Raw genomic sequence first — 57,671 nt, forward strand, 5'->3', positions numbered from 1 at the left:
TCAGGCCTACAACTATTGCCGACCTGTAGGCCGGATAAGGCACTTGTGCCGCATCCGGCAATCAATGCCTGATGCGACGCTGTTGCGTCTTATCAGGCCTACAACTGTTGCCGACCTGTAGGCCGGATAAGGCACTTGTGCCGCATCCGGCAATCAATGCCTGATGCGACGCTGTCGCGTCTTATCAGGCCTACAACTATTGCCGACCTGTAGGCCGGATAAGGCACTTGTGCCGCATCCGGCAATCAATGCCTGATGCGATGTCGCGTCTTATCAGGCCTACAACTGTTGCCGACCTGTAGGCCGGATAAGGCACTTGTGCCGCATCCGGCAGTGTTTACCCGCGGCGACTCAAAATTTCTTTCTCATAAGCCCGCACGCTCTCCAGCCATTCGCTACCTGCTGGGGTATCGTGACGTTGGCAATACATTTCCCATACCGCCTGCCACGGCAACGATTTCTGCTCTTCCAGCAGTGCCAGACGCGCAGTGTAATCGCCCGCCGCTTCCAGCTTGCGCAGCTCAGCGGTAGGTTCCAGCAACGCACGCAGCAGGGCTTTTTTCATATTGCGTGTACCAATGACCCACGCAGCAATACGGTTGATAGAGGCATCAAAGAAGTCGAGGCCGATATGCACCCGGTCGAACAGATCGTGACGAACAATCTCACTGGCAATCGCCTGGGTTTCATCATCCAGCAGCACTACGTGATCGCTGTCCCAGCGAACCGGACGGCTGACGTGCAGCAGCAACTGCGGCACATACAGCATGGCGGCGGAAATCTTGTCGGAAATCACTTCAGTCGGGTGGAAATGCCCGGCGTCCAGGCACAGCGCAGTCTGGCGGCTGGTGGCATACCCCATGTAAAACTCATTGGAGCCAACCGTGTAGCTCTCTGCGCCAATGCCAAACAATTTGCTCTCAACGGCGTCGATATGGTGCGCCGGATCCAGCTTCTCGCTGATCACCTCATCCAGAGCTGCCAGCAGACGCTGGCGCGGAGCGAGACGGTCAACGGTGATATCTTTCATGCCATCCGGGATCCAGATGTTCATCACCGACGGTGTGCCGAGTTGCTCACCAAAATAGGCCGAAACGCGGCGGCTGGCCTTGCAGTGATCAATCCAGAACTGGCGAATGCTGTCGTCGGCATGGGAAAGCGTAAAGCCATCGGCGCTTAGCGGATGCGAGAAACAGGAGGGGTTAAAATCCAGACCGAGCTGATTGGCTTTCGCCCATTCAACCCAGTTTTTGAAGTGCTCAGGTTTGATCTGGTCGCGCGAGACTGGCGTGTCTGATTCCAGATAGATGGCATGTAAATTAAGCCGTTTTGGCCCCGGAATCAGCCGCATAGCCTGTTCCAGATCGGCACGTAGCTCACTGGCATTACGCGCTTTGCCCGGATAATTGCCAGTAGCCTGAATCCCTCCGGTCAGCGAACCTTCCGGGTTTTCAAAACCGGAAACATCATCACCCTGCCAGCAGTGCATTGAAACGGGTAAACGATCAAGTTGGCGCAGCGCCTCCTCGACATCAATCCCCACCGCCGCGAAACGCTGTTTCGCCAGCTCCCAGGCCTGTTCCAGTTGAGTGGTCATGCGCAAAGCTCCTTTGTCTGTCGTGTAGAGTGAATCTGCGCCACATAGTGGGCAATTTCACTGTCAGGATTAGGGGTAAAGGTGGTCAGATTCGCGGTGGTGCTGACGACCTGACGGAAATCATCCACATTGTTGAGTTCATCCAGCGTCATTAACTGGATGCCGATATTGCCGAGCGTCGAGGCTTCAACAGGCCCGGCGATCACCCGAATACCGCAGGCATCGGCACATAGCTGGTTGAGCAGCGTGTTCTGGCAGCCGCCGCCGACAATATGCAGTTGCGAGAAATCTTCACCGCGTAGCTGCGCCAGCTCATGCAACACATCGGCATACAGCAACGCCAGACTGTCGAAAATACAGCGCGCCAGTTCAGCATCACTTTCCGGGATTGGTTGCGCCGTTTCCCGACACGCAGCCTGAATTTCGCTGCACATCTCGTCAGGATTAATAAAACGATCGTCATTGGGATTGATGATGAAGCGGCAGGCCGGAAGTACCTGTGTCGCGGCGATAAGCGCCGGGAGATCGTTGATTTGCCGCTCCTGAAGCACTCGCTGAAGCAGCCATAAGCCCATAATATTTTTCAGCACCCGATAGCGACCTTCCGCCCCGCCTTCATTGGTGATGTTGGCTGCCAGCGCCGTGTCATTGGTAAATGGCGTTTTGCTTTCAAAACCCATCAATGACCAGGTGCCAGAGGAGAGATAAGCGGCGCGGGAACCGTTTAACGGTGAGGCGATAACCGCGCTGGCGGTATCATGGCTGGCAACGGCGACCACCGGAATCTCATTACCCTGCGGGCAAATCCAGTGACCTATGACATTACCCGGATGCGTCGGGCGACCAAACCAGGCTTTGTTGGCCCCGCTCCACGCCAGTAGCGACCCGTCCCAGTCGTCGCTATTGATATTGACCAGTTGCGTGGTTGTGGCATTGGTGTACTCCCAGTTCATCTTGCCGGTCAGGCGATAACTGAAGTAATCCGGCATCAGCAGAGCGTGAGCAATGTGTGGAATGAGTTCAGGTTGTTGCTCCGTCAGCGCCCGCAACTGATAAAGCGTATTGAAGGGCAGAAACTGGATGCCGCTACGTTGATAAATATCGCGTTTGCCGAGTTGTTGTTGTGCCTGCGCCATCAGGCCATTGGTGCGGCTATCGCGATAAGCAACGGGCAGGCCCACACGCTGACCCTGTTGGTCGAGCAGCACAAAGTCCACGCCCCAGGTATCAATCCCAATGCTATCGATACGAATCCCTTCCTCGCACACCTTGTTTAATCCAAGGCGAATGGCACTTTCAAGGCTATCCACATCCCAGGTGACATAGCCGTTCTGACTATGCAGCCCATTGTTAAAACGATGGATTTCGCGCAGCGTCAGGCTGCGGCATTCACGCTCGTAACGCGCCAGCATCACGCGCCCACTGGATGCGCCGAGATCGACGGCGACACAATTGCGAAAGGTCATAATGTGATCCTGCTGAATTTCATTACGACCAGTCTAAAAAGCGCCTGAATTCGCGACCTTCTCGTTACTGACAGGAAAATGGGCCATTGGCAACCAGGGAAAGATGAACGTGATGATGTTCACAATTTGCTGAATTGTGGTGATGTGATGCTCACCGCATTTCCTGAAAATTCACGCTGTATCTTGAAAAATCGACGTTTTTTACGTGGTTTTCCGTCGAAAATTTAAGGTAAGAACCTGACCTCGTGATTACTATTTCGCCGTGTTGACGACATCAGGAGGCCAGTATGACCGTATTACATAGTGTGGATTTTTTTCCGTCTGGTAACGCGTCCGTGGCGATAGAACCCCGGCTCCCGCAGGCGGATTTTCCTGAACATCATCATGATTTTCATGAAATTGTGATTGTCGAACATGGCACGGGTATTCATGTGTTTAATGGGCAGCCCTATACCATCACCGGTGGCACGGTCTGTTTTGTGCGCGACCATGATCGGCATCTGTATGAACATACCGATAATCTGTGTCTGACCAATGTGCTATATCGCTCGCCGGATCGATTTCAGTTTCTCGCCGGGCTGAATCAGTTGCTGCCACAAGAGCTGGATGGGCAGTATCCGTCTCACTGGCGCGTTAACCACAGCGTATTGCAGCAGGTGCGACAGCTGGTTGCACAGATGGAACAGCAGGAAGGGGAAAATGATTTACCCTCGACCGCCAGTCGCGAGATCTTGTTTATGCAATTACTGCTCTTGCTGCGTAAAAGCAGTTTGCAGGAGAACCTGGAAAACAGCGCATCACGTCTCAACTTGCTTCTGGCCTGGCTGGAGGACCATTTTGCCGATGAGGTGAATTGGGATGCCGTGGCGGATCAATTTTCTCTTTCGCTGCGTACGCTACATCGGCAGCTTAAGCAGCAAACGGGACTGACGCCTCAGCGTTACCTGAACCGCCTGCGACTGATGAAGGCTCGACATCTGCTACGTCACAGCGAGGCCAGCGTTACTGACATCGCCTATCATTGCGGATTCAGCGACAGTAACCACTTTTCAACGCTTTTTCGCCGAGAGTTTAACTGGTCACCGCGTGATATTCGTCAGGGACGGGATGGCTTTCTGCAATAACGCGAATCTTCTCAACGTATTTGTACGCCATATTGCGAATAATCAACTTCGTTCTCTGGCCGAGGTAGCCACGGTGGCGCATCAGTTAAAACTTCTCAAAGATGATTTTTTTGCCAGCGACCAGCAGGCAGTCGCTGTGGCTGACCGTTATCCGCAAGATGTCTTTGCTGAACATACACATGATTTTTGTGAGCTGGTGATTGTCTGGCGCGGTAATGGTCTGCATGTACTCAACGATCGCCCTTATCGCATTACCCGTGGCGATCTCTTTTACATTCATGCTGACGATAAACACTCCTACGCTTCCGTTAACGATCTGGTTTTGCAGAATATTATTTATTGCCCGGAGCGGCTGAAGCTGAATCTTGACTGGCAGGGGGCGATTCCGGGATTTAGCGCCAGCGCAGGGCAACCACACTGGCGCTTAGGTAGCATGGGGATGGCACAGGCGCGGCAGGTTATCGGTCAGCTTGAGCATGAAAGTAGTCAGCATGTGCCGTTTGCTAACGAAATGGCAGAGTTGCTGTTCGGGCAGTTAGTGATGTTGCTGAATCGCCATCGTTACACCAGTGATTCGTTGCCGCCAACATCCAGCGAAACGTTGCTGGATAAGCTGATTACCCGGTTGGCGGCTAGCCTGAAAAGTCCCTTTGCGCTGGATAAATTTTGTGATGAGGCATCGTGCAGTGAGCGCGTTTTGCGTCAGCAATTTCGCCAGCAGACTGGAATGACCATCAATCAATATCTGCGGCAGGTCAGAGTGTGTCATGCGCAATATCTTCTCCAGCATAGCCGCCTGTTAATCAGTGATATTTCGACCGAATGTGGCTTTGAAGATAGTAACTATTTTTCGGTGGTGTTTACCCGGGAAACCGGGATGACGCCCAGCCAGTGGCGCCATCTCAATTCGCAGAAAGATTAATTCGCCATGCCGATGCCGACGATGTTAGCGGCGACAATAATCACCACACAACCGAGGCTCAACACCGTTACCGGACGGCGTCCTGCATTGTTCCACTCTTTCAGCACCAGCCCGACGATACCGCCGCACAATACATAGAAACTCATATGCAGCATCCAACTGATGTAGTCATACTGCGCCGGAATGCGGGCGTGGCCCCAGGCATAGAAAAAGAATTGCAGATACCACATCAACCCGCCCAGTGCCGAGAGTAACACATTGTGAATGATCAGCGATTTTGCCAGCGAGAAGTCGGATTTTAGCGACAAATCCTTCACTTTTGCCAGACGAATAAAACAGAAACCGAGGTTAATGATCGCGCCGCCGCCCATGATGACAACATAGCTTGGCAGAGCGACATACAGTGGATCGACGCCTAGTGCGGCAGCGGCTTCATGCATCGGTTTTGCGGCGTTCATCGCAAAGGACATCCCGGCAGAGAAAATGCCGCACATCACCGCCAGCACCAGTCCTTTTTTCAGATTGAACTCTTCGGCTTTAATGCCCATCTTGCGCTCTTTCAACTGCCCGGCTCGAGTTACAATCCCTACGCCAATCAGCGCCACCAGAACGCCGAGCAACGTCATGCGTCCGCCTTCGGTGCTAATCAACACATCGAAATTGCCGTTGATAATTGGCGTCATCAGCGTACCGACAATCAACGTAATGCCAATGGCGATGCCAATTCCCATCGACATGCCGAGATAACGCATGGTCAGGCCGTAGTTGATATTACCGATCCCCCACATAGCGCCGAACAGAAAAACAGGCAGCAGCGTAGAGAGACTAAACGAGCTGTAATACGCCCAGAAATTCGGTAGTAACAGGGCGCTGATGGCCCACGGCAGAATAATCCACGAAACAATCCCACCGACTGACCACATGGTTTCCCATGACCATTTTTTTACTTTTTTGAACGGAGCGTAAAAACAGGCTGCACTGGCCGCGCCGATCAAATGCCAAAATATCCCCATCGTAATCGCGTTACTCATCTTCTTATCCTCATCATTTTTCGTCGCGTCACATCTCCGACGAGATGAGTGTAAAAATCGTGCTGTCGATTAACCTTTCGCCTGTTGCCGCCGTTGTCGATTTACTGGCAATCACGGCATTAAGTGGGTGATTTGCTTCACATCTCGGGCATTTTCCTGCAAAACCATACCCTTACGAAAAGTACGGCATTGATAATCATTTTCAATATCATTTAATTAACTATAATGAACCAACTGCTTACGCGGCATTAACAATCGGCCGCCCGACAATACTGGAGATGAATATGAGCTATACCCTGCCATCCCTGCCGTATGCTTACGATGCCCTGGAACCGCACTTCGATAAGCAGACCATGGAAATCCACCACACCAAACACCATCAGACCTACGTCAACAACGCCAACGCGGCGTTGGAAAGCCTGCCAGAATTTGCCAACCTGCCGGTTGAAGAGCTGATCACCAAACTGGACCAGCTGCCAGCAGACAAGAAAACCGTACTGCGCAACAACGCTGGCGGTCACGCTAACCACAGCCTGTTCTGGAAAGGTCTGAAAAAAGGCACCACCCTGCAGGGTGACCTGAAAGCGGCTATCGAACGTGACTTCGGCTCCGTTGATAACTTCAAAGCAGAATTTGAAAAAGCGGCAGCTTCCCGCTTTGGTTCCGGCTGGGCATGGCTGGTGCTGAAAGGCGATAAACTGGCGGTGGTTTCTACTGCTAACCAGGACTCCCCGCTGATGGGTGAAGCTATTTCTGGCGCTTCCGGCTTCCCGATTCTGGGCCTGGATGTGTGGGAACATGCTTACTACCTGAAATTCCAGAACCGCCGTCCGGACTACATCAAAGAGTTCTGGAACGTGGTGAACTGGGACGAAGCAGCGGCACGTTTCGCGGCGAAAAAATAATCATTTGCCGTCTGCTGCAATGAGGCGTTTACGCCGCATATCAGCTTAAAAAATGAACCATCGCCAATGGCGGTGGTTTTTTTGTGATCAATTTCAAAATAAAAACAATGATCCTATAAAAATAAAACAGTGTTTCAATTGATGTGGTTTTGATCACTTTTATTGATTAAATGAATGTCTATCTTCGTTTCCATCAACACTGATGCTCCATTGAGGAATTACGCATCAGCCCTTAAAAATATGCCGACAGGTGATGGAAATGCAGATAAAACGCTCGATTGAGAAAATCCCGGGGGGGATGATGCTCGTCCCGCTATTCCTTGGCGCACTGTGCCACACCTTCTCGCCGGGGGCGGGGAAATATTTTGGATCATTCACCAACGGGATGATTACCGGTACGGTGCCCATTCTGGCGGTGTGGTTTTTTTGCATGGGGGCGTCAATAAAATTAAGCGCGACGGGAACGGTACTGCGTAAATCCGGTACGCTGGTGGTAACTAAAATTGCCGTCGCGTGGGTGGTTGCGGCAATTGCCTCGCGCATTATTCCGGAACATGGTGTTGAAGTTGGATTCTTTGCCGGACTTTCAACGCTGGCGCTGGTGGCGGCGATGGATATGACCAACGGCGGACTTTACGCTTCCATCATGCAGCAGTACGGCACAAAAGAAGAAGCTGGGGCATTTGTGTTGATGTCGTTGGAGTCCGGGCCGCTCATGACGATGATTATTCTGGGCACTGCCGGGATTGCCTCGTTTGAACCGCATGTTTTCGTCGGCGCAGTATTACCGTTCCTGGTGGGCTTTGCCCTTGGGAACCTTGACCCTGAATTACGAGAATTTTTCAGCAAAGCGGTGCAGACGCTGATTCCATTCTTTGCCTTCGCACTAGGCAATACCATTGATTTGACTGTAATTGCCCAGACAGGTTTGCTGGGGATCCTGTTGGGTGTGGCAGTAATTATCGTGACCGGTATTCCGTTGATTATCGCCGATAAATTGATTGGCGGTGGCGATGGCACTGCCGGAATTGCCGCTTCCAGTTCCGCAGGGGCCGCGGTAGCGACACCTGTGCTGATTGCAGAAATGGTGCCTGCGTTTAAACCGATGGCTCCGGCAGCAACTTCGCTGGTAGCGACGGCAGTCATTGTGACTTCGATTCTGGTGCCAATTCTTACCTCTATCTGGTCACGTAAAGTCAAAGCCAGAGCGGCGAAAATCGAAATTTTAGGTACGGTGAAATAAACCTGCTTCCTTAATCCCCACCGCCGGATGAACTAACGTTCGTCCGGTTTGCTATTGAGTTCCTGCCTGGATACTTACCGCGAAAACAGCACGCCTGACATAAAATAAATATGGTCTAATGGGGAAATTTCTCGTGGAGAGGGAACAGATGCGATATCCGGTTGATGTATACACAGGCAAGATTCAGGCTTATCCCGAAGGCAAACCCAGCGCAATTGCCAAAATCCAGGTTGATGGTGAGTTGATGCTGACGGAGCTGGGGCTGGAAGGTGACGAGCAGGCGGAGAAAAAGGTTCACGGCGGGCCAGACAGAGCGCTGTGTCATTATCCTCGTGAGCACTATCTCTACTGGGCGCGGGAATTTCCGGAACAGGCGGAGTTGTTTGTTGCGCCTGCGTTTGGTGAAAATCTCTCAACCGACGGTCTGACGGAAAGTAATGTTTATATGGGCGATATTTTCCGCTGGGGAGAGGCATTAATTCAGGTCAGCCAGCCGCGCTCGCCTTGCTATAAACTCAATTACCATTTTGATATCAGCGATATAGCGCAGTTGATGCAAAACACGGGTAAAGTGGGCTGGCTATATAGCGTGATAGCGCCGGGGAAAGTGTCTGCGGACGCACCGCTGGAGCTGGTTTCCCGTGTCAGCGATGTGACCGTGCAGGAGGCTGCCGCCATCGCATGGCATATGCCGTTTGATGACGATCAGTATCACTGTTTACTCTCCGCCGCCGGGTTATCGAAAAGCTGGACGCGAACGATGCAAAAGCGCCGACTGAGCGGCAAGATCGAAGATTTTTCCCGCCGGTTGTGGGGAAAATAACCCCCGGAGTGTAGGCCTGATAAGACGCTATCAGCGTCGCATCAGGCATCCTGCTCAAATGCCGGATGCGGCGTAAACGCCTTATCCTGCCTACAAATGCGGAGTTTAACTCCGCTTATACAGCGGCAACCAAATCACCAGCCGTAAACCGCCCAGCGGGCTGTCTTCTGCCTTCACCCAGCCACGATGCTGCTGAATGGCGGTTTCAACAATCGCCAGCCCCAAACCTGTACCGCCAGATTCACGATCGCGTGCTTCATCGGTCCGATAGAACGGACGGAAAATCTGTTCGCGATCTTCCGGGCTAACGCCAGGACCATCGTCGTCCACCGTAATGGTGATACCGTCTTTATCTACCGCAAAGCCCACTTCAATCTTCGTATGGGAATAACGCAGAGCATTACGAACAATGTTTTCCAGCGCACTTTCCAGGGCGTTCGGATTGCCGTACAGCGGCCACGGCCCAGGCGGGAAGTTAACTGTCAACGACTTGCCCATTTGCTCGGCTTCGAACGCCGCGTTATCCAGCACTTCGCCCCACAACTGGTTGGCTTTGATGGTCTCGCTTACCAGCGCGTTTTTTTGCTGATTACGTGACATCACCAACAGGTCGTTAATCATGCTGTCCAGACGTTGCGCTTCGGTTTCAATACGCTCCAGTTCTTTGCTTTCACCGCTACGACGGCGCAGTAACGCCGTACCCAGTTGCAGACGCGTCAGTGGCGTGCGCAGCTCGTGAGAGATATCAGAAAGCAGACGCTGCTGGGAGGTCATCATACGCTCCAGCGCGGTGACCATCTGGTTAAAACTGGCACCTGCGGCAAGGAATTCCTGTGGCCCCGCTTCCAGTTCCGGGTGCTGGCGTAAGTTTCCCTGGGCAACTTCATCGGCAGCGTTTTTCAGCTTACGCGCCGGTTTTGCCAGACTCCAGGCCAACCACAACAGCAGCGGCGTACTGACCAACATGGTGACAATCAGCAGTAATAGCGGGCGGTCAAACAGTAAGTTAATGAAATCGGATTGAGAACTGCTGGCCGGACGAATCAGATAAAGTTGGTAATTATCTTCGCCATCACGCACGGAGAACGGACCGACCAGTTCCACGCGGCCATACTTTTTCTTCTGCGGATGATCGGCGTTATCGGCCTGACCAATAAAGTTACGAATGATCTGCATTTCGCTGCGTTCAGCGCCGATCACGCGGCCTTCGGTGGTCACTAATAACAAACGCTGTCCTGGCGGTGCCCACTTATCAATCGCCCGGAACAGACGCCGCCACCACATTAAATCGTTGGGCGGATCGTTCGCCAGCTCCGCTTCAACATGCTGCTCAATCATCAGACCCTGACGCTGTTCGCTATCCAGAAGCTCGGTCATCTGGCGTGAATCGAGCTTGGGTAACATCAAAACCAACATCAACACCAGCGCCAGCGTCAGCCAGAAGATGGCGAAGATGCGCGCGGTTAAGCTGCCTATCATGAAGCAGAAACCATCAGGTAGCCGCGACCACGCAAAGTTTTAAACCACGGGTGACCATCTTTACGATCCGGCAGTTTACGACGCAGGTTGGAAATGTGCATATCGATAGCGCGGTCGAAAGGCGTCAGGCGTTTGCCCAGCACTTCCTGGCTTAAATGTTCACGGGAAACCACCTGACCCAGATGCTGTGCCAGCAAATAGAGCAGGGTAAACTCAGTACCGGTTAACTCCAGCGTTTGCCCGTCGAAGCTGGCTTCCTGACGGCCTGGATTCAGCACTAAGGCATCAACTTCCAGTGTCGGTGAACCGTTGTCGTTGTTTTGCTGTTGCTCGCTCCAGTGCGAACGGCGCAGGATCGCGCGAATACGTGCCACCAGCTCACGATCATTAAACGGTTTCGGGAGATAGTCATCTGCGCCCAGCTCAAGGCCGAGAACGCGATCAAGTTCACTGCCGCGCGCCGTCAACATAATGACAGGCGTCTGGTGTGTCTGGCGAAGTGCTTTTAATGTGTCGATACCATTTTTCTTCGGCATCATTACGTCAAGCAAAAGTAAATCAATGCTGTCGTCCAGAAGATCAAGCGCCTGTTCCCCATCGTGGGCAACAATCACGTTGAAGCCTTCCATCTCGAGCAGCTCCTTTAATAGGGAAGTCAGCTCTCGGTCATCATCAACTAACAGGATTTTATTCATTGTTTAAATACCTCCGAGGCAGAAATTACGTCATCAGACGTCGCTAATCCATGACTTTACGTTGTTTTACACCCCCTGACGCATGTTTGCAGCCTGAATCGTAAACTCTCTATCGTTGAATCGCGACAGAAAGATTTTGGGAGCAAATGATGCGCATAGTTACCGCTGCCGTCATGGCCTCAACGCTGGCAGTCAGTTCATTAAGCCACGCTGCTGAAGTCGGTTCAGGCGATAACTGGCATCCGGGTGAAGAACTTACGCAGCGCAGTACGCAGAGCCATATGTTCGACGGCATAAGTTTAACCGAACATCAGCGTCAGCAGATGCGAGATCTTATGCAACAGGCCCGGCACGAACAGCCTCCTGTTAATGTTAGCGAACTGGAGACAATGCATCGCCTTGTCACCGCAGAAAATTTTGATGAAAACGCTGTGCGCGCACAGGCAGAAAAAATGGCGAATGAGCAAATTGCTCGTCAGGTTGAGATGGCAAAAGTCCGCAACCAAATGTATCGCCTGTTAACGCCGGAGCAGCAAGCGGTTTTAAACGAGAAACATCAACAACGAATGGAGCAGTTGCGTGACGTGACGCAATGGCAAAAAAGTTCATCGTTGAAGCTATTGAGTAGTAGCAACTCACGTTCCCAGTAGTAAACCCTGTTTTCCTTGCCATAGACACCATCCCTGTCTTCCCCCACATGATGTGGGGGTTTTTTTTATCCTCAATTTGCCTGCTGCTTAATGCATTGCAGATGATTTGCTTCCGTTATACTAGCGTCAGTTGATAGCGGGAGTATTTATGAATCAATCTTATGGACGGCTGGTCAGTCGGGCGGCGATTGCTGCGACGGCGATGGCTTCGCTGCTATTGCTGATTAAAATTTTTGCATGGTGGTATACCGGGTCGGTGAGTATTCTCGCCGCGCTGGTGGATTCGCTGGTGGATATCGGCGCGTCGTTGACGAATTTACTGGTGGTGCGATATTCCCTGCAACCTGCCGACGATAATCACTCGTTTGGTCACGGTAAAGCTGAGTCCCTCGCGGCGCTGGCGCAAAGTATGTTTATCTCCGGTTCGGCACTATTCCTGTTTTTGACGGGTATTCAACATCTGATATCTCCAACACCGATGACAGATCCAGGCGTCGGGGTTATCGTGACAATTGTGGCGCTAATTTGTACGATTATCCTTGTCTCGTTTCAGCGTTGGGTGGTGCGCCGGACGCAAAGCCAGGCGGTGCGGGCTGATATGCTACATTACCAGTCTGATGTTATGATGAACGGCGCAATTCTGCTCGCGCTGGGGTTGTCCTGGTACGGCTGGCATCGCGCCGATGCTCTGTTTGCATTGGGAATCGGCATCTATATTTTATATAGCGCGTTACGCATGGGATATGAGGCGGTACAGTCATTACTGGATCGCGCATTACCTGATGAGGAACGGCAAGAAATTATTGATATCGTGACTTCCTGGCCGGGTGTTAGCGGCGCTCACGATCTTCGCACGCGGCAGTCAGGGCCGACCCGCTTTATTCAGATTCATTTGGAAATGGAAGACTCTCTGCCTTTGGTTCAGGCACATATGGTGGCGGATCAGGTAGAGCAGGCTATTTTACGGCGTTTTCCGGGATCGGATGTGATTATCCATCAGGACCCCTGTTCCGTCGTACCCAGGGAGGGTAAACGGTCTATGCTTTCATAATCAGTATAAAAGAGAGCCAGACCCGCATTTTGTGTATAAAATACCGCCATTTGGCCTGACCTGAATCAATTCAGCAGGAAGTGATTGTTATACTATTTGCACATTCGTTGGATCACTTCGATGTGCAAGAAGACTTCCGGCAACAGATTTCATTTTGCATTCCAAAGTTCAGAGGTAGTCATGATTAAGAAAATCGGTGTGTTGACAAGCGGCGGTGATGCGCCAGGCATGAACGCCGCAATTCGCGGGGTTGTTCGTTCTGCGCTGACAGAAGGTCTGGAAGTAATGGGCATTTATGACGGCTATCTGGGTCTGTATGAAGACCGTATGGTACAGCTAGACCGTTACAGCGTTTCTGACATGATCAACCGTGGCGGTACGTTCCTCGGTTCTGCGCGTTTCCCGGAATTCCGCGACGAGAACATCCGCGCCGTGGCTATCGAAAACCTGAAAAAACGTGGGATCGATGCGCTGGTGGTTATCGGCGGTGACGGTTCCTACATGGGTGCAATGCGTCTGACCGAAATGGGCTTCCCGTGCATCGGCCTGCCGGGTACTATCGACAACGACATCAAAGGCACTGACTACACTATCGGTTTCTTCACTGCGCTGAGCACCGTTGTAGAAGCGATCGACCGTCTGCGTGACACCTCTTCTTCTCACCAGCGTATTTCCGTGGTGGAAGTGATGGGCCGTTATTGTGGCGATCTGACGCTGGCTGCGGCTATTGCCGGTGGCTGTGAATTCGTTGTGGTTCCGGAAGTTGAATTCAGCCGTGAAGACCTGGTAAACGAAATCAAAGCGGGTATCGCGAAAGGTAAAAAACACGCGATCGTGGCGATTACCGAACATATGTGTGATGTTGACGAACTGGCGCATTTCATCGAGAAAGAAACCGGTCGTGAAACCCGCGCAACTGTGCTGGGCCACATCCAGCGCGGTGGTTCTCCGGTGCCTTACGACCGTATTCTGGCTTCCCGTATGGGCGCTTACGCTATCGATCTGCTGCTGGCAGGTTACGGCGGTCGTTGCGTAGGTATCCAGAACGAACAGCTGGTTCACCACGACATCATCGACGCTATCGAAAACATGAAGCGTCCGTTCAAAGGCGACTGGCTGGATTGCGCGAAAAAACTGTATTAATGATTTCGGAAAAAGGCAGATTCCTTTAGCCTGAAACCGATGACAGAAGCAAAAATGCCTGATTCGCTTCGCTTATCAGGCCTACGTGAATTCTGCAATTTATTGAATTTACAAACTTTTGTAGGCCGGATAAGGCGTTCGCGCCGCATCCGGCATTGATAAAGCGCACTTTGTCAGCAATATGAGGCGGATTTCTTCCGCCTTTTTAACCCCCAACATATACCCGCAAGTTATAGCCAATCTTTTTTTATTCTTTAATGTTTGGTTAACCTTCTGGCACGCTTTGCTCATCACAACACAACATAAGAGAGTCGGGCGATGAACAAGTGGGGCGTAGGGTTAACATTTTTGCTGGCGACAACCAGCGTTATGGCAAAGGATATTCAGCTTCTTAACGTTTCATATGATCCAACGCGCGAATTGTACGAACAGTACAACAAGGCATTCAGCGCCCACTGGAAACAGCAAACTGGTGATAACGTGGTGATTCGTCAGTCACACGGTGGTTCAGGTAAACAAGCGACGTCGGTAATCAACGGTATTGAAGCTGATGTTGTCACGCTGGCTCTGGCCTATGACGTGGACGCAATTGCGGAACGCGGGCGGATTGATAAAGAGTGGATCAAACGTCTGCCGGATAACTCCGCACCGTACACTTCCACCATTGTTTTCCTGGTGCGTAAGGGCAATCCGAAGCAGATCCATGACTGGAACGATCTGATTAAACCGGGTGTTTCAGTGATCACGCCTAATCCGAAAAGCTCTGGTGGCGCGCGCTGGAATTACCTGGCTGCCTGGGGCTACGCGCTGCATCACAACAACAACGATCAGGCAAAAGCACAGGATTTTGTTCGGGCACTGTATAAAAACGTCGAAGTTCTGGATTCTGGCGCGCGTGGCTCCACTAACACTTTTGTCGAGCGCGGAATTGGCGATGTACTGATTGCCTGGGAAAACGAAGCTCTGCTGGCAGCGAATGAACTGGGGAAAGATAAATTCGAAATCGTCACGCCGAGTGAGTCTATCCTCGCAGAGCCAACCGTGTCGGTGGTCGATAAAGTGGTCGAGAAAAAAGGTACTAAAGAGGTGGCGGAAGCCTACCTGAAATATCTCTACTCGCCAGAAGGTCAGGAAATTGCCGCGAAAAACTACTACCGTCCGCGCGACGCTGAGGTGGCGAAAAAGTACGAAAATGCGTTTCCAAAGCTGAAGTTATTCACCATTGATGAAGAGTTCGGCGGCTGGACGAAAGCGCAAAAAGAGCATTTTGCTAACGGCGGTACGTTCGATCAGATCAGCAAACGCTGATTTCTCCAGGATAATTATCAAACCCGGTGGTTTCTCGCGACCGGGTTTTTTATTTGTCACGATTTTGCGTTACCCTTGCATCTCTTTGAGGTACAGGGAAAAAAAGATGAAAAAAGCGGGTCTTCTTTTTTTGGTGATGATAGTTATCGCCGTTGTGGCTGCCGGTATTGGTTACTGGAAATTAACCGGTGAAGAGTCGGTTACATTACGTAAGATTGTCCTTGAGGAATGTTTGCCCAATCAGCAGCAAAATCAAAATCCTTCGCCATGTGCGGAAGTCAAACCCAATGCCGGATACGTGGTTTTAAAAGATCTTAATGGCCCACTGCAATATCTGTTGATGCCAACGTATCGTATTAACGGTACTGAAAGTCCTTTGTTGACCGATCCTTCAACGCCGAACTTCTTTTGGTTGGCCTGGCAGGCGCGTGATTTTATGAGCAAAAAATACGGCCAGCCGGTTCCCGATCGCGCGGTTTCTTTGGCGATCAACTCCCGCACCGGGCGTACGCAAAACCATTTTCATATTCATATCTCTTGTATTCGTCCTGATGTGCGCGAACAACTGGATAACAATCTGGCGAACATCAGCAGCCGCTGGTTGCCACTGCCAGGTGGTTTGCGCGGGCATGAATACCTGGCGCGTCGGGTAACGGAAAGCGAACTGGTACAACGCAGCCCATTTATGATGCTGGCAGAAGAAGTACCTGAGGCGCGGGAACATATGGGAAGCTACGGGCTGGCGATGGTACGGCAGAGTGATAACTCATTTGTATTGCTGGCGACACAACGAAATCTACTGACGCTTAACCGTGCTTCAGCCGAGGAAATTCAGGATCATCAGTGTGAGATTTTGCGTTAAGGCGAAGAGTTAAGGAAAGTAAGTGCCGGATATGAAATCCGGCACCTGTCAGACTTAAGCCTGTTTAGCCGCTTCTGCAGCTTTAACGATTACTGCGAAGGCGTCAGCTTTCAGAGAAGCACCACCAACCAGCGCGCCGTCGATATCCGGCTGAGCAAACAGTTCTGCAGCGTTAGACGCGTTTACAGAGCCGCCGTACTGAATGATCACTTGTTCAGCGATGTTAGCGTCAACTTTAGCGATGTGGTTACGGATGAATTTGTGAACAGCCTGTGCCTGAGCCGGAGTTGCAGATTTGCCAGTACCGATTGCCCATACAGGTTCGTAAGCGATAACCGCACCTTCGAATGCCGCAGCACCCTGAGTTTTCAGTACCGCGTCGATCTGACGTGCGCAAACTTCTTCAGTTTTGCCCGCTTCGTTTTCAGCTTCGGTTTCACCGATGCACAGAACCGGAGTCAGACCCTGCTCTTTCAGCACCGCGAATTTTTTCGCGATCAGTTCGTCAGACTCTTTGTGGTAAGTACGACGTTCAGAGTGGCCGATGATGATGTACTGTGCGCCGATGTCTTTCAGCATAGCAGCAGAGGTTTCACCGGTGAATGCGCCGGACAGGTTCAGGTCCACGTTTTGCGCACCCAGCATGATGTGGCTGCCTTCAGCTTCACGCTTCGCCATATCGATGTACATTTCCGGTGGTGCGATTGCAACCGCACAGCCAGCAACACCTGCCAGCTCTTTACGCAGGTTAGAAACCAGCTCGTGAACCATGTGGCGGCTGCCGTTCAGTTTCCAGTTACCCATCACTAAAGGATGTCGCATTTTAATTCTCCACGCTTATAAGCGAATAAAGGAAGATGGCCGCCCCGCAGGGCAGCAGGTCTGTGAAACAGTATAGAGATTCATCGGCACAAAGGCTTTGCTTTTTGTCATTTATTCAAACCTTCAAGCGATTCAGATAGCGCCAGCTTAATCGGTTCAACAGCGAAGGTCAGCCCCTTTTCGCCGTTGTCCGCGACAACATAACGCAGTGCACCTTCTGTCTCGGTGTAATAACGTTTGTTTTTCCCCGCCGTTAGTAGCGACTGCAGTTTTTTCTGGCTTTGTGTTTTGGTCATTAATGGGGTGAGTGTGCGGATCACCGCTGCCATATATTCCTGAGCTTTCGCTTTCGCGGCTTTTTGCTCTGGCCCCTGGATGGGTAGCCAGGTCATTTGAATGCTTTTGATTTTTAAGGTACCGCGCTCCAGCGCTGTAGAAGCATACAAGTTCTCGTTAATTTTACTTGCAGCACGAGTGAGATTGGCTTTGTCGGGACTGCTGTCGATGGCACGAAATTCGTTCAGTGGCAGGCTGGGATTCTGGCTGTTAAAGTCTTCTCGAAACTGGCTGATGGAGAGATCGAAAGTAGGGGCTCCAGCCAGCAGATAAGGCGCGGTCGTTGCCGTATCTGGTGTTTGTGCATGCGCCGTTGTTGTAACGGTTAATGCAGAACATAAGAGAAAAAACAGCGTACACCCTGGCTTCATTGACAGTACCTTTTGTTATGACTGGCTCCGATTAAAACGATATCTGTCGCCCTTGTCAAAAGGGTAGAATCCTGGAAAAGACAACCATCAAGGAACTTACATGACCATACAGCAATGGTTATTCTCATTTAAAGGGCGTATTGGACGCCGTGATTTCTGGATTTGGATAGGCCTGTGGTTCGCAGGCATGCTGGTGCTTTTCTCACTGGCGGGTAAAAATTTACTCGATATTCAGACCGCGGCGTTTTGCCTTGTGTGCTTGCTCTGGCCAACAGCGGCAGTAACCGTTAAGCGCTTGCATGATCGCGGGCGTTCCGGCGCATGGGCATTTCTGATGATTGTGGCGTGGATGCTACTGGCGGGTAACTGGGCGATTTTACCGGGTGTCTGGCAATGGGCGGTAGGGCGTTTTGTCCCGACGTTGATTCTGGTGATGATGCTTATCGATCTTGGTGCGTTTGTTGGCACACAAGGCGAAAATAAATATGGTAAAGATACTCAGGATGTGAAGTATAAAGCCGACAATAAATCAAGTAATTAACCTTTAATATATCTCTTACTGCTATTTTTTTCCGGGATTGTTATTTCCACGATGCAAATGACAATGCCCGGAAAATCCTTCTGAACTCTTCACCTTAAGCAATATCAAAAAAAATGGTAATCCATAAGATCATTACTTGTTTGTTCTTCCCTTAACGGCGCATTATTCTTAAGTCGTAATCGACAGAGAGGCGAATATACAGAGGTGCCCTATGAAAGATGTCGTAGATAAATGCAGTACTAAAGGATGTGCGATTGATATCGGTACGGTGATTGATAACGACAACTGTACCAGTAAGTTTTCGCGCTTTTTTGCCACCCGCGAAGAAGCAGAGTCCTTTATGACCAAACTGAAAGAGCTTGCCGCCGCTGCATCCTCTGCAGATGAAGGGGCCAGCGTGGCCTATAAGATTAAGGATCTGGAGGGGCAAGTTGAGCTTGATGCGGCCTTCACCTTCTCATGCCAGGCCGAGATGATTATTTTTGAGTTATCACTGCGTTCGTTAGCTTGATGGAGTTGCTTTAGAAGGAGTTAAACATGGCTTATAAACACATTGGCGTGGCAATTTCCGGGAATGAAGAAGATGCCTTACTGGTGAATAAAGCCCTGGAGCTCGCCAGACATAATGACGCTCACCTGACGTTAATTCATATTGATGATGGCTTAAGCGAGTTGTATCCGGGTATCTACTTCCCTGCAACAGAAGATATTCTTCAATTGTTGAAGAATAAGTCGGATAACAAGCTGTATAAACTGACGAAAAATATTCAATGGCCGAAGACAAAACTGCGTATTGAACGCGGAGAAATGCCGGAAACACTGCTGGAAATTATGCAAAAAGAGCAGTGCGACCTCCTTGTCTGTGGTCATCACCACTCATTTATCAACCGTTTGATGCCGGCATATCGCGGGATGATCAATAAGTTGAGTGCGGATTTGCTCATCGTGCCGTTTATCGATAAGTAACCGCTTACCAGTAATGCTCCGCTGTCATATGGCCCGGTCGGCGACGTAAATGTTTCGTCATCTGCCGGGTCTCTTTCAGCAACTGTTGGGTATCGCGCACCATCTGTGGATTGCCGCACAGCATCACATGGCTGGTTTCTTTATTCATCGGCAGGCCAATCGCGCTTTCCAGTTCACCACTTTCAATTAATGCCGGTATCCGTCCGGTGAGCGACCCCGCTGCCGTTTCCCGACTGACCACCGTCTGAATGCGCAGTTTTCCTTCGTAGCGTTTTTCCAGTTCTTGCATCAGTGGCAAATAGCTTAAGTCGGCGGCATAACGTGCGGCGTGCACCAGGACCAGATTTTTGAAGCGATCTAAATCTTTGCCTAGTTGTAGAATCGATAAATAAGGGCCAATCGCTGTACCGGTTGCCAGCATCCATAGCGTTTCGCAATCTGGCACTTCATCCAGAACAAAGAAGCCAGCTGCTTCGCTAACCACCTGCACTTCATCTCCTGGTTTCAGTGCCGCCAATCGTGGGCTTAATTTGCCATCGGGGACGGTGACCAGGTAAAACTCCAGATCGGGATTATCGGGCGAGTTAACATAGGAGTAGGCGCGCTGGACGCGTTCGCCGTCGATTTCAAGGCCAAGCTTGGTAAATTGCCCGGCGGTAAACGGATGCACAGGGGCGTGAACGGTGAGACTAAACAGGGCGTCGGTCCAGTTCTGCACTTTAGTGACTTTGCCTGTTACCCAATCAGCCATGTTTTTCTCCTGTTTTGATTGACTTGCCTTATCTTCGTTCTCCGAACAAAAAAATTCCAGTCCCGAAGGACTGGAAGGCTCAATCGATCAAATCAATCAGAGGATGTGCACCTGCATTTCCGGGTCTTTGCGATCCAGATAGTGGATAGACTGAATGCGGCGAATGGTGCGTGATTTGCCGCGGATCAGCAGCGTTTCGGTAGTCGCGATATTGCCTTTGCGGCTAATGCCTTCCAGCAGATCGCCTTTGGTAATACCGGTGGCAGAGAAGATGACGTTATCGCTGCGCGCCATATCGCCCAGACGCAATACTTTACCGGCTTCGATGCCCATCGCTTTGCAGCGTGCCAGCTCCTGCTCGCCAATGCGACGATTCTCTTCATTGTCGCCTTTGACGTCATGACGCGCCAGCAGACGACCGTTCATGTCGCCATCTAATGCGCGGATCACCGCCGCAGAAACCACGCCTTCCGGCGCGCCACCAATTCCGTACAGCACGTCAACTTCGCTGTCTGGCATACAGGTGAGAATTGAGGCCGCAACGTCGCCATCCGGAATAGCAAATACGCGTACGCCGAGTTGCTGCATTTCAGCGATAACGGCATCGTGGCGTGGTTTAGCCAGAATCGTTACCGTCAGTTCGCTCAACGGTTTGCCGAGCGCCGCCGCTACATTGCGCAGGTTATCCGCCAGCGGCAGGTTCAGATCAATGGTGCCTTTGGCTCCCGGCCCGACAATCAGCTTCTCCATATACATATCCGGCGCATTGAGGAAGCAGCCTTTATCGCCTACTGCCAGCACCGCCAGCGCGTTAGCCTGACCCATCGCCGTCATGCGCGTGCCTTCAATCGGATCAACAGCAATATCTACCGCGTCGCCGCGACCAGTACCGACTTTTTCACCAATGTAGAGCATCGGTGCTTCGTCGATTTCACCTTCACCAATGACGATGGTGCCGTCAATGTTGACCTGGTTGAGCATAATACGCATGGCGTTTACCGCCGCGCCGTCCGCGGTGTTTTTATCGCCGCGTCCTAACCATTTGTAGCCAGCCAGCGCCGCAGATTCGGTGACGCGGGAAAATTCGATGGCAAGTTCTCGTCTCATAGCAAACTCTAAGCAGTAAGGAATGGCGCGAAGTGTAGCACAGGGGAAGGGTGGGATTATTGATGTGTGCGGGGTTGCCCCCGCACGGTTTCAGAGTCTGCGTGATGCCGGATGCGGCGTGAACGCCTTATCCCGCCTACACAAAATGGCATTGGCTCGTAGGCCTGATAAGACGCGTAAGCGTCGCATCAGGCGATCAGCATCAGGCAATCGATTCAGGTGCCTGACATTACTCGTCGTGTTCTTCCCACGCCATCGCGCGTTTGACCGCTTTTTTCCAGCCTGCGTAACGGTAATTACGCTCAGTGGTTTCGATGCCTGGACGGAACTCGCGCTCAATCACCGCTTTCTCTTGCAGCTCGTCGAGGTTCTGCCAGAAGCCAACCGCCAGGCCTGCGAGATAGGCCGCACCCAATGCGGTGACTTCGCGAACTTCCGGGCGCTCAACGCGGGTGCCGAGAATATCGGACTGGAATTGCATCAGGAAATTGTTTGCTACTGCGCCACCATCCACGCGCAGGGCGTGCAGACGGATACCAGAGTCGGCCTGCATCGCTTCCAGCACGTCACGCGTCTGATAAGCAATAGACTCCAGCGTCGCGCGTATAATGTGGTTAGCGTTCACCCCACGAGTCAGACCGAAAATCGCCCCGCGCGCATACGGGTCCCAGTACGGCGCACCCAGCCCGGTAAATGCCGGAACCACATACACACCATTGGTGTTTTGCACTTTGGTGGCGAAATATTCGGAATCGTAGGCGTCGTTAATCAACTTCATCTCATCGCGCAGCCACTGAATGGATGCGCCTGCCATAAACACCGCACCTTCCAACGCATAGTTCACTTCGCCAGTCGGGCCGCAGGCGATGGTGGTCAGCAGGCCGTTTTCTGATTTCACCGCTTTCTCGCCAGTGTTCATCAGCATAAAGCAGCCAGTGCCATAGGTGTTCTTCGCCATCCCTTCTTTCACGCACAACTGACCAAACAGCGCGGCCTGCTGGTCACCGGCGATCCCGGAGATTGGAATACGCGTGCCGCCTTTGCCGCCAATGTTAGTCTGACCGTACACTTCGGAAGAACGACGCACTTCTGGCAGCATCTCGCGCGGAATATCCAGCACTTCCAGCATTTTGTCGTCCCAGTCCAGGGTATGGATGTTGAACAACATGGTACGAGAGGCGTTGGTATAATCGGTCACATGGACACGGCCCTGAGTCATTTTCCAGATAAGCCACGTATCAACCGTACCAAACAGCAATTCACCACGACGCGCACGCTCGCGAGAGCCTTCCACATGGTCGAGGATCCACTTCACTTTGGTGCCAGAAAAGTACGGGTCAATCACCAGACCGGTATTGCTGCGGATATAATCTTCTAAACCGTCACGTTTTAAATGCTCGCAGATTTCTGCGGTACGACGGCACTGCCAGACAATGGCGTTATAGATAGGCTTGCCGGTTTCTTTTTCCCAGACAATAGTGGTTTCACGCTGGTTCGTAATACCGATAGCTGCAATTTGATCGGAACTGATATCGGCTTTCGCCAGCACTTCTACCAGCGTGGAGCTTTGGGTGGCCCAGATTTCCATTGGGTCGTGTTCTACCCAGCCTGGTTTTGGGTAGATTTGCTCAAATTCGCGCTGCGACACGCTAATGATATTGGCATCGTGATCCATTACGACCGCGCGGGAGCTGGTGGTGCCCTGGTCGAGCGCAACGATATATTTTTTTTCAGTCATGTTTAATTGTCCCGTAGTCATATTACAGCGAAGCTTTTTGTTCTGAAGGAGTTGTGGTCTCCTTTTCTTCCACAACACAGATATCGCAAGGCAAATGGCGACCAATCAGTTTGCGGTAGGCAAATGCACCTACAATCGCGCCAACGATAGGGCCAAAAAGCGGCACCAGGAAGTAAGGAATGTCTCTGCCGCCGGTAAAGGCGACATTGCCCCAGCCCGCCAGCCAGGCAAAGACTTTCGGACCGAAGTCACGCGCTGGGTTCATGGCAAAACCCGTCAATGGGCCCATAGATGCGCCAATGACCGCAATCAGTAGACCAATCAGCAAGGGAGCCAAAGGGCCGCGTGGTACACCGTTGCCATCGTCCGTTAACGCCAGGATCAGCCCCATCAGAATAGCGGTAATCACCATCTCAACTGCGAAAGCCTGCACAAAATTGATATGAGGATTAGGGTAAGTAGAGAAAGTGCCTGCCAGATCAACACTTTCAACGCTGCCGCGAACAATGTGATGAGTCTGCTCGAAGTCGAAAAATAAATTGTAGTAAAGCCCGTAAACTAAAGCCGCAGCACAGAAAGCGCCGGCAACTTGTGAAACGATAAAAGGAATAACTTTGCGCTTGTCGAAACAGGCAAACAGCCACAATGCAATGGTAACAGCGGGGTTAAGATGCGCGCCGGAAACCCCTGCGGTCAGGTAGATGGCCATTGCCACCCCCAGTCCCCAAATGACACTGATTTCCCACTGACCAAAAGACGCACCAGCGACTTTTAGTGCTGCAACGCAACCCACACCGAAAAAAATCAACAACCCGGTACCGAGGAATTCAGCAATGCACTGGCCTTTCAAGGTTGATTTTTGACTCATAATCGGATCCTGAAGAGTTAATGTTTGTTGTATGCGTGAAAGTCACGGACCTCCACGATGCTTGTAGGCATGCTGTAAACTTATCGTTAACGAGCAAAAACGAGAAATATCGAACTTAAAATGTGTGTGCTTCGTCATAAAATGAGCGTTATCGCGCCATTTATTCCATCTGATTGTACATGATGCATGTTTGTTAGATCATTCGCGCAACAAATTTATTAACATTTTCGATTGGTGTGGATTATGTCTCCAGGAGAAGGATGAAAAGTGTGGCAAACCGTAATCTGCAAGGCGTGCCGCTGGACAGCGATGGCGCGGCTTCATACAATCGGAGCTAACTAAAGTGCGCTCGTATTTATTAAGGCGTCACCGGTAATCGGGACGAGGATTTTTTATCCATCAACGCCTTGCAATTCAGGAGAGGTATGACAATGTCATTAGAAGTGTTTGAGAAACTGGAAGCAAAAGTACAGCAGGCGATTGATACCATCACTCTGTTGCAGATGGAAATCGAAGAGCTGAAAGAAAAAAACAACTCACTGTCGCAGGAAGTTCAAAATGCTCAGCATCAGCGCGAAGAGCTGGAGCGTGAGAACAACCATCTGAAAGAACAGCAGAACGGCTGGCAGGAACGTCTGCAGGCCCTGCTGGGTCGCATGGAAGAGGTTTAATCTCTTCCACGCAGAGGCGCCGCAAGGCGCCTTATTTTTTACTTCACTGTATTTTTAGCAGACAACATAATCTCCATCGCCTGTTGGCGATATTTATCTGCCGTATCTGGCTCCATTAATGCAATGATCCCCACAGCCCTGGGGGTGTCTTCAAGATAAACACTGATGGTTCTTTTCTGCTGACCATCAAAATTTATCAACACATCCTGATACTTACAGGTGAAATGTTTGGCATTACAATCATGAAACTGGAAGGTTTCTTCATTGTATTGATCCTTGAGATTGTCTCGCTGCATCTTCTTTAACTCTTCCAGCGAGTCATCGGCGCTACGTCCTGCGGGCAGGCGGAAAGCAGAAATAAAGACGCTATTATCTTCACTTCTTATATCAATGGTTTTATCAGTACTAATAGAAACCGTATTCCAGTGTCGGTTTGGGACAGTCACGGAAATAGCTGCCTTCTCAAACGTATAGTGCCACGGGGTGAACAGACGAAACGTATTGCCGACGTTGGATAAAAGCAGGACTCCCAATACCCAACAGTACCCGCGAGTAAAACTGGCGAAGTTACGCGTTTTTTTAGTGAATGTGCACAGAATACCTGACACAAGCACGGGAAGTAATAACGGCCCAAGAAGTACTGAACCGATATACTCGCCAACCATCCCAGGATCTCCAGTAAGCAAGTTACTGTGCTGAAGATGACTAAGAAAAATAGTTATTATCCATAGTATTAATAAGATAACGTATCTCATATCAATCCATTATTATTAACATGCACATCAGATCATTGACGAGCAGAAAGCATCATTTTCATTACTTCTTCTTGATATTCGTCCAAATAATCTGGGTCGATAGCTGCGACCAGTTGTATCAAATTAGTGTTATCCAGTAGAGTCATGAAAATAACATGTCTTACTTTGCCATCACTCATTGTTTGCACTCCTTCTTGATAAGCGCAGGCAAATCCCTGAACATCACAAACATGCATTTCTGCAGTTCCGTTTTGAGTCGCGGTAAGTTCCTCGATTGAATGCACACCGAGTTCATTTTGTGAGAAGGCAACAATAGCTAAAATAGCATGGGCATCCCGGGTCACCAGGGTTGGTCCTTGTTTTACTATATTGGCAACCCACTGTTTGCTCGGAACCGTGACGGTGATACCTGGCTCCGGGAAAGTATAATCCCATATGCTGTGTCGTTCCCACACCGTATAGCTGCTATAGATAAGAAATAATCCCATTAACCAACAAGTGCCGCGAATAAAGCTGCGGCTGCTTCTTTTTTTTATCGTTATACAGATGATTGTGGCGATAATAAATGATAAGGCAAGTGGGTTAAAAAATACGTTAGCAAAATATAAAATCATTTCACCCGCGTTGCCAGATAAAAGAAATTTGTAGCGGAAATGGTTAACGGCTATAAGTAATAAATATATAAATAAAAGAATAATATTCTGCATGAATACGTCCATGTATAAAAAAGGGGAATTTAATTCCCCTTTTAACGCATGGCAGATACTTATTCAATATCCAGCGGATCTTCTGAAAGAATAATCCCGGTATTGTCGGCATAAAGATGGTCGCCGGAGAAGAAGGTAACACCGCCAAAATTGACGCGGACATCGCTTTCGCCAATGCCTTCGCCAGCGGCACCAACCGGAATTGCCGCCATCGCCTGGATGCCGATATCCAACTCTTCCAGGTCATCTACCTGACGCACCGCGCCGTAAATGACCAGACCTTCCCATTCATTTTGTACTGCCAGACGCGCCAGTTCAGCATCGACCAGTGCGCGACGAACAGAACCACCGCCATCGACGACAAGAACACGACCACGGCCATTCTGTTCGAGCAGATCGTACAGCAACCCGTTGTCCTCGAAACATTTTACCGTGATTATTTGTCCGCCAAACGACGCCCGTCCGCCAAAGTTGGAGAACAGCGGTTCCACGACGTTAACATCTTCTTGATAGATGTCACAAAGCTCGGAAGTATCGTATTTCATAGGCTTAACATTCAGTTGCTGCGAGAATTTTCAGTATATCGCGCTATGTGGTCTGTTGGCAAAATCATCAATTGTTAATTGATATTTGTCAGTTATGCTGCCCACTGGCTTAGGAATATCCCTACAACAAACAGCAGGTTAGTCAGTAACGCTCCCTTGACAGTGCGTTCCAGCATCGGTCGCATCGCCACCGGGTCCATTTCCCGCATCACATAACGGGCTTGCTTCACCAGCAACGGTGCCGCCAGCAGGAACAGCCAGCCCCACAGGCTATGCAGCGAAAAGAGATTAAACAGCGCCAGACATACCAGAGAGCCCATCAGCAGGCAGGCATGATAACGACGCGCGTTCACTTCACCTAAGCGCACCACCAGCGTGTTTTTGCCGTTTTCGCGGTCGCTATTGATATCACGCAGGTTATTAATGTTCAGTACTGCCGTTGCCAGCAGGCCGCATGCGGTCGCCGGAAGGATCAGTGCCGGAATCAATGTATGAGCCTGTAAATACCAGCTCCCCATGACGCTTAACCAGCCAAAGAAAACCAGTACGGAAATATCACCCAGACCGATATAACCATAAGGACGATTGCCCACGGTGTAGGTGATAGCGGCAATGATCGACAACCCGCCAAGAATCAGGAAACCGACAAAATCAGCCAGCGTATGGCATGCCACTGCAACCAGTGCCAGCCCAGAGAGACAGATGAGCACGACGGTAATAATGAGCGCCCGTTTCATCTCTTGCTGGGTAATGACCCCTTTTTGCATGCCGCGTAGCGGCCCAATGCGGTCAGGTTTATCGCTGCCTTTTACTGCATCGCCGTAATCATTGGCGAGGTTAGAAAGGATCTGTAATAGCCCGGCGGTAATCAGTGCCAGCAGGGCGACCAGCGGATCAAAATGACCTTGCCACCATGCCAGCGCCGTCCCGACGATAATTGCAGCAAAGGCGAGGGGGAGGGTTTTAGGTCGTAAACTTTCCAGCCACGCCTGAGTTCGGCTAATTTGTTGTTCAGTCATAATACGCGCCAATAAAAATGGGGCCTTTCAGCCCCATCAAACAATGATGAAAATGATTGAACGCGATTATAGGATAAAACGGCTCAGATCTTCATCTGCCACCAACGCATCCAGATGTTTGCTCACATAATCTGCGTCAATAGTGATATTTTGACCGCTTAAATCGCTGGCGTCGTAGGAAATCTCTTCCATTAAACGCTCCAGAACAGTGTGTAAACGACGAGCACCGATGTTTTCGGTAGATTCGTTCACCTGCCATGCCGCTTCCGCGATGCGTTTAATACCGGAGTCGGTAAACTCGATATTTACGCCTTCAGTCGCCATCAGTGCTTTGTACTGCACGGTGATAGAGGCATTCGGCTCGGTCAGAATACGCTCGAAGTCGCTGGTGGTCAGTGCCTGCAGTTCAACGCGGATTGGCAGACGACCTTGCAGTTCCGGGATCAGGTCAGACGGTTTCGCAATCTGGAACGCGCCAGAAGCGATAAACAGAATGTGGTCAGTTTTGACCATCCCGTGTTTGGTGGAAACCGTGCAACCTTCTACCAGCGGCAGCAGGTCACGCTGAACGCCTTCACGAGAAACATCCGGACCGGAAGACTCGCCGCGCTTACAGATTTTGTCGATTTCGTCGATAAACACGATCCCGTGCTGCTCAACAGCGTCGATAGCGTCTTGCTTCAGCTCTTCCGGGTTCACCAGTTTCGCCGCTTCTTCTTCAATCAGCAGCTTCATGGCGTCTTTGATTTTCAGCTTACGCGCTTTTTGCTTCTGACCGCCCAGGTTCTGGAACATAGACTGCAGCTGGCTGGTCATCTCTTCCATGCCTGGAGGAGCCATAATTTCAACGCCCATCGGTGCTGCGGCAAGATCGATCTCGATTTCTTTGTCATCAAGCTGGCCTTCACGCAGTTTTTTGCGGAATGCCTGACGAGCAGCGGACGGTTCCTGCTGCTGTTCGGTCTGTCCCCAGTTGTTTTTAGCAGGTGGGATTAGCACGTCGAGAATACGTTCTTCTGCCAGTTCTTCAGCGCGATAACGGTTTTTCTCGATAGCCTGGACGCGTACCATTTTCACGGCGGCATCGGTCAGATCGCGAATAATAGAATCCACTTCCTTACCGACGTAGCCCACTTCGGTGAATTTGGTCGCTTCAACTTTGATGAACGGCGCATTCGCCAGCTTAGCCAGACGACGGGCGATTTCAGTTTTACCGACACCGGTCGGGCCGATCATCAGGATATTTTTCGGGGTCACTTCATGGCGCAGCTCTTCGTTGAGCTGCATGCGACGCCAGCGGTTACGCAGAGCAATCGCCACAGAACGCTTGGCGTTGTCCTGGCCGATGATGTGCTTATCCAGTTCGCTGACGATTTCGCGTGGGGTCATTTCAGACATGGGAGATCCTTACGCTTTGTAGCTTAATTCTTCGATGGTGTGGAAATGGTTGGTATAGATGCAAATATCGCCTGCAATATCCAACGCCTTTTCAGCAATTTCACGAGCACTCAGTTCAGTATTTTCTAACAGTGCACGCGCCGCAGCCTGGGCGTAAGGGCCGCCGGAGCCGATAGCAATAAGATCGTTTTCTGGTTGCACCACGTCACCGTTACCGGTGATGATAAGCGAAGCGGTTTCATCCGCGACTGCCAGCAGTGCTTCAAGTTTGCGCAGCATGCGATCGGTACGCCAGTCTTTTGCCAGCTCAACGGCGGCTTTGACCAGATGGCCCTGATGCATTTCCAGTTTGCGTTCAAACAGTTCGAACAGCGTAAAAGCATCCGCAGTACCGCCCGCAAAGCCCGCGATGACTTTGTCGTTGTACAGACGGCGGACCTTTTTCACGTTGCCTTTCATTACGGTATTGCCCAACGTGGCCTGACCATCACCAGCGATGACCACATGGCCGTTACGGCGTACGCTTACTATAGTTGTCACGAGCTGACCCCTTGGTTACGAATACAGAGTACAAACCCCGTACAAAAGTACGGGGCATAATGCAATTATAGATGGGGGGGATTTTGAGGGTTTCAACCCCCGGCGGCGAGCCGAATGCAGTTTGTATGACCCGCCATCTTCAACCGATTGAGGGTGCTGTCTGCGTTCTCTTTGCCTTTCACCGGGCCAATGACCACACGATTCCAGCCATTGTTGGTGGTAATTTTTGAGTCAAAGCCTTCGAACGCCAGCTGAGCACGTACCGTCTCTGCCTGTTCCGCGCCTCTGAACGAACCGCACTGCACCATCCAGCGGCGTTCGTCTTTTTTCTCCGCCGTCGGTTTTGGCGCGTCAGCGGCACGAGTAACCGGCGCAGCTTGCTGCGGCTTCGACTGCGCGGTCGTGTGCGCAGGGGTTTGCAGCAGATCCTGGTACGGCTGCTGAGTAGAAGCCGGTTTAGACTGGCGCGGTTGCGCCTGTACCGGCGCGGCTTGCGACGTACGCGTCTGCTGCTGCCAGCTTTGTTCAGTCGTACGCGACTGCTGAGCCAGGCGTTGCTGTTCCGCTAATTGCTGCGCCTGACGTTGGCGCTGTAGCGTTTGCTGACGCTGTTCCGGCGTCTGTTCATTCCACGGAACCTCAACCAGCTGCGTTGGCTGCTGGCGCATATCAGCCTGCATTTGTTCAAGAAGCTGACGTTGTTCTGGTGTCAGTTGCTCCGGCGTTTTCACTTCACCACCAGCAGAAGGTTCTGTGGGCGCACGCACACCCGGCTGGCGACTTTCCAGCTCTTTGATGTAGCGCCAGCGTTCTTCTGGTTTTGGTGGTAGTCCGTTTCCGGTCACTTTCTGGCTTTGCAGCGTCTCGGACTCTTCTTTCTTGTGATGCGTAATGAAGTACAGACCACCGATAAAGGTCACAAGAACGGCGGCAGCAATAGCGACCATAGCGGGAGAAACCGCAGGCAGATTTCGTTGCTTTTTCCGTGAGGTGCTCTTTTTTCGCCGCGAAGGTGCCGGTTGGCTGCGGCGTACATAATCTCGTTGTGCCACTATCGTTTCGCTGTATTTATTCGTTCGTCAGCCCGCCATGTTACTTAAGCGGCGGGCCTTTGACCAGTCACGGCAGTCTTAAAGGTTTACTTTAAGGTAACGCGCGTGTTGATCCCCGGATGATAAGTTCGCAGTCCATTAAACGAGAGCCACTGCCAACGTGTTGCCCCTGCATTTGATCAAGCAATAACAGCATAGCTTCCCGACCGATTTCGTAACGCGGCTGCGCGATGGTTGTCAGCGGCGGATCACAAAATTGCGTCAGGTCGATGTTATCAAAACCGATTATGGAAAGGTCTTCCGGTACTTTCAGCCCCTGGCGTTTTGCCTGCGAAAGTGCGCCGAGTGCCATCACATCGCTATGGCAGAAGACAGCAGTAGGCGGTTGTGGAAGATCAAGCAGCTGCTGCATCGCTTTGCTTCCGGCTTCGAAGGTGAAGTCGCCACGGGCGATGTATTGCGGATCAACCATAATGCCGCAGCGACGCAGCGCCTGAACGTAACCTTGCAGGCGGTAGTGACACAGCGGCATCTCTTCGGGACCGGCTATACAGCCAATCCGTTTATGCCCTTGCTCATATAAATAATTTACTGCATCAAATGCGGCGGTCAGATTGTCGATATGAACGGTAGGCAGCTCCAGTTCCGGTGCAAATTCGTTCGCCATCACCATCGGCGGCAGATTACGCTGTTCCTCAATGCTGGCATCAAACGGCAGCCTTGAACCCAGCAGCAACATGCCATCAATTTGCTTGGTGATGATCAAATCGATAAAGGTTTTTTCCTGCTGATTTTGATGCGCACAGTCGCCAATCAGCACCAGATATCCGTGATTTGCCGCCGTAACTTCTATACCGCGAATAATTTCGCTAAAGAAGGGATCGCAGATATCCGGGACAATCACCAGAATGGTGCGGGATTCATTACGCTTGACGTTGCGCCCCATAGGTTGCGGTAAATAACCCACTTCCCGGGCCGCTTTTTCAACCCGATTACGGGTGGCCTGGGAGACTTTATCGGGATTCATTAATGCTCGGGAGACGGTCGCTGTAGAGACTTTTGCCTTGAGGGCTACGTCTTTCATGGTCGCGGCAGTTTCCTGCTTCTTCGCTTTCACACTCACTCCTCGCCTGGCACGTCAGGCGTACTACATCCATGTTTACTTCACATCGGCAACATTTTTAGCAGATAGCGCGTGAAAACGGTTACAGAATTTTCATGAAAAGTGTGATGAATATTGAATTTTTCGATCCGCCTCGCATCGTGAGCGGTTTAACCCTCAATCGGATCAACATCCAGCACCCATTTCACCTTACGGGAATCCGGTATTGTATTGATGAGTGCCAGCGTACCGTTAATGATGTGTTGCAAGCGCACGCGGGAAGGGTGCTGCAACAATATCTGCCAGCGCCAGCGACCGCCACGTTTAGGTGCCAGTGCCGGAACCGGACCGAGAACCCACAATTTGTCGTCTGCCAGCGGGCTGGAGAGGATCAGATTACGCAGTTGTTGCAGGAACAGCGGCGCATGCTGATTGTTATGATCTTCCGCACGCACAATCACATGGCTGGTCCACGGCGGCAGCTGCATCATGCGTCGCTCAGCCAGTGCCTGTTCGGCAAAAGCGTCGTAGCCTTTATAGAGCAACGTTTGCAATAGCGGGTGTTCCGGATGATGCGTTTGCAGCACCACTTCGCCCTGTTTACCCGCACGCCCGGCACGGCCTGCTACCTGGGTGTATAGCTGGGCAAAACGCTCTGCCGAGCGAAAATCGGCAGAAAACAGCGCGCCGTCCACATCCAGTAACGCTACCAGCGTCACATCCGGAAAGTGGTGACCTTTCGCCAGCATTTGCGTGCCAATCAATATCCTCGCGCCGCCGCGATGCACTTCCGCCAGTTGTTGTTCCAGCGCTCCTTTGCGGCTGGTGGTATCGCGGTCGATACGAGAAATGGGCACACCAGGGAATAACGGCGCGAGCGTCTGTTCAAGCTGTTCGGTGCCCAGCCCCACGGGTACCAGGTGCGTGGAACCGCAGGAAGGGCACTGGCGCGGCACCGGGCGTTGGCTGTCACAGTGGTGACAGCGCAAATGCTGTTGCGCCTGATGCAGCGTGTAGTAGTGATCGCAACGTGGACATTCGGCAATCCAGCCGCAGTCGTGGCACAGCAAGGCAGGCGCAAAGCCACGGCGGTTAAGAAAGAGGATAACCTGGTTGTCGGCCTGTAAATGCTGGCGCATACGGGTGATTAACGCCGGAGCCAGCCCCGCCTGCACCTTCTGACCTTTTAAATCCAGCACGTGTTGAATTGCCGGACGCGCATTCCCCGCCCGACGCGTCAGGCGCAGCAGGCGGTATTTTTTCTGCTGGACGTTGCATAACGTTTCCAGTGCGGGTGTTGCGGAGCCAAGAATAATCGGGATTTGCTCGCTGTGCGCACGATAAACCGCCAGGTCGCGGGCATGATAGCGCCAGCCTTCCTGCTGCTTGTAGGAACTGTCGTGCTCTTCATCAATGACAATCACGCCGAGATTTTTAAACGGCGTAAACAGCGCGGAGCGGGTGCCGATCACAATCGCCGCCTCACCATTTTTCGCTTTCAACCACGCCGAAAGACGCTCGCTGTCGTTCAGGCCGGAATGCAGAACTTCTACGGGGGCATTAAAACGTTCACGAAAACGGGCGATAGTTTGCGGTGTCAGGCCGATTTCCGGCACCATCACCAGCGCCTGTTTGCCCTGAGCGAGCACGTTTTCCAGTACGCTCAAATAAACCTCTGTTTTACCGGAACCTGTAACGCCCGCCAGCAGCCAGGCAGAGAAGGTATCCGCCGCACTATGAATTGCGCCAACGGCGGTGGCCTGTTCGGTATTCAATCGCAACCGCTCACCAGAAACGGCATAATTCTTTCGCCAGTCGCTAAACTCTGGTGTTTCACTTGCTAAATCACACAGACCTTTTTTGCGCAGCGCCTGCAACGCGGCATCATTAAATTCGAGCGTGGCAACCTGGTCGCGCCAGATTTTGCCTTGCCGTAACGCTGCCAGCGCCTGTTGTTGCTTGGGCGAACGTTTCAGGCTGTTCAGATCCACCACCTGACCTTGTTCAGTGGCAAACCAGTACCACATCGGCGCGTTCGCCGCAGGCCGCCCCTGGCGTAGTAAAATCGGCAAGGCATGAAACAGCACATCGCCAATCGGATGATGATAGTAATCTGCCGCCCATAGCAGCAATCGCCAGACGGAGTGAGTAAACACCGGCTCACTATCCAGCACTTCGACTACCGCTTTTAGCTCATTGAGCGGCAGTTCGCTGGCATCGCTAACTGACACCACAATCCCGATGCGCTCCTGCTGTTTGCCAAACGGCACGCGCACGCGACACCCAGCTTTAACCGTCATGCCTTCTGGCAGCAGATAGTCAAAGGTACGAGGAAGCGGAACGGGCAAGGCAACGTGGGCAACGGGCATAGCATCATCCTGACTTGAAATTCGGTGGGTTAGTATACACATTGCCGTAGAAGAGTGCGGATCAGTTTGCATACGCTGGTTAATTTCTGTATGATTTCGCGCCTTCGTACGAAATGATCGTATTGAAGCTATACTTTTAACATCGCGTGGTGTCTGGCGTTAGGGCTGGAAGAGCGACGCGGCCTTAAACCGAGGTTTTCCCATGAAAAAAGATATTCACCCGAAATACGAAGAAATTACTGCTAGCTGCTCTTGCGGTAACGTAATGAAAATCCGCTCCACCGTTGGTCATGACCTGAACCTCGACGTGTGCAGCAAGTGCCACCCGTTCTTTACTGGCAAACAGCGTGATGTTGCTACCGGTGGCCGTGTTGACCGCTTCAACAAGCGTTTCAACATCCCGGGCAGCAAATAAGACCGGATTTCCGAAAAAAGCGCCGCACGGCGCTTTTTTTGTGCCTGAATTTTGGTCGTATCACCACGAAAACAGCGGCCACTCTTTGGCAACCGTGGTGAGTTGTGGCGCGTCGAAAACGGCTTGTGGTGAAACTACCGTTTCCTCAAGCGGAATATTTTTGCCGTAGCGTTCTTTGAGCTTCGCCTGGACCAGCGGGTTGCTGAGATCAAACTCTTTCAACTTCTGCTGTTCGCCCACGCGCATTCCCAGCGCATTCTGATAAACCTTCCACACCACTTCCGAACAGTACTGGCGATCGTCGCTCCATGAGAAGCTGAAGTCATACGGTTTGCCGAGATAACGTTTCGCCGTTTGCGCCAGTTTTTGCTGTTGTTCAACACTGAGTCCGCCTTCAACGCGGCGAACAACGTATTTGCCCTTTTCACCATGGGCAATCCACTGCTTGAGCGGGGTGTATTTCACCGGGCCGACCGCTTCAAAAACGTAGGGCTTTTTGTTACGCATCACCAGCATACCGGTGTGGCTGTAATCGGAATGGGTCGCCAGTTGGATGGCTTTACTTTGCGATGAGCGAGAGATCTGAAAGATGATGTCGCCGGTTTGTGGTTGCCAGGCAAATGCAGGCACAGAAACCAGCAGACTGAGGATCAGTAGCCTGTATTTCATCGTTAAACGTCCATGTATAAAAAGCGGTGGGTCGCAGACAACGTGCTCGTTGTTTATGCCGGATGCGGCGTGAACGCCTTATCCGGCCTACAAGTTCGTGCAAATTCAATAAATTGCAATATGACGTAGGCCTGATAAGCGTAGCGCATCAGGCGATTCCACTCCGCGCCGCTCTTTTCCGCTTTAGTATTCCCACGTCTCCGGGTTAATCCCCATCTCACGCATGATCTCTTTTGCCGCTTCCGGGATTTCGTCGCTGCGCTCTTTACGCAGATCGGCATCATCCGGCAAAGGTTGCCCGGTAAAGGCATGCAGAAACGCTTCGCACAGCAGCTCGCTGTTGGTAGCGTGACGCAGGTTGTTCACCTGACGACGCGTGCGTTCATCGGTGAGGATTTTTAACACCTTAAGAGGAATGGAAACCGTAATCTTTTTGACTTGTTCACTCTTCTTGCCGTGCTCAGCGTATGGGCTGATATATTCGCCGCTCCATTCAGCCATGAGATACTTAATCCTCTTCGTCAATAAATTGAGACCAGACCACACAATTTATGTGGGTACTGACCGTAAACCCGCATAGTTTACCGTACAGGCGTTACCGTGACATCGTGTAATGCATCTGTCGGCGTGATAATGCATATAATTTTAACGGCTATTTGGGATTTGCTCAATCTATACGCAAAGAAGTTTAGATGTCCAGATGTATTGACGTCCATTAACACAATGTTTACTCTGGTGCCTGACATTTCACCGACCAAGCCCAGGGAACTTCATCACATGACGCGTAAACAGGCCACCATCGCAGTGCGTAGCGGGTTAAATGACGACGAACAGTATGGTTGCGTTGTCCCTCCCATCCATCTTTCCAGCACCTATAACTTTACCGGATTTAATGAACCGCGCGCGCATGATTACTCGCGTCGCGGCAACCCAACGCGCGATGTGGTTCAGCGTGCGCTGGCAGAACTGGAAGGCGGTGCTGGTGCAGTACTTACTAATACCGGCATGTCCGCGATTCACCTGGTAACGACCGTCTTTTTGAAACCTGGCGATCTGCTGGTTGCGCCGCACGACTGCTACGGCGGTAGCTATCGCCTGTTCGACAGCCTGGCGAAACGCGGTTGCTATCGCGTGTTGTTTGTTGATCAAGGCGATGAACAGGCATTACGGGCAGCGCTGGCAGAAAACCCCAAACTGGTACTGGTAGAAAGCCCAAGTAATCCATTGTTACGCGTCGTGGATATTGCGAAAATCTGCCATCTGGCAAGGGAAGTCGGGGCGGTGAGCGTGGTGGATAACACCTTCTTAAGCCCGGCATTACAAAATCCGCTGGCATTGGGTGCCGATCTGGTGTTGCATTCATGTACGAAATATCTGAACGGTCACTCTGACGTGGTGGCTGGCGTGGTGATTGCTAAAGACCCGGACGTTGTCACTGAACTTGCCTGGTGGGCAAACAATATTGGCGTGACGGGCGGCGCGTTTGACAGCTATCTGCTGCTACGCGGGTTGCGAACGCTGGTGCCGCGTATGGAGCTGGCGCAGCGCAACGCGCAGGCGATTGTGAAATATCTGCAAACCCAGCCGTTGGTGAAAAAACTGTATCACCCGTCGCTGCCGGAAAATCAGGGGCATGAAATTGCCGCGCGTCAGCAAAAAGGCTTTGGCGCAATGTTGAGTTTTGAACTGGATGGCGATGAGCAGACGCTGCGTCGTTTCCTGGGCGGGCTGTCGTTGTTTACGCTGGCGGAATCGTTAGGGGGAGTGGAAAGTTTAATCTCTCACGCCGCAACCATGACACATGCAGGCATGGCACCAGAAGCGCGTGCTGCCGCCGGGATCTCCGAGACGCTGCTGCGTATCTCCACCGGTATTGAAGATGGCGAAGATTTAATTGCCGACCTGGAAAATGGCTTCCGGGCTGCAAACAAGGGGTAAAAATGAGTGTGATTGCGCAGGCAGGGGCGAAAGGTCGTCAGCTGCATAAATTTGGTGGCAGTAGTCTGGCTGATGTGAAGTGTTATTTGCGTGTCGCGGGCATTATGGCGGAGTACTCTCAGCCTGACGATATGATGGTGGTTTCCGCCGCCGGTAGCACCACTAACCAGTTGATTAACTGGTTGAAACTAAGCCAGACCGATCGTCTCTCTGCGCATCAGGTTCAACAAACGCTGCGTCGCTATCAGTGCGATCTGATTAGCGGCCTGCTACCCGCCGAAGAAGCCGATAGCCTCATTAGCGCTTTTGTCAGCGATCTTGAGCGCCTGGCGGCGCTGCTCGACAGCGGTATTAACGACGCAGTGTATGCGGAAGTAGTGGGCCACGGTGAAGTGTGGTCGGCGCGCCTGATGTCTGCGGTGCTTAATCAACAAGGGCTGCCAGCGGCCTGGCTTGATGCCCGCGAGTTTTTACGCGCTGAACGCGCTGCGCAACCGCAGGTTGATGAAGGGCTTTCTTACCCGTTGCTGCAACAGCTACTGGTACAACATCCGGGTAAACGTCTGGTGGTGACCGGGTTTATCAGCCGTAACAACGCCGGTGAAACGGTGCTGCTGGGGCGTAACGGTTCCGACTATTCCGCGACACAAATCGGTGCGCTGGCGGGTGTTTCTCGTGTAACCATCTGGAGCGACGTCGCCGGGGTATACAGTGCCGACCCGCGTAAAGTGAAAGATGCCTGCCTGCTGCCGTTGCTGCGTCTGGATGAGGCCAGCGAACTGGCGCGTCTGGCGGCTCCCGTTCTTCACGCCCGTACTTTACAGCCAGTATCCGGTAGCGAAATCGACCTGCAGCTGCGCTGTAGCTACACGCCGGATCAAGGCTCCACGCGCATTGAACGCGTGCTGGCCTCCGGTACTGGTGCGCGTATTGTCACCAGCCACGATGATGTCTGCTTGATTGAGTTTCAGGTGCCCACCAGCCAGGATTTCAAACTGGCGCATAAAGAGATCGACCAGATCCTGAAACGTGCCCAGGTGCGTCCATTGGCGGTTGGCGTGCATAACGATCGCCAGTTGCTGCAATTTTGCTACACCTCAGAAGTGGCCGACAGTGCGCTGAAAATCCTCGACGAAGCGGGATTACCTGGCGAACTGCGCCTGCGTCAGGGGCTGGCGCTGGTGGCGATGGTCGGGGCGGGTGTCACCCGTAACCCGCTGCATTGCCACCGCTTCTGGCAGCAACTGAAAGGCCAGCCGGTCGAGTTTACCTGGCAGTCCGATGACGGCATCAGCCTGGTGGCAGTACTGCGCACCGGCCCGACCGAAAGCCTGATTCAGGGCCTGCATCAGTCCGTCTTCCGCGCAGAAAAACGCATCGGCCTGGTGCTGTTCGGCAAAGGCAATATCGGCTCCCGCTGGCTGGAACTGTTCGCCCGCGAGCAGAGCACGCTTTCGGCGCGTACCGGCTTTGAATTTGTGCTGGCAGGCGTGGTGGACAGCCGCCGCAGTCTGTTGAGTTATGACGGGCTGGACGCCAGCCGCGCGTTAGCCTTCTTCAACGATGAAGCGGTCGAGCAGGATGAAGAGTCGTTGTTCCTGTGGATGCGCGCCCATCCGTATGATGATTTAGTGGTGCTGGACGTTACCGCCAGCCAGCAGCTGGCTGACCAGTATCTTGATTTCGCCAGCCACGGTTTCCACGTCATCAGTGCCAACAAACTGGCGGGAGCAAGCGACAGCAATAAATATCGCCAGATCCACGACGCCTTCGAAAAAACCGGGCGTCACTGGCTATACAACGCCACCGTCGGTGCGGGCTTGCCGATCAACCATACCGTGCGCGATCTGATCGACAGCGGCGATACTATTTTGTCGATCAGTGGGATCTTCTCCGGCACGCTCTCCTGGCTGTTCCTGCAATTCGACGGTAGCGTGCCGTTTACCGAGCTGGTGGATCAGGCGTGGCAGCAGGGCTTAACCGAGCCTGATCCGCGTGACGACCTCTCCGGCAAAGACGTAATGCGCAAGCTGGTGATTCTGGCGCGTGAAGCGGGTTACAACATTGAACCGGACCAGGTACGTGTGGAATCGCTGGTGCCTGCTCATTGCGAAGGCGGCAGCATCGACCATTTCTTTGAAAATGGCGATGAACTTAACGAGCAGATGGTGCAACGGCTGGAAGCGGCCCGCGAAATGGGACTGGTGCTGCGCTACGTGGCGCGTTTCGATGCCAACGGCAAAGCGCGTGTGGGCGTGGAGGCGGTGCGTGAAGACCATCCGCTGGCATCACTGCTGCCGTGCGATAACGTCTTTGCCATCGAAAGCCGCTGGTATCGCGACAACCCGCTGGTGATCCGTGGGCCTGGCGCGGGGCGCGACGTCACCGCCGGGGCGATTCAGTCGGATATCAACCGGCTGGCACAGTTGTTGTAATTTCAGAAATTTAATAATGCCCGGTACTCATGTTTTCGGGTCTATGGTTTCTAATGAAATATATTGAATTATCATAGGATTAGGCCGGATGAAGCGTTTACGACGAATCCGGCAAGAAGCAATAAGTACATGGTTAGTTAATATTTGCAGTCCGGTTTGCTTTGCATACCGGATTTTCTTTTTCTTACCATCCTGAAGTTTTTTCATCTTCCCTGATTTTTCCTCACCATCATTGGTCATTTTTCGGTTGACGCCCTTCGGCTTTTCCTTCATCTTTACATCTGGACGTCTAAACGGATAGATGTGCACAACACAACATATAACGACAAGCGATTGATGAGGTAAGGTATGAGCTTTTTTCACGCCAGCCAGCGGGATGCCCTGAATCAGAGTCTGGCAGAAGTCCAGGGGCAGATTAACGTTTCGTTCGAGTTTTTCCCGCCGCGTACCAGTGAAATGGAGCAGACCCTGTGGAACTCCATCGATCGCCTTAGCAGCCTGAAACCGAAGTTTGTATCGGTGACCTATGGCGCGAACTCCGGCGAGCGCGACCGTACGCACAGCATTATTAAAGGCATTAAAGATCGCACTGGTCTGGAAGCGGCACCGCATCTTACTTGCATTGATGCGACGCCCGACGAGCTGCGCACCATTGCACGCGACTACTGGAATAACGGTATTCGTCATATCGTGGCGCTGCGTGGCGATCTGCCGCCGGGAAGTGGTAAGCCAGAAATGTATGCTTCTGACCTGGTGACGCTGTTAAAAGAAGTGGCAGATTTCGATATCTCCGTGGCGGCGTATCCGGAAGTTCACCCAGAAGCAAAAAGCGCTCAGGCGGATTTGCTTAACCTGAAACGCAAAGTCGATGCCGGAGCCAACCGCGCGATTACTCAGTTCTTCTTTGATGTCGAAAGCTACCTGCGTTTTCGTGACCGCTGTGTGTCGGCGGGCATTGATGTGGAAATTATTCCGGGAATTTTGCCGGTATCTAACTTTAAACAGGCGAAGAAATTTGCCGATATGACCAACGTGCGTATTCCGGCGTGGATGGCGCAAATGTTCGACGGCCTGGATGATGATGCCGAAACCCGCAAACTGGTTGGCGCGAATATTGCCATGGATATGGTGAAGATTTTAAGCCGTGAAGGAGTGAAAGATTTCCACTTCTATACGCTTAACCGTGCTGAAATGAGTTACGCGATTTGCCATACGCTGGGGGTTCGACCTGGTTTATAAATAGTGTGGCTTTTGTGAAAATCACACAGTGATCACAAATTTTAAACAGAGCACAAAATGCTGCCTCGAAATGAGGGCGGGAAAATAAGGTTATCAGCCTTGTTTTCTCCCTCATTAATTGAAGGATATGAAGCTAAAACCCTTTTTTATAAAGCATTTGTCCGAATTCGGACATAATCAAAAAAGCTTAATTACGATCAATTTGATCTACATCTCTTTAACCAACAATATGTAAGATCTCAACTATCGCATCCGTGGATTAATTCAATTATAACTTCTCTCTAACGCTGTGTATCGTAACGGTAACACTGTAGAGGGGAGCACATTGATGAGCACGTCAGACGATATCCATAACACGACAGCCACTGGCAAATGCCCATTCCATCAGGGCGGTCACGACCAGAGCGCGGGGGCGGGCACAACCACTCGCGACTGGTGGCCAAATCAACTCCGTGTTGACCTGTTAAACCAACATTCTAATCGTTCTAACCCGCTGGGTGAGGACTTTGACTACCGCAAAGAATTCAGCAAATTAGATTACTACGGCCTGAAAAAAGATCTGAAAGCCCTGCTGACAGAATCTCAGCCGTGGTGGCCTGCCGACTGGGGCAGTTACGCCGGTCTGTTTATTCGTATGGCCTGGCACGGCGCGGGTACTTACCGTTCAATCGATGGACGCGGCGGCGCGGGTCGTGGTCAGCAACGTTTTGCACCGCTGAACTCCTGGCCGGATAACGTAAGCCTCGATAAAGCACGTCGCCTGTTGTGGCCAATCAAACAGAAATATGGTCAGAAAATCTCCTGGGCCGACCTGTTTATCCTCGCGGGTAACGTGGCGCTGGAAAACTCCGGCTTCCGTACCTTCGGTTTTGGTGCCGGTCGTGAAGACGTCTGGGAACCGGATCTGGATGTTAACTGGGGTGATGAAAAAGCCTGGCTGACTCACCGTCATCCGGAAGCGCTGGCGAAAGCACCGCTGGGCGCAACCGAGATGGGCCTGATTTACGTTAACCCGGAAGGCCCTGATCACAGCGGCGAACCGCTTTCTGCGGCAGCAGCTATCCGCGCAACCTTCGGCAACATGGGTATGAACGACGAAGAAACAGTGGCGCTGATTGCGGGTGGTCATACGCTGGGTAAAACCCACGGTGCTGGTCCGACATCAAATGTAGGTCCTGATCCAGAAGCTGCACCGATTGAAGAACAAGGTTTAGGTTGGGCGAGCACATACGGCAGCGGCGTTGGCGCAGATGCCATTACCTCTGGTCTGGAAGTAGTCTGGACCCAGACGCCGACCCAGTGGAGCAACTATTTCTTCGAGAACCTGTTCAAATATGAGTGGGTACAGACCCGCAGTCCGGCTGGCGCAATCCAGTTCGAAGCGGTAGACGCACCGGAAATTATCCCGGATCCGTTTGATCCGTCGAAGAAACGTAAACCGACAATGCTGGTGACCGACCTGACGCTGCGTTTTGATCCTGAGTTCGAGAAGATCTCTCGTCGTTTCCTCAACGATCCGCAGGCGTTCAATGAAGCCTTTGCCCGTGCCTGGTTCAAACTGACGCACAGGGATATGGGGCCGAAATCTCGCTACATCGGGCCGGAAGTACCGAAAGAAGATCTGATCTGGCAAGATCCGCTGCCGCAGCCGATCTACAACCCGACCGAGCAGGACATTATCGATCTGAAATTCGCGATTGCGGATTCTGGTCTGTCTGTCAGCGAGCTGGTATCGGTGGCCTGGGCGTCTGCTTCTACCTTCCGTGGTGGCGACAAACGTGGTGGTGCCAATGGTGCACGTCTGGCATTAATGCCGCAGCGCGACTGGGATGTGAACGCCGCAGCCGTTCGTGCGCTGCCAGTTCTGGAGAAAATTCAGAAAGAGTCTGGTAAAGCCTCGCTGGCGGATATCATCGTGCTGGCAGGTGTGGTTGGCGTTGAGAAAGCCGCAAGCGCCGCTGGTTTGAGCATTCATGTACCGTTTGCGCCGGGTCGCGTTGATGCGCGTCAGGATCAGACTGACATTGAGATGTTCGAACTGCTGGAGCCAATTGCTGACGGTTTCCGTAACTATCGCGCTCGTCTGGATGTTTCCACCACCGAGTCACTGCTGATCGACAAAGCACAGCAACTGACGCTGACCGCGCCGGAAATGACTGCGCTGGTGGGCGGGATGCGTGTACTGGGGGCCAACTTCGATGGCAGCAAAAACGGCGTCTTCACTGACCGCGTTGGCGTATTGAGCAATGACTTCTTCGTGAACTTGCTGGATATGCGTTACGAGTGGAAAGCGACCGACGAATCGAAAGAGCTGTTTGAAGGTCGTGACCGCGAAACCGGCGAAGTGAAATACACTGCCAGCCGTGCGGATCTGGTATTTGGTTCTAACTCTGTCCTGCGTGCGGTGGCTGAAGTTTACGCCAGCAGCGATGCTCACGAGAAGTTTGTTAAAGACTTCGTGGCTGCATGGGTGAAAGTGATGAACCTCGACCGTTTCGACCTGCTGTAATCTGACCTTCTTCAGCGACTGCCTTTCAGGCAGTCGCTGAAGTTTCTTTACCGGCGTATAGTGTCCACAGGAAAACTACACACTGGATCTCTCATGTCTGCCGCAGGAAAGAGCAACCCACTGGCAATCAGTGGCCTGGTTGTGCTCACACTTATCTGGAGTTATAGCTGGATTTTCATGAAGCAAGTCACCAGCTACATCGGTGCCTTCGACTTTACCGCCTTACGCTGCATTTTCGGCGCTCTCGTTTTATTCATCGTCCTTTTATTACGTGGTCGCGGAATGCGCCCGACACCGTTTAAATACACCTTAGCCATTGCCCTGTTACAAACCTGCGGGATGGTTGGCTTGGCGCAGTGGGCGCTGGTCAGCGGCGGAGCGGGGAAGGTGGCGATCCTGAGCTATACCATGCCGTTCTGGGTGGTGATTTTCGCTGCGGTGTTTCTCGGTGAACGCCTGCGACGTGGGCAATATTTCGCGATTCTGATTGCCGCTTTCGGCTTATTTTTGGTGTTGCAGCCGTGGCAACTCGATTTCTCTTCGATGAAAAGTGCCATGCTGGCAATCCTCTCCGGTGTTAGTTGGGGGGCGAGCGCGATTGTTGCTAAACGTCTGTATGCCCGTCATCCGCGCGTGGATTTATTGTCGTTAACATCCTGGCAGATGCTCTATGCGGCGCTGGTGATGAGTGTGGTCGCTTTACTGGTGCCGCAACGTGAAATTGACTGGCAGCCCACTGTGTTCTGGGCGCTGGCCTACAGTGCGATTCTGGCGACGGCACTGGCGTGGAGCTTATGGTTGTTTGTATTGAAAAACTTGCCTGCCAGTATCGCCAGCTTAAGCACACTGGCCGTTCCCGTTTGCGGCGTACTCTTTTCCTGGTGGCTGCTCGGTGAGAATCCGGGGGCCGTTGAAGGTAGCGGTATTGTGCTGATTGTGCTGGCACTGGCGCTGGTGAGCCGTAAGAAAAAAGAAGCCGTCAGTGTAAAAAGCATCTGAATTTTTTCTTCATGTGGGGCGATCTCTTATTTAACAAAATAACGATAATGCCCCACCATCCGCCAGCTAAACAGCACATCTTCTTCCTGCGCACCTGCGCCAATGTTATGTATCACCAGCGGCGTACCGTCGCGGGCGAAGCCATCTGAAACCACCCCAATATGTGCCAGCCCGTTATCTGATCGCCAGGAGACAATATCGCCCGCTTGATAGTCACTGGGGTTCTTGCTGATGGGGCGTGTTTTATCGTGGCGGGTAAACCAGGTTTCCAGATTAGGCACCCGACGGTGATCGATGTTGCTGTCCGGGCGCTTTAACTGCCATTTTTGCGGGTACTCGGCAAAATTCTTCGCCATATCTTCGTGCACCAGTTTCTGCAAATCGACCTTCTGGCTGCGCAATGCACGGATCACCACATCGGAACATACCCCGCGTTCTTGCGGGACATCACCGCCAGGATAGGTAAGCTGCACATACGCCGGATCGTAAAATAGCGTGCTGCCGATTTGCTGTCTGGCACCGTCTGCGATGGCAAGGTTGGTATTGGCCTGGATTTGTACCACGGTTGGTGGAACGGCGGGAGATTTTAAGGAGTGGCTGGTAAATGCCGTTAGCAGGCTGACCAGCGCCAGTGAAGCTTTCATCTGTTTCGTCCGTGAAAATAAGAGTCACAGATTCGACCTTCCGGGATAACGATTGTTCTGTAGAGAAAATGTCCAGAAGCGGATAAAAAACTCCTGAACAACGTGGGAGTTTCAGATTACTGGCACAGAGTGCCGGATGCGGAGTGAACGCCTTATCCGGCCTACAAAAGCACGCAAATTCAATATATTGCAGAGATTGCGTAGGCCTGATAAGCGTAGCGCATCAGGCAATTTTGCGTTCAAACTCCCGGACAAGCCGGGAGTTTGGAGTAGGTTATTCCCACTCTTGCAGGAAACGCTGACCGTACTGGTCGGCTACCAGCAGAGCGGCGTAAACCTGATCTGGCGTCGCGCCGCCAGGCATGTTGTGAATGGTTTCACCTTCTGCACATGCCGCTTCTGCCACAGTTCGCATTTTCGCCGGGACATCTTCTTTAATATCCAGTTGAGCGAGAGTTATTGGCAAACCTACCGCATGGCTAAGGGCAGCTACGGTTTCGATTTCCTCCACCGGCGCATTTTCCAGAACCAGCTGCGTCAGCGTACCGAATGCCACTTTTTCACCGTGATAATAGTGATGCGCGTCCGGGATAGCGGTCAGGCCGTTATGCACTGCGTGCGCCGCAGCCAGACCACCACTTTCAAAACCAACACCGCTCAAATAGGTGTTCGCTTCAATCACGCGTTCCAGCGCCGGAGTCACTACATGCTGTTCGGCAGCAAGCATCGCTTTTTCGCCTTCTTCCAGCAGGGTGTTGTAGCACAGTTCTGCCAGTGCCAGCGCCGCCTGAGTGCACTTGCCGCCCGCCATGGTGGTCGCGCCGCTACGAGAGCAAGCACGCGCTTCAAACCAGGTTGCCAGCGCATCGCCGATACCCGCCGCTAACAGACGTGCAGGTGCGCCAGCGACGATTTTAGTATCGACAATCACCATATTCGGGTTATTTGGCAACAGCAGATAGCGGTCAAACTCACCCTCATCGGTGTAGATAACAGACAATGCGCTGCACGGTGCATCGGTAGAGGCGATAGTCGGTGCGATCGCTACCGGAACACCCATGAAATGTGCCAGTGCTTTGGCAGTATCGAGAGTTTTTCCGCCACCGATACCGAGAATTGCGCCACACTGCGCAGTCTCCGCGATGCCACGCAGACGGTCGATCTCATTTTGCGAACATTCACCGCCAAACGGCGCAATTTCTACTACCAGTCCAGCATCTTTAAAGCTTTTCTCGACAGTGGATTGAGCAAAACCTAAAACAAATTTGTCACCCACCACTAACCAGCGTTCTGCCAGCGGCTTCAGGTATTCGCCCAGACGATTAATCACATCAGCGCCCTGGATGTATTTACCCGGTGATTGAATAATGCGGTCCATAATTGCTCCTTTAGAGATGAGTAGTGCCAAATGCGGCATTCCAGTCGTGTTCGAACTTCTCTATAGCTGACTCTACCGCAGGGGTGTTGAGCATTTGTTGCGCTACATCTAAGGGCAGGGTGATGGATTCACATCCTGCCAGTAAACAGTCCAGCGCCTGACGCGGCGTTTTAAAGCTGGCCGCCAGCACCATGCTTTCTGGTGCGTGCATTTCTAACAGCGCTTGCAGCTCCTGAACCGTACGAATGCCGTCCCCGCCCTGGGCATCTACGCGGTTAACATACGGAGCAACGTATTTTGCCCCTGCCAGCGCGGCCAGTAACCCTTGTGCAGCACTGTACACTGCGGTGCCAAGCGTAGTAATACCCTCTTTTTTCAGCATCTTAATGGCGGCCAGACCTTCGGAAGTCACCGGGATTTTCACCACAATGCCCGGAATGGCGTCGCGCAGACGCTTCGCTTCTTCCACCATCCCCTGCGCGTCGCGGCTCATGGTCTGAGCAAACAGAATGCCCTCATCACCAATCGCTTTTTGCAGACGCGGCAGCACTTCCCAGATGGACTCCTTGCTGGCAGCGATAATGCTTGGGTTAGTTGTCACCCCGGCAATCGGGAATATGCGTGCCAGACGTTCGACTTCTGCGACGTTAGCGGTGTCCAGATACAGTTCCATGATGTTTCCTTTTACAGTTCCAGTTCATGTTGCAGCAGGCTGGCGATAGCGTCGGCAGAGGCGGCGTTAACCAGCGCGTTACGGAATTCTTCGTGCATGATGCGGCGAGCGAGGCGCGAGAAAATGCGCATATGCTGATCGCCCGCAGCGTGTTTGTTCAGGGTTAACATAATGATGAATTGCGCTTCATCATCGCCCCAGCGCACCGGCGCTTGCAGACGCGCTACGCTGATGGTGGATTGCTCAATGTGTTCTGATTTGCTGTGGGGAATGGCAAAACTAAAGCCCAGACCGGTAGAGAAAACGGCCTCGCGCGCCCACAAGTCGGCTTCCAGTTTACGCGGATAGCGGCAGCGGCCCGCCAGCAGCAGGTTATCGGTCATGCCTTTGAGTACTTCTTCTTTGCTGCGCCAGTCGCTTTCCAGTGTGATGCACTCGGCGGTGACCAGCGGTGCGTCTTGTTGGGTCATGCGGAATTGCGCCAGCAGGTGTTCCACTTCCAGCGAAGTACGGCAGGCCATTGCCTGGTTGAGCAACTTGCGGCACTCACGGCTATCAAGTTGCGCCATCCGCGCTTTCGCCGCCGGAATTGATGGTGCGCTCATGCTGAGTTCATCCAGCCCTAAGCCGACCAGCAACGGCAGCACGGAACCTTTCGCTCCCAGCTCACCGCACAGACCAATCCATTTGCCCTGGCGATGCACCGCTTGCACGGCGTAATCGAGCGCCCGCAAGAATGCCGGATTCAGGCTGTTGTAGTGACGAGTAACCTTAGCGTTATCGCGATCCACTGCCAGCAGATATTGCGTCAGGTCATTACTACCAATACTAAAGAAATCAATCTCTTCGCAGCATTGATCGATGATGAACATCACCGACGGCACTTCCAGCATGATGCCGAGCTGGATCTTCTCATCAAACGGAATGTGTTCGTTACGCAGTTGCTGTTTGGCTTCCGCCAGTTTTTCTTTCACCCATAAGATCTCTTCCATTGAAGAGATCATCGGGATCATGATTTTCAGGCTGCCGTGAGCGGAGGCACGGAGAATCGACCGTAGTTGTGTGGTAAATAACGACGCGTACTCTTCATAAATACGCACGGCGCGATAACCAAGGAACGGGTTTGCCTCTGCGGGAATGTTCAGATAATCAACGGGTTTGTCACCGCCAATATCCATAGTGCGCACAATAATGCTGCGTCCGTTGGCGGACTCCAGCGCCTGACAAAAAATGTTGTACAGCTCGCTTTCGCCCGGTGCACTGGTGCGATCCATATAGAGCATTTCAGTGCGGAACAAACCAACGCCTTCCGCACCATTGCCGAATGCGGCCTGCGCTTCCACGGAGTGAGCGATGTTAGCGGCAATTTCAATGCGGATACCGTCAGCGGTACGGGCTTGTTGGGTCAGCCAGACACGCTGTTGCTCACGAAGGGCGTCCTGTACGCGGGCTTCTTGCTGATAATAACGAGCTACGGCTTCCCCTGGCTCAACCACAATCGCCCCGGCGTTGCCGTCGATATAAATCGTTTGATGCTGCCACGGAGTAAGGGCATCAATATCTACACCAACCAGTGTCGGAATGTTGAACGAACGGGCAAGAATTACGGTATGTGAGGTGGTGCCGCCACTTTTCAGTAACAGACCTTTGAGGTGATTTTTATCCAGTTCGAGGAACTGGCTGGGGGTTAGTTCATCAGCCATACAAATGGCGGGCTGCGTCAGTTTGCCCGGTGCCGGGAAGCGTTGCTCACCGTAGATTTGCTGAAGCAGCTGGAAGCAGACATCGCGTACGTCCAGGGCACGTTCTTGCAGGTAGCTGCTGCTGGAACGGGCGAACTCTTCGCAAAAGTGATTCGCGCTGGCAACAATTGCTTCGGCGCAGCTTAATCCGGCGCTGACGCCTGCCAGTAAATGTTCGCGCAGGGAAGTATCGCCAGCCAGGGATCGGTGAGCTTCCAGAATCGCGCTGGTGGCACCGTCGCTATCCAGCAGACGAAACTCTATGTTTTTCAGTACCAGCGTCAGGCCGTTTTCCAGTGCGGATTGCTCGGCGTCAACGTCTTTGGCTGCGGGAAGATTACTCAGCGCATTGAGATCTAAAGAAGAGATCGGCGTCAGAATGCCGCCTGCGCTACCGCTGCACACGGTGCGGGCGCGGATAATTTGCGGATTCAGATTGGTCAGTGAAACCGGCAGTGGTTCCAGTTCGTCAGATTTAACTTCCGCCAGCGGCGCATCGCAGTGGGGGAATTCATCGCGCAGCCATTGGCTTAAACGCTGGTGCGCTTCCTGTTCGTCGGCCCCGGAAATCAGTAACTGGCAGTTATCGCCCGCCAGCGTGTCGGTGCCAATCAGCGCAAGGGCGCTTTTGGCGTTGCCCTTGCGGTCAGTGCGCAGGTTATGCCACTCAATTTGTGATGAAAAAGTATTACACAGCGTTTCAACGTGGCTTGCCGGACGTGCATGTACGCCGTTAGGTAGCTCACAAATAAATTCCACAATCAGGGCCATTGCCTCTCTCCCGGTACGGTTTTCTGTTTACAGGATAAGAGCGCACGGCAACGGCCTGCCATGTGACAAATCTGCCAAAAGCTGGACAAATGTAATGTAACCGTCAATTTGCGACGCGTCTCACAAGACGCCGTTTTGCGGCATGCTTCCGGATTATCGCAAGTTATGAGGCGGATCGCATTTTTGTACTGATATTACAAAAGTCCAGTAAATGGCCTTTTTATCCACTGTTTGCTCCGCCTGCGATTGCCTATTGTTTCCTCCATCAAAAATATGGACATGGGCTTTCGCAAGCCCGGGAGCAGCTTATGAATGAGTTGGTGCAGATCCTGAAAAATACCCGTCAGCATTTAATGACGGGCGTTTCACACATGATTCCCTTCGTGGTATCGGGCGGTATTTTGCTGGCGGTTTCCGTCATGTTGTATGGCAAAGGCGCAGTGCCGGATGCCGTAGCCGATCCGAATTTGAAAAAACTGTTTGATATCGGCGTTGCGGGTTTGACGCTGATGGTGCCTTTCCTCGCCGCTTACATTGGTTACTCCATTGCAGAGCGTTCTGCGCTGGCTCCGTGCGCTATCGGTGCCTGGGTTGGTAACAGCTTTGGTGCGGGCTTCTTTGGTGCACTGATCGCCGGGATTATCGGCGGCATCGTGGTGCATTACCTGAAGAAAATTCCGGTGCATAAAGTTCTGCGCTCGGTGATGCCTATCTTCATCATTCCTATCGTCGGCACACTGATTACCGCAGGCATCATGATGTGGGGCTTGGGCGAGCCTGTAGGGGCGTTGACCAACAGCCTGACTCAGTGGCTTCAGGGGATGCAGCAGGGCAGCATTGTTATGCTGGCGGTGATCATGGGTCTGATGCTGGCGTTCGATATGGGCGGTCCGGTTAACAAAGTGGCCTATGCCTTCATGCTGATTTGCGTTGCTCAGGGTGTTTATACCGTGGTGGCCATTGCTGCCGTGGGTATTTGTATCCCGCCGCTGGGGATGGGGCTGGCGACGCTGATTGGTCGTAAAAATTTCTCCGCAGAAGAGCGCGAAACTGGTAAAGCGGCGCTGGTGATGGGGTGCGTTGGCGTTACTGAAGGGGCGATTCCTTTCGCCGCTGCCGATCCGCTGCGTGTTATTCCTTCCATCATGGTCGGTTCAGTTTGTGGTGCAGTAACTGCGGCGCTGGTCGGTGCGCAGTGCTATGCAGGCTGGGGTGGTCTGATTGTGCTGCCGGTGGTTGAAGGTAAGTTGGGTTATATCGCAGCAGTGGCTGTCGGGGCGGTTGTGACGGCTGTTTGTGTGAACGTGCTGAAAAGTCTGGCGCGTAAAAATGGGGCTTCGACTGATGAAAAAGAAGACGACCTGGATTTGGATTTTGAAATTAATTAATTGAGGAACGAGCCATGACGAAAATTATTGCAGTAACCGCATGTCCTTCAGGTGTTGCCCATACCTATATGGCGGCAGAGGCGCTGGAAAGTGCCGCGAAAGCGAAAGGCTGGGAAGTGAAAGTAGAAACCCAGGGCTCGATTGGTCTGGAAAACGAACTGACTGCGGAAGATGTGGCGAGCGCCGATATGGTGATTCTGACCAAAGATATCGGCATCAAGTTTGAAGAGCGTTTTGCTGGCAAGACCATTGTGCGCGTCAACATCAGCGACGCGGTAAAACGCGCTGACGCCATTATGAGCAAAATTGAAGCTCACCTGGCGCAAACCGCTTAAGTTCTTCTCCCGCTCGCAAGGGCGGGTTCGCTTTCCCACAGGAGTTCCTCATGACGAATCGTATCTCTCGCCTCAAAACTGCACTGTTTGCCAATACCCGTGAAATCTCGCTGGAGCGTGCGCTGCTTTATACCGCCAGCCATCGGCAAACCGAAGGCGAACCGGTGATATTGCGCCGGGCGAAAGCAACAGTGTATATCCTTGAACATGTTGAAATTTCGATTCGTGATGAAGAACTGATTGCCGGTAACCGCACGGTGAAACCACGCGCCGGGATTATGTCGCCGGAAATGGACCCTTACTGGCTGCTGAAAGAGCTGGATCAATTCCCGACGCGTCCGCAGGACCGCTTTGCTATCAGCGAAGAAGATAAACGTATCTACCGCGAAGAGTTGTTCCCGTACTGGGAAAAACGTTCGATGAAAGATTTCATCAACGGGCAGATGACGGATGAAGTAAAAGCCGCGACCAGCACGCAGATTTTCAGCATCAACCAGACGGATAAAGGCCAGGGGCACATTATTATTGATTACCCGCGCCTGCTGAATCACGGGCTGGGTGAGCTGGTAGCGCAAATGCAGCAACATTGTCAGCAACAGCCGGAGAATCACTTTTATCAGGCAGCGCTGTTACTGCTCGAAGCCTCGCAGAAACACATTTTGCGTTACGCCGAACTGGCGGAAACGATGGCGGCAAGCTGCACTGATGCCCAGCGTCGCGAAGAACTGCTGACTATTGCGGAGATCTCCCGCCATAACGCCGAACATAAGCCGCAGACGTTCTGGCAGGCGTGCCAGTTATTCTGGTACATGAACATCATTCTGCAATACGAATCCAACGCCAGTTCGCTATCGTTGGGGCGCTTCGACCAGTATATGTTGCCGTTCTATCAGGCATCATTAACCCAGGGCGAAGATGCGGCGTTCCTGAAAGAACTGCTCGAATCTTTATGGGTGAAATGCAACGACATCGTGCTGTTGCGCTCCACCAGTAGCGCGCGCTATTTCGCAGGTTTCCCGACCGGCTATACCGCACTGCTCGGCGGGTTAACCGAGAACGGACGTAGCGCGGTGAACGTGCTTTCGTTCCTTTGCCTTGACGCTTATCAAAGCGTGCAATTACCGCAACCGAACCTCGGTGTGCGCACTAACGCCTTGATCGACACGCCGTTCCTGATGAAAACCGCAGAAACCATTCGCCTCGGTACCGGTATTCCGCAAATCTTCAACGATGAAGTGGTGGTGCCAGCGTTCCTCAACCGTGGCGTTTCGCTGGAAGATGCGCGCGACTATTCCGTAGTAGGCTGTGTGGAATTATCTATTCCCGGCAGAACCTACGGCTTGCATGACATCGCGATGTTTAATCTGCTGAAAGTGATGGAAATCTGCCTGCATGAAAATGAAGGCAATGCTGCGCTGACTTATGAAGGTTTACTGGAGCAGATCCGCGCCAAGATCAGCCACTACATCACCCTGATGGTTGAGGGCAGCAATATTTGTGATATCGGCCATCGCGACTGGGCACCTGTACCGCTGCTCTCGTCTTTTATCAGCGATTGTCTGGAAAAAGGTCGCGATATTACCGATGGCGGCGCGCGTTATAACTTCTCCGGCGTACAGGGGATCGGTATCGCCAACCTGAGCGATTCTCTCCATGCGTTGAAAGGGATGGTTTTTGATCAACAGCGTTTAAGTTTTGACGAATTGCTGTCGGTATTAAAAGCCAACTTTGCAACGCCAGAAGGCGAAAAAGTCCGCGCTCGCTTAATTAACCGCTTTGAGAAATACGGTAACGATATCGACGAGGTGGATAACATTAGCGCCGAACTGTTGCGCCACTACTGCAAAGAAGTGGAAAAATACCAGAACCCGCGCGGCGGTTACTTCACGCCGGGATCGTATACCGTTTCTGCTCACGTCCCGTTGGGATCGGTGGTTGGCGCGACGCCAGACGGTCGTTTTGCCGGAGAACAGCTGGCAGACGGCGGCTTGTCACCCATGCTGGGCCAGGACGCACAAGGGCCAACAGCGGTACTGAAGTCAGTCAGTAAGCTCGATAACACGCTGCTGTCTAACGGTACGTTGCTGAACGTGAAATTCACTCCGGCGACCCTGGAAGGTGAAGCGGGATTACGCAAACTGGCCGACTTCTTACGAGCGTTTACCCAGCTTAAGTTGCAGCATATTCAGTTTAACGTGGTGAACGCCGACACGTTGCGGGAAGCGCAACAGCGCCCACAAGATTATGCCGGGCTGGTGGTGCGCGTTGCCGGATACAGCGCCTTCTTTGTCGAACTGTCGAAGGAGATCCAGGATGACATCATCCGCCGGACAGCGCATCAGCTGTAACGTTGTGGAAACGCGCCGCAATGATGTGGCGCGCATTTTCAACATTCAGCGTTATTCACTGAATGACGGCGAGGGCATTCGTACGGTGGTCTTTTTTAAAGGCTGTCCACATCTTTGCCCGTGGTGTGCTAATCCGGAGTCGATCTCCGGCAAAATCCAGACGGTACGCAGAGAGGCGAAATGTCTGCACTGTGCGAAATGTTTGCGTGATGCGGATGAATGCCCCTCCGGGGCGTTTGAACGGATTGGTCGCGATATCAGCCTTGACGCGCTGGAACGGGAAGTGATGAAAGATGACATTTTCTTTCGCACGTCCGGCGGCGGCGTCACGCTTTCTGGCGGCGAAGTGTTAATGCAGGCGGAGTTTGCTACCCGTTTTTTACAGCGACTGCGGCTGTGGGGTGTGTCATGTGCCATTGAAACTGCCGGAGACGCACCAGCCAGCAAGCTGTTACCACTGGCGAAATTGTGCGATGAAGTGTTGTTCGATTTAAAAATCATGGATGCGACTCAGGCGCGGGATGTGGTGAAGATGAACCTGCCACGCGTGATGGAGAATCTGCGTTTGCTGGTGAGTGAGGGTGTCAACGTGATCCCGCGTTTACCGCTGATCCCTGGTTTCACGCTCAGCCTGGAGAATATGCAGCAGGCGCTGGATGTACTGATCCCGCTGAAAATCAGGCAGATCCATCTGTTACCGTTTCATCAGTACGGCGAACCGAAATACCGCCTGCTGGGGAAAACATGGTCGATGAAAGAGGTGCCTGCGCCGTCGTCAGCCGATGTGACAACGATGCGCGAAATGGCAGAACGGGCCGGATTTCAGGTTACCGTGGGAGGTTAAAATGGCATACCTGGTGGCAGTAACCGCCTGCGTCAGTGGCGTGGCGCATACTTATATGGCGGCGGAACGGCTGGAAAAGTTGTGCCTGTTAGAGAAGTGGGGAGTCAGCATTGAAACTCAGGGCGCGCTGGGAACGGAGAATCGTTTAGCGGACGAGGATATCCGTCGGGCGGATGTTGCTCTGTTGATTACGGATATCGAGCTTGCCGGTGCCGAGCGATTTGAACATTGCCGCTATGTGCAATGCAGCATCTACGCATTCCTGCGTGAGCCGCAGCGGGTAATGAGCGCGGTGCGCAAAGTGCTTTCTGCGCCGCAGCAAACCCATCTTATTCTGGAGTAGTCGGTTTTTCTGTCAGTTGGCTGTGGTACTGCCGGCGATATTCCGACGGCGAGCGTTCGGTGTTTTTACGAAACAGACGGCAGAAGTAGTTGCTGTCGACAAAGCCGCAGGCGTGCGCCACTTCTTTTACCTTCAGGTCATAGCCTTTCAATAACGTCTTAGCGTGCTCCAGTCGCGTGTGATTCAGGTATTCGTTAAAACCAATGGCCCCCGTTTTTTGAAACAGGTGCGAGAGATAGTTTGGTGAAATATAGAATGCCTGTGCGACAGATTCGCGGGTAAGCGCGGAGGCATAGCGTTCGTCGATATAATCGCGAATAGCTTCGAATAGTGCCTGGCTGCGTGAGGCGGTCTGGATTTGGCTGCCAAGCAAATCGCAGCAGTGGCTAAGCAGGCTGGCGACGATAAGCCTTGCCGTTTGCTGCTCCTGCGGCTGCATTTGCATTTCATTGAGCGTTTGTAGCAGAAAAGAACCTATGCGTGGGCCGCGTCGGGCGACGTGTTGCTTCGCCAGATTTTGATATTGTTTGCCATCCCATTGCACGACGCTGAAGCCGAGTTGCTGTTTGCCAAACAGCACGCTAAAGGTAGTAGCGGGGGCTTGCCATTGTGGAAAATTCCAGCCACCAGCGGCAACGTACAGCACATCGCCGGGAACTAACGTTGCTCCAGCGCCGGTATCAACAAACTCACCTTCCAGCACAATTTCCAGCCGTGGAAAATCGACCTGATACGCAAGATCGGGCACCGGGCCGTTACTGCTGGCAAAGTAAATCTGGCGCAGGGACAGCGGGCCGTTGATCAGGCGGGAGAGCAGATAGCTGACGTCGTGATACATGTTATTCCCTTAGGTATGTAGACAGGAAAACAGTAACTGGCATTATTAAAAAAGGCCACCTGAAAAGTGTGGCCTGAGGGGAGTTCGATGTAAACATTGCGGCAGTTGTATTGCCGGATGTGGCGTAAACGCCTTATCCAGTCTACCGCCGCGATCTGTAGGCCGGATAAGACGCGTCAAGCGTCGCATCCGGCAAATAGCGCCTGGCTGATAATTACTGATTACCTACCTGGTCGCCATACGGCAGCGTGTCGTAATCGATCAGCGCGTTTTTCTTGTACGGGTTACCAATCCAGCGGGTAGTTTCTTTGAACTGCGGATTCACCACTGAACGGGTTGGATCGTAACCGTCGTAAGATAAGCCTGCTAAATCTGACCAGGTGTGGATCAGTTCCGCAAGGCTGTATTTACGATCAACATCCTGCGAGAAATCACGCGGATGAGTCGCTTGCCATTTTTCTGACGTCCACAGCAGGAACGGAATGGTGTACATATGACGCGTCGGGTTGTCCTCATTACGCCCCTGGGTTTTATGAGGCGGCGTGTCGTAAACCTCTTCACCGTGGTCAGAGAAGTAAACCAGGAAACCGTTCGGGTCTGCTGCTTTAAAGTCTTTAATCAGGCTGGCAACCACATGATCGTTATACAGGTTAGCGTTGTCATAATCGTTATATGACTCCAGCTCTTCCGCGTTTAATCCCGGCGGAACATGATCGGTATTGCCATCAAACTTGCCCTGATTTTCCGGGTAGCGGTATTTGTATTTGATATGCGTCCCCAGCAGATGAACGATGATCAGTTTCTTCGGCGCAGGGTCATTCAGCACTTCCTGGAACGGCTTCAGCACGTTGGTGTCGTATTCACGCGCACTCTGCGTACGTTGCTGGTTCATGTAGTACTGCTTGTCGGTCTGGCGCGAAAATACCGTCAGCATGGTATTGCGAGCGGTCATCGTCTGCTGGTTGGTGATCCAGAAGGTTTTATAACCCGCCTGTTTCATCATGTTCATCAGCGACGGCTGCGTCAGATACAGATCCGGGTTCTTTTCATTGGCAAAGGTCAGCGCCTGTTGCAGGATTTCAATGGTGTACGGACGAGACGTAACTACGTTATTAAACACGGTCAGATTCGGATCGGTTTTATGCAGCGCATCCAGCTCCGGCGTGGTTTCACGCGGATAACCGTACAGACTCATGCGTCCACGCTGGGTCGACTCGCCAATCACTAGCACTAAGGTGCGCGGTTCGTTACCCGATTTATCTTTGAAATTAGCCAGCGGCGGCAAGGCATTATTTTCATTCAGTAGCTTTGTTAGCGAGTTTAGTTGCTGACGATACTGATAATAGCCGGTCAGGAATTGCCACGGTGCGGCAGGCTCCATACGCGAGGCCAGGTTATCCAACGTTTTCTCAAACGGCTTGTTTTTGATAAACGTATTCATGGCGATCGGATGCAGAATCAAGCCATAAAGCAGGGCAAAAGAGACAACATAACGCCACGGCTTTGGAATATAGACCGGACGCAGGCGTGTCCACAGCAGAACTGCCACCGCCGTATAGGCCAGCGCGATAAGCACAATTTTCAGGCTGAAATACTGGCTTAAATACTCGCTGGCTTCGTTGGTGTTGGTTTCGAACATCACAAACAGAACGCTCTGCGAGAACTCCTGACCGTAGATGACGTAGTAGCACAGCGCCGCCAGAGAGGCCGCCCATAGCACCACGCCGATCACTGCGGCAATAATTTTGATCCGCTTCGGAAAGAGGAATACCGGAATTAACCACAGCGAGCTGAATAACAGCGAGTCGCGAATGCCGTTGGTGCCACTATAACCACTGATGTAAATAATGGCCTGTAGCAGAGTAGAGAAAAACCAAAAGTAGAGCAGTGCCCAACCCAGGGCTTTCCAGCTAAAAAGAGGTTTAGCCTGGACTTCTGTGGAATGCATAGTAAGAACCTGTCTTGAAAAAAATATCGCCGAATGTACCGACAATTCCTTAAGGATATCTGAAGGGATATCCAGAATTTGAATAAAATGCAGACAGAAATATATTGAAAACGAGGGTGTTAGAACAGAAGTATTTCAGAAAACCCTCGCGCAAAAGCACGAGGGTTTGCAGGAGAGGAAGATTAGCCGGTATTACGCATACCTGCCGCAATCCCGGCAATAGTGACCATTAACGCCTGCTCGACGCGAGGATCCGGT

The 57,671-nt window shown here is 52.2% G+C and carries 55 protein-coding genes (1 of these 55 running past the window's edge); 25 read left to right on the forward strand and 30 right to left on the reverse strand.

Features of this window, described 5'->3' with window-relative positions; genetic code table 11:
• Nucleotides 1-337: 337 nt before the first annotated feature.
• Nucleotides 338-1,597: an L-rhamnose isomerase gene (gene rhaA / locus OQV04_RS09415; protein ID WP_021578168.1), complete on the reverse strand. Its 1,260-nt coding sequence runs from the start codon at nt 1,595-1,597 to the stop codon at nt 338-340.
• Nucleotides 1,594-3,063 carry a rhamnulokinase gene (gene rhaB, locus OQV04_RS09420; protein ID WP_032281936.1) on the reverse strand — a complete coding sequence of 490 codons (1,470 nt, stop codon included), beginning with the start codon at nt 3,061-3,063 and terminating at the stop codon, nt 1,594-1,596. Before rhaB ends, rhaA begins: the two co-directional genes overlap by 4 nt.
• A gap of 287 nt (nt 3,064-3,350) precedes the next feature.
• Between rhaB and rhaS the strand changes: the two genes are divergently transcribed.
• Nucleotides 3,351-4,187, forward strand: coding sequence for an HTH-type transcriptional activator RhaS (rhaS, locus tag OQV04_RS09425; RefSeq protein ID WP_000217135.1), 837 nt, complete (start codon nt 3,351-3,353; stop codon nt 4,185-4,187).
• 73 nt (nt 4,188-4,260) lie between these two features.
• Nucleotides 4,261-5,109, forward strand: coding sequence for an HTH-type transcriptional activator RhaR (rhaR, locus tag OQV04_RS09430; protein ID WP_001302243.1), 849 nt, complete (start codon nt 4,261-4,263; stop codon nt 5,107-5,109).
• Here the strand turns inward: rhaR and rhaT are convergent.
• Entirely contained in the window at nt 5,106-6,140 is a 1,035-nt protein-coding gene (gene rhaT / locus OQV04_RS09435; RefSeq protein WP_032281937.1) for an L-rhamnose/proton symporter RhaT, read from the reverse strand. The two genes, rhaR and rhaT, sit on opposite strands and share 4 nt — an antisense overlap.
• 284 nt (nt 6,141-6,424) lie before the next feature.
• On the opposite strand from rhaT, the gene sodA reads away from it, so the two are divergent.
• The 3 genes from sodA to yiiM all read left to right on the forward strand — a co-directional run bounded on the left by sodA (nt 6,425) and on the right by yiiM (nt 9,111).
• Nucleotides 6,425-7,045: a superoxide dismutase [Mn] gene (gene sodA, locus OQV04_RS09440; RefSeq protein ID WP_001297064.1), complete on the forward strand. Its 621-nt coding sequence runs from the start codon at nt 6,425-6,427 to the stop codon at nt 7,043-7,045.
• Between the two features lie 259 nt (nt 7,046-7,304).
• Complete coding sequence (gene kdgT / locus OQV04_RS09445) at nt 7,305-8,288, forward strand: 2-keto-3-deoxygluconate transporter (RefSeq protein ID WP_001166063.1); 984 nt, start codon at nt 7,305-7,307, stop codon at nt 8,286-8,288.
• A gap of 148 nt (nt 8,289-8,436) precedes the next feature.
• The gene (gene yiiM / locus OQV04_RS09450; protein ID WP_032281938.1) at nt 8,437-9,111 is read left to right on the forward strand and encodes a 6-hydroxyaminopurine reductase; all 675 of its coding nucleotides are present in this window, start codon (nt 8,437-8,439) and stop codon (nt 9,109-9,111) included.
• A 105-nt stretch (nt 9,112-9,216) separates the two neighbouring features.
• On the opposite strand, the gene cpxA is transcribed toward yiiM, so the two are convergent.
• A complete protein-coding gene (gene cpxA, locus OQV04_RS09455) occupies nt 9,217-10,590 on the reverse strand; it encodes an envelope stress sensor histidine kinase CpxA (RefSeq protein WP_000580413.1) in 1,374 nt (457 codons plus the stop codon).
• Nucleotides 10,587-11,285, reverse strand: a complete 699-nt coding sequence (gene cpxR, locus OQV04_RS09460; RefSeq protein ID WP_001033722.1) for an envelope stress response regulator transcription factor CpxR — start codon at nt 11,283-11,285, stop codon at nt 10,587-10,589. The genes cpxA and cpxR overlap by 4 nt, the downstream gene beginning before the upstream one ends.
• A 149-nt stretch (nt 11,286-11,434) precedes the next feature.
• On the opposite strand from cpxR, the gene cpxP reads away from it, so the two are divergent.
• The 5 genes from cpxP (at nt 11,435) to cdh (ending at nt 16,299) form a co-directional block, all read left to right on the forward strand.
• Nucleotides 11,435-11,935 carry a cell-envelope stress modulator CpxP gene (cpxP, locus tag OQV04_RS09465; RefSeq protein WP_001223800.1) on the forward strand — a complete coding sequence of 167 codons (501 nt, stop codon included), beginning with the start codon at nt 11,435-11,437 and terminating at the stop codon, nt 11,933-11,935.
• Nucleotides 11,936-12,083: 148 nt separating this feature from the next.
• On the forward strand, nt 12,084-12,986 hold the full coding sequence (gene fieF, locus OQV04_RS09470; RefSeq protein WP_001076742.1) for a CDF family cation-efflux transporter FieF: 903 nt from the start codon (nt 12,084-12,086) through the stop codon (nt 12,984-12,986).
• Nucleotides 12,987-13,166: 180 nt separating this feature from the next.
• On the forward strand, nt 13,167-14,129 hold the full coding sequence (pfkA, locus tag OQV04_RS09475) for a 6-phosphofructokinase (protein WP_000591795.1): 963 nt from the start codon (nt 13,167-13,169) through the stop codon (nt 14,127-14,129).
• A gap of 318 nt (nt 14,130-14,447) precedes the next feature.
• Nucleotides 14,448-15,437 carry a sulfate/thiosulfate ABC transporter substrate-binding protein Sbp gene (gene sbp / locus OQV04_RS09480; RefSeq protein ID WP_001045704.1) on the forward strand — a complete coding sequence of 330 codons (990 nt, stop codon included), beginning with the start codon at nt 14,448-14,450 and terminating at the stop codon, nt 15,435-15,437.
• A 106-nt stretch (nt 15,438-15,543) separates the two neighbouring features.
• Nucleotides 15,544-16,299 carry a CDP-diacylglycerol diphosphatase gene (gene cdh / locus OQV04_RS09485; protein ID WP_032281954.1) on the forward strand — a complete coding sequence of 252 codons (756 nt, stop codon included), beginning with the start codon at nt 15,544-15,546 and terminating at the stop codon, nt 16,297-16,299.
• A 54-nt stretch (nt 16,300-16,353) separates the two neighbouring features.
• On the opposite strand, the gene tpiA is transcribed toward cdh, so the two are convergent.
• Together tpiA and OQV04_RS09495 are read right to left on the reverse strand one after the other, a co-directional pair.
• A complete protein-coding gene (gene tpiA / locus OQV04_RS09490) occupies nt 16,354-17,121 on the reverse strand; it encodes a triose-phosphate isomerase (RefSeq protein WP_203082452.1) in 768 nt (255 codons plus the stop codon).
• A 107-nt stretch (nt 17,122-17,228) separates the two neighbouring features.
• Nucleotides 17,229-17,828 carry a YiiQ family protein gene (locus OQV04_RS09495; RefSeq protein WP_000802226.1) on the reverse strand — a complete coding sequence of 200 codons (600 nt, stop codon included), beginning with the start codon at nt 17,826-17,828 and terminating at the stop codon, nt 17,229-17,231.
• 100 nt (nt 17,829-17,928) lie between these two features.
• Here OQV04_RS09495 and OQV04_RS09500 point away from each other — a divergent pair, with 100 nt between their 5' ends.
• The 3 genes from OQV04_RS09500 (at nt 17,929) to uspD (ending at nt 19,335) form a co-directional block, all read left to right on the forward strand.
• Entirely contained in the window at nt 17,929-18,369 is a 441-nt protein-coding gene (locus OQV04_RS09500; RefSeq protein WP_000155257.1) for a DUF805 domain-containing protein, read from the forward strand.
• 211 nt (nt 18,370-18,580) lie between these two features.
• Nucleotides 18,581-18,880 (forward strand): DUF406 domain-containing protein, encoded by a 300-nt coding sequence (locus OQV04_RS09505; protein WP_000655986.1) that lies wholly within the window; start codon nt 18,581-18,583, stop codon nt 18,878-18,880.
• 26 nt (nt 18,881-18,906) lie between these two features.
• A complete protein-coding gene (uspD, locus tag OQV04_RS09510; protein WP_000323555.1) occupies nt 18,907-19,335 on the forward strand; it encodes a universal stress protein UspD in 429 nt (142 codons plus the stop codon).
• Nucleotides 19,336-19,339: 4 nt separating this feature from the next.
• On the opposite strand, the gene fpr is transcribed toward uspD, so the two are convergent.
• The 4 genes from fpr to glpF all read right to left on the reverse strand — a co-directional run bounded on the left by fpr (nt 19,340) and on the right by glpF (nt 23,799).
• On the reverse strand, nt 19,340-20,086 hold the full coding sequence (gene fpr, locus OQV04_RS09515) for a ferredoxin--NADP(+) reductase (protein WP_000796310.1): 747 nt from the start codon (nt 20,084-20,086) through the stop codon (nt 19,340-19,342).
• Between the two features lie 96 nt (nt 20,087-20,182).
• Complete coding sequence (glpX, locus tag OQV04_RS09520) at nt 20,183-21,193, reverse strand: class II fructose-bisphosphatase (protein ID WP_001250644.1); 1,011 nt, start codon at nt 21,191-21,193, stop codon at nt 20,183-20,185.
• A 229-nt stretch (nt 21,194-21,422) separates the two neighbouring features.
• Nucleotides 21,423-22,931, reverse strand: a complete 1,509-nt coding sequence (gene glpK, locus OQV04_RS09525) for a glycerol kinase GlpK (RefSeq protein WP_000136788.1) — start codon at nt 22,929-22,931, stop codon at nt 21,423-21,425.
• A gap of 22 nt (nt 22,932-22,953) precedes the next feature.
• Nucleotides 22,954-23,799, reverse strand: a complete 846-nt coding sequence (gene glpF / locus OQV04_RS09530; RefSeq protein WP_032281955.1) for a glycerol uptake facilitator protein GlpF — start codon at nt 23,797-23,799, stop codon at nt 22,954-22,956.
• 425 nt (nt 23,800-24,224) lie between these two features.
• On the opposite strand from glpF, the gene zapB reads away from it, so the two are divergent.
• Nucleotides 24,225-24,470 carry a septal ring assembly protein ZapB gene (zapB, locus tag OQV04_RS09535; RefSeq protein ID WP_001296623.1) on the forward strand — a complete coding sequence of 82 codons (246 nt, stop codon included), beginning with the start codon at nt 24,225-24,227 and terminating at the stop codon, nt 24,468-24,470.
• 38 nt (nt 24,471-24,508) lie between these two features.
• Here the strand turns inward: zapB and OQV04_RS09540 are convergent, their stop codons facing one another.
• The 9 genes from OQV04_RS09540 to priA all read right to left on the reverse strand — a co-directional run bounded on the left by OQV04_RS09540 (nt 24,509) and on the right by priA (nt 33,957).
• Complete coding sequence (locus OQV04_RS09540) at nt 24,509-25,135, reverse strand: hypothetical protein (RefSeq protein ID WP_000232688.1); 627 nt, start codon at nt 25,133-25,135, stop codon at nt 24,509-24,511.
• A 122-nt stretch (nt 25,136-25,257) separates the two neighbouring features.
• Nucleotides 25,258-25,932 (reverse strand): hypothetical protein, encoded by a 675-nt coding sequence (locus OQV04_RS09545; RefSeq protein ID WP_032281973.1) that lies wholly within the window; start codon nt 25,930-25,932, stop codon nt 25,258-25,260.
• Between the two features lie 59 nt (nt 25,933-25,991).
• Nucleotides 25,992-26,477, reverse strand: coding sequence for a ribonuclease E activity regulator RraA (rraA, locus tag OQV04_RS09550; protein ID WP_000872908.1), 486 nt, complete (start codon nt 26,475-26,477; stop codon nt 25,992-25,994).
• 92 nt (nt 26,478-26,569) lie between these two features.
• The gene (gene menA / locus OQV04_RS09555) at nt 26,570-27,496 is read right to left on the reverse strand and encodes a 1,4-dihydroxy-2-naphthoate polyprenyltransferase (RefSeq protein WP_001308187.1); all 927 of its coding nucleotides are present in this window, start codon (nt 27,494-27,496) and stop codon (nt 26,570-26,572) included.
• A gap of 66 nt (nt 27,497-27,562) precedes the next feature.
• The gene (hslU, locus tag OQV04_RS09560) at nt 27,563-28,894 is read right to left on the reverse strand and encodes an HslU--HslV peptidase ATPase subunit (RefSeq protein ID WP_001293341.1); all 1,332 of its coding nucleotides are present in this window, start codon (nt 28,892-28,894) and stop codon (nt 27,563-27,565) included.
• 9 nt (nt 28,895-28,903) lie between these two features.
• Nucleotides 28,904-29,434 carry an ATP-dependent protease subunit HslV gene (hslV, locus tag OQV04_RS09565; protein WP_000208242.1) on the reverse strand — a complete coding sequence of 177 codons (531 nt, stop codon included), beginning with the start codon at nt 29,432-29,434 and terminating at the stop codon, nt 28,904-28,906.
• A 92-nt stretch (nt 29,435-29,526) separates the two neighbouring features.
• Nucleotides 29,527-30,486, reverse strand: a complete 960-nt coding sequence (gene ftsN, locus OQV04_RS09570; protein ID WP_000068837.1) for a cell division protein FtsN — start codon at nt 30,484-30,486, stop codon at nt 29,527-29,529.
• A 91-nt stretch (nt 30,487-30,577) separates the two neighbouring features.
• Nucleotides 30,578-31,603, reverse strand: a complete 1,026-nt coding sequence (cytR, locus tag OQV04_RS09575; protein WP_000644904.1) for a DNA-binding transcriptional regulator CytR — start codon at nt 31,601-31,603, stop codon at nt 30,578-30,580.
• A 155-nt stretch (nt 31,604-31,758) separates the two neighbouring features.
• Nucleotides 31,759-33,957, reverse strand: coding sequence for a primosomal protein N' (gene priA, locus OQV04_RS09580; protein WP_032281956.1), 2,199 nt, complete (start codon nt 33,955-33,957; stop codon nt 31,759-31,761).
• 202 nt (nt 33,958-34,159) lie between these two features.
• On the opposite strand from priA, the gene rpmE reads away from it, so the two are divergent.
• On the forward strand, nt 34,160-34,372 hold the full coding sequence (gene rpmE, locus OQV04_RS09585) for a 50S ribosomal protein L31 (RefSeq protein ID WP_000710769.1): 213 nt from the start codon (nt 34,160-34,162) through the stop codon (nt 34,370-34,372).
• A gap of 60 nt (nt 34,373-34,432) precedes the next feature.
• Here rpmE and OQV04_RS09590 read toward each other — a convergent pair whose 3' ends face one another.
• The gene (locus OQV04_RS09590; RefSeq protein WP_000877403.1) at nt 34,433-35,041 is read right to left on the reverse strand and encodes a YiiX family permuted papain-like enzyme; all 609 of its coding nucleotides are present in this window, start codon (nt 35,039-35,041) and stop codon (nt 34,433-34,435) included.
• Nucleotides 35,042-35,224: 183 nt separating this feature from the next.
• Nucleotides 35,225-35,542 (reverse strand): met regulon transcriptional regulator MetJ, encoded by a 318-nt coding sequence (gene metJ / locus OQV04_RS09595; protein ID WP_000852812.1) that lies wholly within the window; start codon nt 35,540-35,542, stop codon nt 35,225-35,227.
• Nucleotides 35,543-35,818: 276 nt separating this feature from the next.
• On the opposite strand from metJ, the gene metB reads away from it, so the two are divergent.
• Together metB and metL are read left to right on the forward strand one after the other, a co-directional pair.
• Nucleotides 35,819-36,979 (forward strand): cystathionine gamma-synthase, encoded by a 1,161-nt coding sequence (gene metB / locus OQV04_RS09600; RefSeq protein WP_000197201.1) that lies wholly within the window; start codon nt 35,819-35,821, stop codon nt 36,977-36,979.
• A gap of 2 nt (nt 36,980-36,981) precedes the next feature.
• The gene (gene metL, locus OQV04_RS09605) at nt 36,982-39,414 is read left to right on the forward strand and encodes a bifunctional aspartate kinase/homoserine dehydrogenase II (protein WP_000110783.1); all 2,433 of its coding nucleotides are present in this window, start codon (nt 36,982-36,984) and stop codon (nt 39,412-39,414) included.
• 27 nt (nt 39,415-39,441) lie between these two features.
• Here the strand turns inward: metL and OQV04_RS09610 are convergent, their stop codons facing one another.
• Entirely contained in the window at nt 39,442-39,687 is a 246-nt protein-coding gene (locus tag OQV04_RS09610; RefSeq protein WP_000660587.1) for a hypothetical protein, read from the reverse strand.
• Nucleotides 39,688-39,762: 75 nt separating this feature from the next.
• On the opposite strand from OQV04_RS09610, the gene metF reads away from it, so the two are divergent.
• The 3 genes from metF to yijE all read left to right on the forward strand — a co-directional run bounded on the left by metF (nt 39,763) and on the right by yijE (nt 44,161).
• On the forward strand, nt 39,763-40,653 hold the full coding sequence (gene metF, locus OQV04_RS09615) for a methylenetetrahydrofolate reductase (protein WP_000007523.1): 891 nt from the start codon (nt 39,763-39,765) through the stop codon (nt 40,651-40,653).
• Between the two features lie 328 nt (nt 40,654-40,981).
• On the forward strand, nt 40,982-43,162 hold the full coding sequence (gene katG, locus OQV04_RS09620) for a catalase/peroxidase HPI (RefSeq protein WP_001297636.1): 2,181 nt from the start codon (nt 40,982-40,984) through the stop codon (nt 43,160-43,162).
• Between the two features lie 93 nt (nt 43,163-43,255).
• Nucleotides 43,256-44,161 carry a cystine transporter YijE gene (gene yijE / locus OQV04_RS09625; protein WP_032281957.1) on the forward strand — a complete coding sequence of 302 codons (906 nt, stop codon included), beginning with the start codon at nt 43,256-43,258 and terminating at the stop codon, nt 44,159-44,161.
• A 26-nt stretch (nt 44,162-44,187) separates the two neighbouring features.
• On the opposite strand, the gene OQV04_RS09630 is transcribed toward yijE, so the two are convergent.
• The 4 genes from OQV04_RS09630 to ptsP form a co-directional block, all read right to left on the reverse strand.
• Entirely contained in the window at nt 44,188-44,805 is a 618-nt protein-coding gene (locus tag OQV04_RS09630) for a DUF1287 domain-containing protein (RefSeq protein WP_088375573.1), read from the reverse strand.
• A gap of 274 nt (nt 44,806-45,079) precedes the next feature.
• The gene (gldA, locus tag OQV04_RS09635; RefSeq protein WP_032281959.1) at nt 45,080-46,183 is read right to left on the reverse strand and encodes a bifunctional L-1,2-propanediol dehydrogenase/glycerol dehydrogenase; all 1,104 of its coding nucleotides are present in this window, start codon (nt 46,181-46,183) and stop codon (nt 45,080-45,082) included.
• A 10-nt stretch (nt 46,184-46,193) separates the two neighbouring features.
• On the reverse strand, nt 46,194-46,856 hold the full coding sequence (gene fsa / locus OQV04_RS09640) for a fructose-6-phosphate aldolase (RefSeq protein WP_000424845.1): 663 nt from the start codon (nt 46,854-46,856) through the stop codon (nt 46,194-46,196).
• 11 nt (nt 46,857-46,867) lie between these two features.
• Nucleotides 46,868-49,369 (reverse strand): phosphoenolpyruvate--protein phosphotransferase, encoded by a 2,502-nt coding sequence (gene ptsP, locus OQV04_RS09645; protein ID WP_032281960.1) that lies wholly within the window; start codon nt 49,367-49,369, stop codon nt 46,868-46,870.
• A 308-nt stretch (nt 49,370-49,677) separates the two neighbouring features.
• On the opposite strand from ptsP, the gene OQV04_RS09650 reads away from it, so the two are divergent.
• From OQV04_RS09650 to OQV04_RS09670, 5 genes are read left to right on the forward strand one after another with little or no spacing between them, the layout of a single operon-like run.
• Nucleotides 49,678-50,757 carry a PTS fructose transporter subunit EIIC gene (locus tag OQV04_RS09650; RefSeq protein WP_001004445.1) on the forward strand — a complete coding sequence of 360 codons (1,080 nt, stop codon included), beginning with the start codon at nt 49,678-49,680 and terminating at the stop codon, nt 50,755-50,757.
• Between the two features lie 14 nt (nt 50,758-50,771).
• Entirely contained in the window at nt 50,772-51,092 is a 321-nt protein-coding gene (locus OQV04_RS09655) for a PTS fructose-like transporter subunit IIB (RefSeq protein WP_000161265.1), read from the forward strand.
• A gap of 50 nt (nt 51,093-51,142) precedes the next feature.
• On the forward strand, nt 51,143-53,440 hold the full coding sequence (locus OQV04_RS09660) for a formate C-acetyltransferase (RefSeq protein ID WP_032281962.1): 2,298 nt from the start codon (nt 51,143-51,145) through the stop codon (nt 53,438-53,440).
• Nucleotides 53,406-54,284: a [formate-C-acetyltransferase]-activating enzyme gene (locus OQV04_RS09665; protein ID WP_032281963.1), complete on the forward strand. Its 879-nt coding sequence runs from the start codon at nt 53,406-53,408 to the stop codon at nt 54,282-54,284. The genes OQV04_RS09660 and OQV04_RS09665 overlap by 35 nt, the downstream gene beginning before the upstream one ends.
• Nucleotide 54,285: 1 nt before the next feature.
• Nucleotides 54,286-54,627 carry a PTS fructose-like transporter subunit IIB gene (locus tag OQV04_RS09670; RefSeq protein ID WP_000323846.1) on the forward strand — a complete coding sequence of 114 codons (342 nt, stop codon included), beginning with the start codon at nt 54,286-54,288 and terminating at the stop codon, nt 54,625-54,627.
• Here the strand turns inward: OQV04_RS09670 and OQV04_RS09675 are convergent.
• From OQV04_RS09675 to ppc, 3 genes are all read right to left on the reverse strand, one after another.
• Entirely contained in the window at nt 54,614-55,465 is an 852-nt protein-coding gene (locus OQV04_RS09675) for a helix-turn-helix transcriptional regulator (RefSeq protein WP_032281964.1), read from the reverse strand. The genes OQV04_RS09670 and OQV04_RS09675 overlap by 14 nt on opposite strands.
• Nucleotides 55,466-55,679: 214 nt before the next feature.
• A complete protein-coding gene (locus tag OQV04_RS09680; protein ID WP_032281965.1) occupies nt 55,680-57,413 on the reverse strand; it encodes a phosphoethanolamine transferase CptA in 1,734 nt (577 codons plus the stop codon).
• A gap of 182 nt (nt 57,414-57,595) precedes the next feature.
• On the reverse strand, nt 57,596-57,671 hold the final stretch of the coding sequence (gene ppc, locus OQV04_RS09685; RefSeq protein WP_001005579.1) for a phosphoenolpyruvate carboxylase. Its footprint extends 2,576 nt past the window's final position; the window shows 76 of its 2,652 coding nt (coding positions 2,577-2,652); the start codon falls outside the window, past its right edge — the gene reads right to left on this strand; the stop codon is at nt 57,596-57,598.

The organism is Escherichia sp. Lx600-2, from assembly GCF_036662595.1.
Taxonomy (GTDB): Bacteria; Pseudomonadota; Gammaproteobacteria; order Enterobacterales; family Enterobacteriaceae; genus Escherichia; species Escherichia coli.

Coding starts and splice junctions, on each gene's coding strand:
- zapB (WP_001296623.1), top strand. CDS start 24,225: ATGACAATGTCATTAGAAGTGTTTGAGAAACTGGAAGCAAAAGTACAG.
- fieF (WP_001076742.1), top strand. CDS start 12,084: ATGAATCAATCTTATGGACGGCTGGTCAGTCGGGCGGCGATTGCTGCG.
- kdgT (WP_001166063.1), top strand. CDS start 7,305: ATGCAGATAAAACGCTCGATTGAGAAAATCCCGGGGGGGATGATGCTC.
- pfkA (WP_000591795.1), top strand. CDS start 13,167: ATGATTAAGAAAATCGGTGTGTTGACAAGCGGCGGTGATGCGCCAGGC.
- yijE (WP_032281957.1), top strand. CDS start 43,256: ATGTCTGCCGCAGGAAAGAGCAACCCACTGGCAATCAGTGGCCTGGTT.
- OQV04_RS09670 (WP_000323846.1), top strand. CDS start 54,286: ATGGCATACCTGGTGGCAGTAACCGCCTGCGTCAGTGGCGTGGCGCAT.
- glpK (WP_000136788.1), bottom strand. CDS start 22,931: ATGACTGAAAAAAAATATATCGTTGCGCTCGACCAGGGCACCACCAGC.
- cpxR (WP_001033722.1), bottom strand. CDS start 11,285: ATGAATAAAATCCTGTTAGTTGATGATGACCGAGAGCTGACTTCCCTA.
- OQV04_RS09650 (WP_001004445.1), top strand. CDS start 49,678: ATGAATGAGTTGGTGCAGATCCTGAAAAATACCCGTCAGCATTTAATG.
- cpxP (WP_001223800.1), top strand. CDS start 11,435: ATGCGCATAGTTACCGCTGCCGTCATGGCCTCAACGCTGGCAGTCAGT.
- OQV04_RS09655 (WP_000161265.1), top strand. CDS start 50,772: ATGACGAAAATTATTGCAGTAACCGCATGTCCTTCAGGTGTTGCCCAT.
- OQV04_RS09665 (WP_032281963.1), top strand. CDS start 53,406: ATGACATCATCCGCCGGACAGCGCATCAGCTGTAACGTTGTGGAAACG.
- metB (WP_000197201.1), top strand. CDS start 35,819: ATGACGCGTAAACAGGCCACCATCGCAGTGCGTAGCGGGTTAAATGAC.
- rhaB (WP_032281936.1), bottom strand. CDS start 3,063: ATGACCTTTCGCAATTGTGTCGCCGTCGATCTCGGCGCATCCAGTGGG.
- OQV04_RS09495 (WP_000802226.1), bottom strand. CDS start 17,828: ATGAAGCCAGGGTGTACGCTGTTTTTTCTCTTATGTTCTGCATTAACC.
- sodA (WP_001297064.1), top strand. CDS start 6,425: ATGAGCTATACCCTGCCATCCCTGCCGTATGCTTACGATGCCCTGGAA.
- OQV04_RS09610 (WP_000660587.1), bottom strand. CDS start 39,687: ATGAAGGAAAAGCCGAAGGGCGTCAACCGAAAAATGACCAATGATGGT.
- katG (WP_001297636.1), top strand. CDS start 40,982: ATGAGCACGTCAGACGATATCCATAACACGACAGCCACTGGCAAATGC.
- OQV04_RS09540 (WP_000232688.1), bottom strand. CDS start 25,135: ATGGTTGGCGAGTATATCGGTTCAGTACTTCTTGGGCCGTTATTACTT.
- OQV04_RS09660 (WP_032281962.1), top strand. CDS start 51,143: ATGACGAATCGTATCTCTCGCCTCAAAACTGCACTGTTTGCCAATACC.
- fsa (WP_000424845.1), bottom strand. CDS start 46,856: ATGGAACTGTATCTGGACACCGCTAACGTCGCAGAAGTCGAACGTCTG.
- OQV04_RS09500 (WP_000155257.1), top strand. CDS start 17,929: ATGACCATACAGCAATGGTTATTCTCATTTAAAGGGCGTATTGGACGC.
- priA (WP_032281956.1), bottom strand. CDS start 33,957: ATGCCCGTTGCCCACGTTGCCTTGCCCGTTCCGCTTCCTCGTACCTTT.
- metL (WP_000110783.1), top strand. CDS start 36,982: ATGAGTGTGATTGCGCAGGCAGGGGCGAAAGGTCGTCAGCTGCATAAA.
- menA (WP_001308187.1), bottom strand. CDS start 27,496: ATGACTGAACAACAAATTAGCCGAACTCAGGCGTGGCTGGAAAGTTTA.
- cdh (WP_032281954.1), top strand. CDS start 15,544: ATGAAAAAAGCGGGTCTTCTTTTTTTGGTGATGATAGTTATCGCCGTT.
- tpiA (WP_203082452.1), bottom strand. CDS start 17,121: ATGCGACATCCTTTAGTGATGGGTAACTGGAAACTGAACGGCAGCCGC.
- OQV04_RS09505 (WP_000655986.1), top strand. CDS start 18,581: ATGAAAGATGTCGTAGATAAATGCAGTACTAAAGGATGTGCGATTGAT.
- rhaA (WP_021578168.1), bottom strand. CDS start 1,597: ATGACCACTCAACTGGAACAGGCCTGGGAGCTGGCGAAACAGCGTTTC.
- OQV04_RS09545 (WP_032281973.1), bottom strand. CDS start 25,932: ATGCAGAATATTATTCTTTTATTTATATATTTATTACTTATAGCCGTT.
- glpX (WP_001250644.1), bottom strand. CDS start 21,193: ATGAGACGAGAACTTGCCATCGAATTTTCCCGCGTCACCGAATCTGCG.
- OQV04_RS09590 (WP_000877403.1), bottom strand. CDS start 35,041: ATGAAATACAGGCTACTGATCCTCAGTCTGCTGGTTTCTGTGCCTGCA.
- hslU (WP_001293341.1), bottom strand. CDS start 28,894: ATGTCTGAAATGACCCCACGCGAAATCGTCAGCGAACTGGATAAGCAC.
- rpmE (WP_000710769.1), top strand. CDS start 34,160: ATGAAAAAAGATATTCACCCGAAATACGAAGAAATTACTGCTAGCTGC.
- metJ (WP_000852812.1), bottom strand. CDS start 35,542: ATGGCTGAATGGAGCGGCGAATATATCAGCCCATACGCTGAGCACGGC.
- metF (WP_000007523.1), top strand. CDS start 39,763: ATGAGCTTTTTTCACGCCAGCCAGCGGGATGCCCTGAATCAGAGTCTG.
- glpF (WP_032281955.1), bottom strand. CDS start 23,799: ATGAGTCAAAAATCAACCTTGAAAGGCCAGTGCATTGCTGAATTCCTC.
- rraA (WP_000872908.1), bottom strand. CDS start 26,477: ATGAAATACGATACTTCCGAGCTTTGTGACATCTATCAAGAAGATGTT.
- rhaT (WP_032281937.1), bottom strand. CDS start 6,140: ATGAGTAACGCGATTACGATGGGGATATTTTGGCATTTGATCGGCGCG.
- OQV04_RS09675 (WP_032281964.1), bottom strand. CDS start 55,465: ATGTATCACGACGTCAGCTATCTGCTCTCCCGCCTGATCAACGGCCCG.
- gldA (WP_032281959.1), bottom strand. CDS start 46,183: ATGGACCGCATTATTCAATCACCGGGTAAATACATCCAGGGCGCTGAT.
- cpxA (WP_000580413.1), bottom strand. CDS start 10,590: ATGATAGGCAGCTTAACCGCGCGCATCTTCGCCATCTTCTGGCTGACG.
- uspD (WP_000323555.1), top strand. CDS start 18,907: ATGGCTTATAAACACATTGGCGTGGCAATTTCCGGGAATGAAGAAGAT.
- rhaS (WP_000217135.1), top strand. CDS start 3,351: ATGACCGTATTACATAGTGTGGATTTTTTTCCGTCTGGTAACGCGTCC.
- sbp (WP_001045704.1), top strand. CDS start 14,448: ATGAACAAGTGGGGCGTAGGGTTAACATTTTTGCTGGCGACAACCAGC.
- fpr (WP_000796310.1), bottom strand. CDS start 20,086: ATGGCTGATTGGGTAACAGGCAAAGTCACTAAAGTGCAGAACTGGACC.
- OQV04_RS09680 (WP_032281965.1), bottom strand. CDS start 57,413: ATGCATTCCACAGAAGTCCAGGCTAAACCTCTTTTTAGCTGGAAAGCC.
- yiiM (WP_032281938.1), top strand. CDS start 8,437: ATGCGATATCCGGTTGATGTATACACAGGCAAGATTCAGGCTTATCCC.
- ptsP (WP_032281960.1), bottom strand. CDS start 49,369: ATGGCCCTGATTGTGGAATTTATTTGTGAGCTACCTAACGGCGTACAT.
- OQV04_RS09630 (WP_088375573.1), bottom strand. CDS start 44,805: ATGAAAGCTTCACTGGCGCTGGTCAGCCTGCTAACGGCATTTACCAGC.